Consider the following 54207-nt stretch of genomic DNA (forward strand, 5'->3'; position numbering starts at 1 on the left):
AGCGCGAGCGACCACGGGGCCACCAGGGACAAGAACGCGGCGCCTGCACACGCTGCGACGGTGTATAGCTCCACCGCTGGGCGAAGCAGCACCTCGACGGGCTGTTTCCCCGACATGGCTTCATTGCTCGATGCCGGTGGCCGTGATCAGCGCCGGGTAGTGCCGCAGGCCCAGGCGCTCGGCCAGGTCATCGCCGGCCACGGGTGCCAGTGGCACGCCGGGCACCAGGGCACGCAGCCGCGCCAGGCCCTGCACCGTCTCGACGTTGACCACCAGGCCGACCGCGCCGCGCTCGCGCAGCGAATCTGCCTGGCGGCGCAGCCAGGCCTGCGAAGCCTCGTCGTCACCGACGACCACGAAAGGACGCAGGCCCGGGGCCTCGATCACCCGCCGCGCAACGGTGCCGGGCGTGAGCTTGGCACTGCGCACCGGCAGCATGGCGGCCTCGTCCGCCGGTGTCGCGGGAATCTGGGGCGTCGGGACGGGGGGCCGGGCCGGTGCATTGGCACGCGGCTGGAGGTTGAGGGCTTCGTAGTACGGCAGCGCCGACGTGCCGCCGCGGTCCTCGACCACGATCAGCGGCTCGCCGGCCAGCGAGGCCAGCGGCAGCACTGCCAGCGACACGAGCAGGCCCTTCAAGGTGAGATTGGGCAAATGGGGTTTTGTCATGGGGAGGTCTCCTGGCGCGCGGCGAGTGCCGTGGCGGTTGGGCGCGTGCCCTGCACGCGGGCGAGGTGGCGCGACACGCTGCGCCGATAGCGGGCGGCAGGCTCGCCGCCTGCGGGACGGTGGTAGCGGCCGATCGCCAACAGCCAGTCCTCGCCGGGGGTGTGCTGCTCTTTCAGGATCTCGGCGGCGATGGCGAGGTTGCGGTACGGGTCCAGCAGATCGCACGCACGGGTAACGCGCTGCTGGTGGTAGCCGAGGTTGATCTGCCCCAGGCCGGCGTCGATGCGCGTGTGCGGGGTGGACGCCATCGCTTGCTGCAAGGCAGTGCAGGCGTCGGCGCGGGTGGCATAGCGGCGCGACTGGCCGGCGACGTTGAGCGACCAGGGCCAGGGGATGAGGCGCCCGTTGCGTCGGATGCCGCTTTCCTGCAAGGCCACGGCGTAGAGCACGGTCGAAGGGATGCCTGCACGCTGCGCGGCAAGCTGGTAGGCCGGTGGCGGCACCTCCTGGCCTTGGGCCGCGCAGGCGCAGAAGCCTGCGGCGACCACCAGTGCGCGTAACCGTGCCGTCAGGGTTGGCGTTGCCATTGGCCGTTCACCTCGCGCACGACTGCGGGCAGTTCGCCGGGCAGGCCCAGCGACAGCCAGCGGCCGCCATCGTGGTTGAGCGTGATGCTGCCACCGCGCACGCGCGCCGGGTCGACTTGCGTGCGCTTGGCCCAGTCGCGGATGCGTGCGTCGTCCTGGCGGCTACCGACCATGTACAGGTCGAACTCGGTGCCCGAGGATTGCAGGCGCTGTACGAGCTGTCCGCAGGCTTCGCAGCCGTCCTTCACGAACACCGCAGTCCGGCCGCTACCGCGCAAGGGACTGGTGCTTGTGGCAGCGCCAGGCTTGTCGTCGGGCAGGTTCACGCGCTGCATGCCGGGGTTCAGACGCTGCCAGGCGTCGTCATAGGCGCGCTGATAGGCGAGCAGCTTCTCGACGCGGCGTGCTTCGACCTGCACCTGCAGTTCCGCATAGCGTCGCCGTTCCTCGTCAGCGCGGGCCTCGATGCCCAGGACCGACAGCGGGTCCAGGTTGGGCGAATAAACGCCGATCGGCCCCTCCATCAGCTCGCGGTAACGGGCAAATTCGTCATCGCGCAAACCCCATTCCTTCGCCTGACGCGCTTCCTGGCTGTGCGTGATCTGGCTCTGGCTGGTGCGGGCGGGCTGGACGTTGGCGGCTTGCTGCGGCGTCTGCTGCGCCGACACCGGCAGGTGCAGCGTGGCCAGCAACAGGACGGGAATGAGGGAATGTTTCATCGCATGGGCCTCAAGGAATCGCCACGCGGCGGGTATGGCCACCGGCCTGGAACACGGCGGTGCTGCCTTCGATGGACAGCAAGCGCCACGGGCCGACCGCATCGCCTGGCAGCAGCACCTGGAGCTGGTCGGGCGAGAAGTCCCCGGCGCTCGGCGCGACGGAGACGCTGCGCTGGCCGGCGCGCAGTTCGGCGCCGATGACACGGAACGGCAGCGGCGGCGGTTCCGGCTTGGCGGCGGGTTGCCTCGTGGTGCGAGGCTGGGTGGGTGGCGCGGCCCGCGCGGCGGTCTGGCGTGCCTTGATCTGCTCGACCTCGGCGCGCAGCGCCTGAAGCGCATCGGCAGCGGCATGGCCGCTCAACGCCTGCTCGACCTGGGTAATGCGTGCTTCCAAGGCCTGGCGGGCGTCTTGCAGGCCTGCGGCGGTCGCGGCGGTGGGCCGCTGCTGCAAGGCCTGGGCGGTTTCGTCCAGAGCGGTGACCTGCGCTTCGAGACGTTGCAGGCGGGAATCAAGCCGCTGCTGGCCGGCCTGGTCGTTCGTCGCCTGGTAGGCCAGGGCCACGAAGATGCTGAGGCCGATCAACCAAAGCCAGATCAGGCTTTGCACCACCACAGCAGTAGTCGGGCGGCGCAGAGACTGCGGGGCGTTCATGGCTGGCCTCCCGACATGGACGGCATCAGCGGGAACGTCTGCACGGCTTCGGCGGCGGGTTGTTCGGGAACCGGATCGGTGGCAACGTCGCTGCCGGGCTGCTCGAAGCAAACCTGCCGTGCCAGATCGTCCGCATGCAGTTCCCAGGCCGGCCCGGCCAGGGTGAGCAGCGCGTCGCGCACGGTCATGGGGCCAAGATGCAGATGCGCCGCCGGCAGCGGCAGCGCGTACAGCTCGATCACCGCGTTCGCCGTCTGGCACAGGCCGTAGCCGCTGCGCTTGAGCACATGCCGCAGTCCATCCCCGACCGTGGCGCGGGCGTCCTCGGGCATGGACACGTCGATGGTTTGCAGCAGCAAGTCGCGTTGCGCTGCCGTGGGGGCCAACTCGACCAGCGTGTAGCGGCCATAGCGCACGACCGGGATGAACTCCGGTGCCTCGACTTCGGCGGGAGCCGAGACCTCTTCAATGACATCGGGTGCGCGTGGCGCAGTGGTCGTCGCGCAGCCGCCAGCCAGCGCCGACCAGATCAGGCCGAGCAGTCCCGCCAGCAGGCGGCGCTTGGGATGGTGAAACCAGGATGGAAAGGGGCACATGGCATCGGCTCTTCTGTTGCGGTGCCGACACCTTGGCTGAGCACTGTCGTGCGGTCAGCCAGGAATGCGAACTGGCGCTTGCCCGTTTTTTCGAGTGGCGAACGGGTGCCGTTCGCCACGGGGGTCTTATCAAAGTCTGCTTTCATTGTGGAAATTCAAATTAAACTGTGCTTTAATGTGATGGTTCGCAGTGAAAGCCAGCTTTAAATGAAACGAAACACAGGCACCTATGCCACATCCACCACGCTGGGCGAGCCAGTGCGGGCTTTCGTGCCGCATCCGCTGCCGCCCGCCGAGCCGCCTCTGGCGGCGGCGTCCTTTGCCGACCTGAACCGTCAGGCGGAACTGGCACTGGCCCGGCTTTCGGGGGTGTCGGGGCTGGTGCCATCGGTGGACTGGCTGCTCTACAGCGCCGTGCGCAAGGAAGCCCTGCTTACCTCGCAGATCGAAGGCACTCAGGCCACGTTGACCGACCTGTTCGATGAGGAAGCGGGCTTCAAGGTCAGCAACACCGATGATGTGGCCGAAGTCAGCAACTACCTGCGTGCATTTCGCCTGGTCCAGGACCAGTTGCGCGACCCCAAGGGGTTGCCCATCAGCGTGCGCCTGCTGTGCGACGCACACCAACTGTTGCTTGATGGTGCGCGTGGTGCAGGCAAGCAACCGGGCGAACTGCGGCATTCGCAGAACTGGATTGGCGGCACGCGGCCCGGCAACGCGGTGTTTGTGCCGCCACCGCCGGAGCGCGTGCCGGAACTGCTGTCCAACCTGGAGCAGTTCATCCACGATACGAAGGACGACCTGCCTGCCTTGGTCAAGATCGCACTGGTCCATGCGCAGTTCGAGACCATCCACCCGTTTCTGGACGGCAACGGACGCATCGGCCGCCTGTTGATTGCAGCGTTGCTGGAACACTGGCGCCTGTTGGCCGAGCCACTGATGTACCTCAGCGGCTACCTAAAGCAACACCAAGCCGAGTACTACCGTCGCCTGTCGGTGATCCGTACCGAGGGCGATTGGGAATCGTGGGTCTCGTTTTTTCTGGAAGGCGTGGCGGTCTCGGCAGCTCAAGCCGAACAGAGCATCATCGCCGTCGCCAGCCTGATCGCCGCCGACCGTCGCAAGCTGTTGCAATCCCCGAAGGCCAGTCCGGCCAGCTACCGGCTGTTCGAGTTGTTGCCGATGATGCCGCGCTTTACCGTGGAACGGGTACGGCAACAGCTTCAAACCACGTTCCCGACTGCGAACGCAGCCGTGCAGATGTTGGAGCAACTGGGCATCGTGGTCGAGGTGACGGGACAGAAGAAGAACCGCAGCTACAGCTACCAAGCTTACGTTGACCTGCTGACACAGTGACGGCCCTTGGGCACGCTGCTCGGATCGATGGTGGTGGTGGCGGATCGTGCGCGAGGCGTATTCCGTCACCTGGCATGGGCACCTTCCCAGGTCTGCCAAGAAAAAAGGCCCCGAAGGGCCTGTGAAAGGGAATGCTGCAATCGCCGGATCAGTTCTGAGCCGATTTCAGACCCGGATCGACCTGCGCCAACTGGGTATGCGCCCAGCAGCGCACGAACTGGCCGTTCTCGCCGACCGGGCGGTCTGCCACCGCCGCCGAATACTCCTCGGTGTCGCTGGTGTCGTAGCAGATGACCTTGATCTCGCCGCTGTCGCAGCGGATCGAGTGGATCTGGCCGTCGGTCATATCGACCACGACGACCTGCGGAACAAGGCCCAACTCGCGTGCCGCCGACAGGACGACGCCTTGCTCGGCTGCATCCAGGCAGATGAATGGCCTTTCGTATCCGGCATCCTCGGCCAGTTCCTTGGCCTTGTCGTAGTGGATGCCCAGGACATGTTCCTCGGTCGTGCTCCTGACGGAGAAGACAGGTATGTCGGGGATGCCGGACGTGTTGACGCAGACGACCGCGATCTGCATGTCGAACTCACGCGGATTTGTGGAAGCAGTCGACGCAGTGACAACGGCCTTGCCTTCGACCTCGCCTTTGTCGTCCATGCCCATGCGTTCGCGCATTTCGTCGGCGAACGCCTCGGGGTCCATCAGACCGTAGCGCGCCAGGCGCGTGGGAATTTCCTCTGCATCAAGGTTGCCGTCCTCGATGCGCTGTTGCATGAAGGTGGCGATACTGGTTTCCAGCGCGAGGCTGTCAGGCATCGAAGGCGGAGTGGATACGTCAATCGACCAGGTGTCCACCAGCGCGTCCGTTTCGCCCGTCAGCAGTCCGTCGCCAATGGCACGTTCGCAGCGCTTTTGCAGGCGAATCAGGACGTCATCGAGTTCTTCGCCGTTGAGGTCATAGGCCACGTCCAGCGTCAGGCGAACTTTGACGGTTTCGGGCATGGCTTGGGTATGGGTGTTCATGGAAAGCTCCTTGAAAAAGAAAGCGCAGCCATGCCCACGAAAAACGTGGGCATGGCTGCAAGGTGGGAACAATGAAAAGCCGGCGGCGCAAGGCCGGCGTTGGCGTGGGGATCAGGCGGCGACCAGTTGCCGGGCCAGTGCGACTTCGACGGAATCACCGTCCGGGTTGAGCACATCCAGCCCGGATTCGGGCACGTCGCCCGACGTGCTTTGAGACACGAGGATCTTCTTGGCCATCAACGCGAGGCAGGCCATCTGCGAAGAGGCGGCATACCCCAGGTAGATGACCTTGACAGTGAGCTTCTGACCAATGCGCCATGAGCGACGCGCGGCCTGTTGCAGCGTGTACACGTTCCAGCCCGATTGGAGGAAAACAATCGTCGGAAATTCGAGCAGGTCCAACCCGGTCTTGACGAGTTCGGGGTTCGTGATGAGCACGTCGATACCCCGTTCGATCTGCTCGGCAATCCAGTCTTCTCGCTGGCTGGCATCGACGCTTGCGCGCAGAACCGCCGTCTTGAAGCCCTCTTGCTCCAGCAGCATCTTCAACCGGCTCGTGGTGTCCCGCGTGCCGGTGTAGACCGAATACACCAGGGTTTTGCGACCCGCTTCCTTCTCCTGACGGCAGATGTCGATCAGTTCGCGCTCCTTGGGCATCACCGCCAGTTCGTTGAACTGGGCCGGAGTGAACGCCAGCACGTCGCGCGTGCGTGGATGGCGCACCGTCTCTGCCCTGAAGCAGCAGTCGGGCCAAGCCAAAAGCGTGTTGAGGACCACGCCCAGCAAGGTGGTGTCCCGCTTGCGCAGGGCTTTCTTGAGCTGCTGGGTCAGGCTGGAAGCCAGCTTTTGATACGCCTCGCCTTGCTCGGCGCTCATCGGCACCTCCCGGAACTCCTCGTCATACGGCGGCAGCACGCCACCGATGTCTCGCAGTTTCAGGAAGATGGTGTACGGCAGGATGCAGCGCAGCACGCCCTTGGGGCCAAAGCCTGGGGCCTTGACCGTTCTGACCGTGACCTTGCTGCCTTTGGCCGTCTTGTGCGCCGGACCATCGGACTCGGAATAGATGTCCTTGAGGACACCGTGGTCCCTCATGAAAGCCATCGCGGCGGCGTTCATGCTGCCGTTGCGACTGGGGACGTAGCCGTCTTCGATCATGCGGCCCGGAAGCGCGCGGAACAGCAGGTGGAACAAGTCCTCCGCGTAGCCGCCCATCAGCGTGCCGGTGAGCGAGACCGTCTTGCGCACCTTGGATGCGATGACACCCATCGCCTGGCCTTGCGCAGACCCACCCGTCTTGTACTCGTGCGCCTCGTCGCATAGCAAAAGGTCGAACGTGCTGCGCGGCAGATACCGCTTCACATATTCGCTGGGTTGGTAGCCACCCTCACCGAAGCCGAACTCCATGTTCGCCATGGCCCGCTCCATGCGATGTGCCTGACGATCCGAGAACACCAACTTCCCGCTCGCATCCATCAGGTTGATGAAGTTGTGCAGGTTGTCGCCGAGCATCGAAGCCAGGAAGCTGTCCCCGAAGGTTTTCATCAGGCGTTGCGCGGTGGCTTCGCCGATGGTCGGAATGCGCTTCAAGGCACGCAGCACGGCCGAGGACTGGTCGCTGCCGGACAGTGACCGAGGACGCATCAACGTCCACAGCGCGCCGCCGCAGCCATTGCACTTGCGACGGAATTCCTCCGCCTCCAGCTCCTGAACACTAATCGGCTCGCCGTCGAGGTTGGTGACGACCTCCCCGCAGTGCGGGCAGACCCCTACGTCACCGTGACGGGTACGCTTGCGCGCGAATGCGGGCTTCCAGTGGAACCCCATGCGCATGCGCACACGGCCGAGGACGAAAAACTCCTGCGCTGGCGATGGCACGTCCAGTTGCTCGCGCAGTTTGATGAGTTTGAGCAGCGTGTCTGGGCCGTTGAGCACCCAGACCTTTGCGCCTGCGACGGTTTCGAGGATTTCCCGGCGCCACTTGTAGACCAGATGTGGCGGGCTCAGGACCAGCGTGCGGCGATATCCTTCGGCATGCAGGACTGCGGCCAGCGCAATGCCGATCGTGGTTTTTCCGGTGCCCATTTCGCCGTTGACGAACACGGCCCGCTCGCCTTGGTTGACGAGCAGTTCCGAGGCCGCATGCACAACCTCGGCCTGGGCGGGGAACAACTGGCGTTTCAGGCCGGCCAGCACCAGTTGGCGGTGCGGGCGCGGCGTGCCGCTGTAGACGGGCGGGTTGGCCCGGTTGAGGGATTCCAGCAACTCGTCGCCGAACTCGGAAACGAAGTCCTGAAGGCTCAGGGACAGTTCGGACGATTCCTGTTCGAGCAGGTCGTCGTCCAGGGACGAAGGATCTACGGCTGGGGCCGCTTCGATGACTTGTGCGTTCATGGTGATGCTCCAAGAAAACGGGGCATGCACCAGTCCCCAAGGGGCGGTGACATGCCCCAGGGTGGGAAGGAAGAGCCGGCTGGATTCGGGATCTGGCCGGTGATTAAGAGGATCAGTACTCGCTGGGCAGCAGCACCGTCGTGACGCTGCGATCCCATTCGGTGATGACCCAGACCTTCAGGCTTGGGCCGATCTCATAGGCCGAAAACAAGCGGTCCTCGCCCGACTTCAACGCGGCGTCGTTCTGACGTCGGTCGCTGTCATCGAGGTCCCCCCAGTCGGCGGACAGATGCCGCAGCAGATAGGGACGCGGATTGAGCTGGCCTTGTTGGACCAGGTTGGCGACACCCGAGGTCATGACGACCTGGCCGGGGCTGAACCTGGGAAAAGCGTGTTGCACAGGGGTGGACATGGAGGTGACTCCTTCAGAAAAGAGGCACCTCGCCCCATCGGGGTGAAGTGCCCCGGTGGGTGAAAAGAAAGAACGCCGCTGGTGCAGGCGCTCGGTGAGTACACGAATGCGGTTACTCGTAAGGCAGGAGAAGAACCGTCATGCTGCGGTCGTACATGGTCCAAATCTCCATCCAGATGCCGCGTGACACGGGATAGCGCGAGAAGAGTTTTTCTCGCCCTTTGAGACCGATGTGGTCGTTGATGAAACGCTCATCGGCGTCGATCTGGCCCCAATCTCCGCTCCGATGCCGGTCGAGGCAGGTGCGGACATTGATGTAGCCGCGACGCGCCAGAGCTTTCACCCCAGGCGTCAGGACTATAAGTCCAGTGGCGAATAGCGCCGTTGGCGACACCGAAATGGGCGCGTTTGCAGGAAAGACATTAGGTGCCATGAAGGGCTCCTGATGGTGGAAGGCCCAAAGCCCCAAACGGGGCCTGGACGGTGGAAAGAAAGAACGCCGCGACTGCGGGTGTTTGGCGATCAGTTCACTGCGCCTTCTTCTGGCAGTTGCACGACCGTGGTGCGCTGGTCGCCGCTGGTGACGACCAGCAGGTACAGCCGCGCCGTGATCGGAAAGCGCGAAGTCATCGCCGTGCCTTGCTCCAGCGCGGTGTTGTTCGCCTGACGCTCTGGCTCGCCGACTTCACCCCAGTCGCCGCGCACGTGGCGCTGCACATAGGGCAAGGGGTCGATGAGGCTCTTGCTCGCCAGCCAATGCACTTTCTCGCTCAGCTTGAGCGTGCCCAGTGCGAACAGTGGTGGAACCTGGGGCTTACGCCCCTGGAAGATGGACAGCATGGGAATACTCCTTGCAAAGGTTGAAGATCGGACGGTGAGTCGCCCATAGGGATCAGTGGATGGTGAGAATCTGTCCCAGCGTGGCTGAGTCAGGGGTAAGGTCCCAGGCACGAATGACCGGGACGAACTTGTCGGTGAGGATGCGGGTCTCGGCCAAGGAGCCGTCATCGCGCTCGCGGTACTCCACGGCGGAAGACTTCTGCTTGAACGTGTCGCCCTTGACGGCCAGGGTGCGGCCGCTGGGTGACTGCACGACACCGGAGATAGCGCCGGCCGCGAGGGCCAGAGCCAAGTGCCATTGGGACAAGGCGCGTGCCGGAGCACGCAGGGTCTGCTGGGTCGCACCCAGATGAGTCTCGAACGCGGGCCACAGGCCTTTGAGACGCCGCACTTCGTCGGCAAACTGCTCGGGTTCCATGCTGATCCGGTAAAAATACTCCGGCTCGGCCTGAGCCGTGGGGACCACATACGGCAGCAGCGTCCATTCGGGCGGCAGCTCGTCCGGCTCCAGTTCGGCCAGGCCGATCTGCAGCAGTCGGGCGCGGGAGGCCTTCACGTCATCGCCCGCCTGCTCACGCTGGCGGACACGACGGCCGAAGATCACGATCTGCTTGAACTGCTTGTCCACAGCCTGGAAGACGGACAGATCGGCGAAATGCCGTGTCAGCCAGCCAACCATCTCCTGATCCAGCACGTGGGACGGAATGATGAAGACCAGGATGCCGCCGTACTGCAAAAAGGGCAGCGTGCGCTGATAGAACAGCTTTTCCAGCCGGCCGCGGCCCTTGCCTTCGTAGCCCATGTTGCCGTTGGCATCCCTTGCGAGATCGCCATAGGGCGGGTTGAGCCACAAGAGGCCGAAGGCCTGCCGCGAGATCATGGTGTCCATCAGGTCACCGTGGATGCAGTGGTCGACCAGCAGCCGGGCATGGTTGGCCCGCTCCTGATCGAACTCGACCGCGTAGGCGCTGGCCTGCTCAGGCCCGAGGGCATGAGCGGCTTCGGCGATGGCGACGCCTTCGCCGGCGCAGGGGTCCAGAATGCACATCGGCCCATCGCTGGGCATCAGTGCGCCGAGGGTTCTTTCGAGTGTGGCTTCGTCAGTTGGGTAGTAGCCGTTTTTGGCAAAATTCCGAGCGAGCCGGGGGAACATCAATGCCATGGGAAGTCTCCTGTCTGGCGGGGATGAAGGGAAAGACGGATGCGCGCAAGGCACGCATCCATCGGCGGAACGTCAGGCGACGGTCGTTTCCAGGTCGGCCAAAGCCGGCTCCCGGTGCGGATGGGCGGTGAGCACACCGTCACGGATGAAGTCGCCCAGCGCGTTGGTGAGCACGGGCACGTCGATGGCGAGCCGGAACCCTTGTAGCGGCCCGAGGGCCATAGGCAGGGAACGCAGCATCTCGCGCTCGCGCAGCAGTGCCAGCACTGGCGATTGCCAGTGGTCCAGCAGCGGCAGCGGGCACGTGTCCTTGACCAGGTGCCACAGGCGTGACGTGGGATCGGCCGCAGAACGCGGCAGCAGCGCCAAGGCGCTGGCCGAACTCTTGTCGGGCCGGATGCAGCGCCGGTCGAACAGCCAGAGATTGACCATCGAGCCGAACAGCGTGCGGCGATAACTGCGGGTCAGGCGCTTCTCAAGGCGCTCGACCGAACCGACGAATACGGGCAGCGAGCCGCCCTGATCGGTGATGACGTGGAACTGGTCCAGACCGTCTTCGCTGCGACCCAGGGTGAGCCGCCCGATGAACTGCTGGATGGCGGTGTCGCGCGCCCAGACCGAGAGGAAGATCAAGTCGCCCTGATCGCTGCAGACGCAGGCATCGGCCATGAGGTCCGTGCATTCGTCGATGCGGTACAGGGGCTGGTTGGATGAAGGTGCAGGCATGGTGGTGTCCTCAATGTGAGGGGCGCACCGCCCGCCAGGGCAGTGAATGCCCCGTTAGGGATGAAAAGCGCGCAGTGCCCGGAGGGAATGCTCCGGCTGCGTCGCAGGCGACGTCAGGCTGACAGTTCGGCGAACGAACCATCGGCCTCATGCTTGACGAAACGGTTGCCCGCATTCATCACGGCGTCGATCTGAACCTGGTTGAAGATGCTTTCGGGCACGCTGACCTGAAAGCGCCGCAAGACTTCGCGGTAGTAGTCCAGGTCATGGCCGAACGGGTCTGCCTCGTACAGGTTGCTGTAGAGGAAGTTCTCGTCCAGGGCCTGGATGGTGTCGTCTTCCAGCTCGGCCGGCTTGCGGATGAGCAGGAAGAAGTGCTGCATCGGCCGGTCCCAGCCGAGAATGACGGTGATGGGAAATCCCTTGTGGGACGTCTCGAAGTAGTGCTGACTCATGGTGAAGCTCCGTGATTGAAATCGCCGGTCGCTTCCCCGATGGGAAGCAGACCCGGCGGGTGTGTGAAATGCAGCAGATGCAGGAAAAGAAGATCGGGCTGGGTGGCGTATGCCGTTCTCAGGCCGTCAGTGTCTCGGCGGATGCCGTGGGTGTGCGCCGTCGCACGTGGTAGGCGCGAACGCCTGCACGCCAGTCGGCGGACTGTTCAGGTGCCATGTCGAGGTAGCTCAAGGGGCACGAGTAGTAGTACGGGTGCATGGACTCGTCCAATGGCTTGTAGCCCCATTGGCCGTCGCTGCGTTCGAGCAGATCGCACCGGATATGGCGCAGGGACTGGCCCGGCGCGAGCTCACGATGCACGCCTTCGGCCTTGGCCGTCACTTCGAGCACGGACCAAAGGACATTGCCGCGCAGCGTGTGGGCGATGACCTTCACGCTCGCGCGCTCGGTCTCCTGCGGTGCGATGAGTTCCGCGATCAGCTCGGACCGCGATTGGTGAGAGAAATACCAGCCCATGAGAGCCTCCTGGAAAAGTCAGGCTGGAGGCTTCCCTTCCGGGGAAAGCTCCCAGCGGGTGGTGAAATGCCGTCTATGCGGCGATGGATGCCAGTGCGGCCTTATGAACCGCAACCAGCCGGGCAACAACCCAGTTCGATGCCATGTGAGCAGTAGCCGTGTGCAGCGTTCCAGTCTTGGGTCTCCTGCCGTTCGGCAGGTGTTTCGTAGCCCCATTCCCGTGCGATTTGCAGAGCCTGGGTGCGCTGGTCCTCGGGCAGTTGACGAGCTTGAGCGCCGATTGACGAGCTGAAGCGTTCGACGTAGTAGTCGTAAGACAGCCCGCAGCCCTTGGCTGCTTGTTCAGCCGTGGTGTCGCAGATCGCCCGCCAGGCGGGTTCATCCAGCGGGCGGGCATCTGCGGTGGGCTGTGATGGGGTATCGCAAGCGATGGTGGACATGGTGAAAACCTCCAGAAAGGAACTGGAGTCCTTCCCCGCGAGGGGAAGGTGCCCCAGCGGGTGATGAAGAGCACTGCGGATGCGGTGCCCGTGTTTACGCACAAGTCATGCAGGTTGAAGTTCGGCCTCGCGGCTCCACTCCTGCGTCTTGAAGTCCAACGCATAGCGCAGTTCGCCCAGGCGGGCGATCTGCGCGCGCAGGGCGCGGCGGTCGATGGTCGAATCCAGTTTCACGGACTCGCCCAGCGGCCACAGGATGCCGAACAGTGCGGCGTCGCCGTCTTCGGCACTGCCGGAAACAGTGGCAGCAGCAGGCTTCGGCGCATCCACTCCGAAGGGCGTGGTATCGACCAGCGGGTCCGCCGACGCCTGCGTGGGTGCTGGCTTGGCGGGCTTGGATGCTTTGACGGGCTTGGTCGGCGTTGCCGCAGGCTGCGCCCCTTGCTCTTCATCGAGCGGATCGACTTCCTGGGTGGCGAAGCTGCGAGCTTCGTCACGGCTCAGTTTGTCGATGCCATTGAGCGTCATGCCGTCGAGGTTGGCGCGGATTTCTAACCGTGCACCGCCCGCGACCGGATAGGACTTTGCGAAGATGTAGCGAATGACAAAGTCCCCGTCGTACTTGCCTTCGGGGTACTGTTCCAGCTCCGCGTCTTTGACCGCGAATTCGCCGATGGGGGTGGTCAGTCGACCGACCGTGAACGGGCCATTCTTGCCGCGGATGGTCCGCAACGTGAGCTGGCCCGGGACGACGATGGGCAGGACTGATCTTGTGGGTGCCGTTGTGGCTGTCATGATGGTTCTCCTTGGGGAAATAGGAAAAAGGCAAGGCCCCGTGAGGGGCCATGCCGGATCAGAACGGATCAGCCAGCGCCGGCTCCTGCTCTTCGACTTGCGCCTCGGGCTCGCGCTCAGCGGACTCGGCGGGTTGTTCGGCAGCGGTGTCGGCAACGTCCTCGGCTTCGGGCGCGAGTGCGTCCTCAGCTTGCGGCGGCTCGGCTTTCGCCTGGCTCGTCGGATAGACCTGGACGCCATCGATCTTGATCAGACCGATGTGGACCAGTGTCGATTCGAGGTTCGCACCCGGTTCCCCGGCGCGCTCGCCCTTGGTGCGGATGTACGGATCGATCTTCATGTCGTTCAACTTGAAGCTGATCAGCACCTTGCGGTCCCCTTCGATGGCCTGGATGCACCGGCGAACCAGATGCTCGGCTTCAGGAGTGGCGACGATGGTGTCGAAGTACCGGTACTCCGGTTCATCGACGGGCCCGTTCAGGGCGGCGATGGTGCACGACAGGAAGGGATCGCCATCCTTGGGGGTGACGTCCTTCACTCGGCTGAGGTAGCCGATGCCACGGGTGATCAGTTCATGCTGCTTGATCGAAGCCAGTTCGGCCCGGTCCAACAGTTCGGACTTGAGCAGACGTGCCTTGAGGGACGCGCCGGCCTGGCCCTTCTTGTCACCCTTATCGCGGATGAATGGATCACCGCGCAGATCGCCGGTGCGAAAGCGCACCAGCGGACGCTGCTTCGGGTCGTCAACGCCGATATAGCTCTCGACAAGTTTCTTGGCCTCGGCACCCGAGACTTTGACGTCGAAGTAGCGGTAGATCGGGTCTTTGGGGGAGCCGACCATCGCGGCGATCATGCATGCCAGGAAAGGCTGTGCACGGCGGCCGCCCTTGACGGGTACTTCACGGGCGCGTTGGATGTAGCCAATGCCCGAGGTGTGGATGTCGAAATAGGATTGTTCGTTGGACGTGGTGCTCATGGTGAATCTCCATAGGGATGAAGCGGAGACACACCGGCCCCACGCATGCGGGGAAAGGTGCGTAACCCCGCGGTGGGTTGATAAGGCGAAAGCATCCGCCACCAGAAACTGGTGGCCGCTCGCGGACGGATGCGGAGCGAGCTGGCTCGGTCACGCAGTGGGAACTGCGCCGCAACCTCGAAGACCGATGGTTGCCTGGCATGTCGCTGACAACGTCAGCAGGCATGGGGACAGCATGGCCGAGCCTTGCGCGTATCGCCGCAATCAATCGGCATCCAGGGGCTTCCGTATTTGTCAGTCGCCGCAAAAGCAGGCGATCGGTTCCTCTGCAGCGTCGAACAGGTCACCCTGGGCGGCGGCGAAGCGCGCCAGGTCGGCGTAGCTGGGGCCGTCGGCACGGAACCGGGCGCCGCTGGGCTTGCTCGCCAGGTTCAGAGACTCCATGCGAATCCACCACACGGCGGCTTCGGGCCTGGCCTTGATGAGCGCCAGGCGCTGCCCGCGCGGTTTGAGGAAACACAGGTCGCAGTTTCCTTCGAGCGTGCGCCCGTTCACCGTGAGCAGTTCGAGATTGAACGGCTGCGCCTGCCAGAACGTGCCCACGTCGCGCACCGTGACGCGGGCGTCCGCCAGCGGCATGCACATGGTCTCGTGGATCGATTCAGTCGAGTGGCCGCGCGCACGGATCTTGGCGACACGGCGCTGCTCGTCGGCGCGGATGCCGATCATCTGGTCCCAGTCCGTCCAGCCCAGATGCCGAAGATAGCGGTGCATCGGGCGAATCTTCAGACTGGTCGTGCAGCCTCGCGCCACCGGGTTGGGCAGATACTGGCGCTTGCGGATCAGCGCCTCGAACGGCTCACCCTGGCGGCTGGCCCGGTCAAAATCGACTTGCGTATAGCCTGGTTCCGTGGACAGGTATTCGAGCCAGTGGATGGGGATCTGCCAGTGCTCGGCGCAATCGCGCACAAAGCGCAAAGTCGCTTCCACTTCCTTGCCCGTATTGGCGAAGCAGACCACGGTGTCGGCAGGCAGGCCGCCGTTGGCCTGCAGCACACGCCAGAGCATGTAGGCACTGGTGCGTCCGCCGGAAAAGCTGATGCAGGTTGGTTGGGTGATCTTGAATGGATCGTGCATGCGGTCGTCTCCGTAGGCATGTCGGCGGTCGGGCCGACGAGGCAGGCCATGGCGGCCGGAGACGAAAGCGCACGCGCGGCAAAGGCTGCGCGTGCGGATAAAAGAAAGCCCCCGTATGTGGCGTATGTCGGGGGCTGTGAAGGCTGTGCGGCAATCGCCGCATCAGGCCGGTGAAACCACCTCCAGCGACAGGTGCGTGGCGGTGGCGGACAACATCAGGTCGTCGGTGCCGTGCAGGATGCGGGCGAAGACACCTTCCTTCGGGTCGAAGAACTCGCCGAAGTCGTCGCCGCCCAGTTCGGTACGCGCCAGTTCCCACCAGTCATCGAACGGATCGATGTCCGGGTTGCAGCCGACGGCATAGGCCAGCAGCTTCACCCGACCGTCCGGGCGGCGTTCCCCGTGCTCGGCGAGGAAGTACACGCCTTGGTCCTTGGCGAGGGCGATACGGCCTTGGTTGGCAATGGCTTCGGCCAGTACGGGGCGCAGGTCGGTGCCTTTGAATCGCAGTGACATGATTGAAATCTCCGGTGTGGAAAGAGATCGGCATAGGGGGCAGCCCTTTAGGGCTGCGCCCCTGCCACACCACCCGGCATGCGGGTCCGCACCGGGCGGTTCGAGAGGTTGAGGTCAGGCGAGTCGAGGTAGGCCCAGGCGGTCGAACCAGGCCACGGTCAGTACGCTGCCCAGCAACTTGCCGCTGTTGCGCCACCAACGGCGGCCATTGGCCGCGATCTGGTGGGCCACATCGTGGCTCGCGCCCAAGGCACGCAGTTCCCGGAACATGGTTTTGCCGCGCTTCCAGTGCTTGAGCTGGATTGCCCGCAGCCGATGCCTCAGCCACTCGTCCAGCCCGCGCCACACACCCGGCGTTTGCGACAGCCCGAAGTAGGCCTTCCAACCCAGCAGGTACGCACGCAACTTCTGCACCACTTGCCCCAGGCTGCGTCCGCCGCTGCGCCCGGTCATCTCCCGGATACGCTGCTTGAACGTCGCCAGCGGCTTGGCCGCCACTGCGCGTTTGACCTGTTTGCCCGGGGCCACCCATAAGGCATATCCCAGGAACTTGCGGTTAAACGCACTGGCCACCGCGCTCTTGGCTTCGTTGACCTTCAGCTTGAGCCGACCGTACAACCGGCGCAGCAGCACCATCACCCGCTGGCCCGCCAGACGACCGCGCACGTACACGTTGCAGTCATCGGCGTAGCGCACGAAGCAATGCCCCCGCCGCTCCAGCTCCCGATCCACCTCGTCGAGCAGCACATTGGCCAGCAGCGGCGACAGCGGACCGCCTTGCGGCGTTCCCTGGTCCCGCTCCATCACCACCCCGCCATCCATGATCCCCGCGTTCAGGTACGCCCGCACCAACCGGATCACTCCAGTATCGGCAACGCGCCTCTGTAACCGCTCTATCAGGATGTCGTGGTTGACCCGGTCGAAGAACTTCTCCAGGTCCACGTCCACCACCACGCGCCGCCCCGACTGCACGTACGACTGCGCGGCCAACACCGCGTCGTGCGCACGTCGCCCAGGACGGAACCCGTAGCTGTGCTCGCTGAAGCTCGGATCGAGCAACGGTTGCAGCACTTGCAGCAACGCCTGCTGGATCAGCCGATCCGTCACCGTCGGGATGCCCAACTCGCGCTGGCCCCCGTCGGGCTTCGGGATCGTCACCCGCCGTACCGGACTGGGCCGGTACGTCCCCTGCAACAGCCGCTCACGGATGCGCGGCCACTTGGTCCTCAACCGTTGAACCGTCTGGTCTATGTCCAGACCGTCCACGCCTGCCGAGCCCCGGTTGGCCCGCACCCGCTTGAGCGCCCGCTTCAGGTTCTCTCGCGTCAGCGCCGCTTCCAACAGCGCCGACCCTGTGCCCTCCTGCCCAGGCCGCGGACCCTCGGCTTCGTCACGACACACCCCAGCCGGGGCTTCACCCCGGCCTACGGCACAACGCCCCGCTTGCGCAGGCTTCTGACGCATGGCCCCAGATATCGACATGGTTTCAGACACTCCCTCTCGTTCGGCCCTTCGCGCCCCGCTTCGGCCTCACCGGCCACACGGCGGCACTACTACGACCTCTGCTGACGCCTCGCTCCGGCTCAACACCGTTACCCTTTCAGGATCGAGGCGAGGCCTCCCCAGGTAAGCACGCACTCCTTCATCGCACAACCGCCGCATCTACGCCGCCTCGCCTTGACCACAAGAGCTTCGCGGTTCCTTGCCCGCTCCCCCTGCTCGGCAACGCCTTCTATGCGGTTCTTGTCCATCGGCTCGCGATTTACGCTCCACGCTTCCTCCCCACATTTGGTCGCCCTCATGCAGTTGCGTTTCGCTTCGTTCGTCGTGATCCACTTACGGCGGGACTTGCACCCGCAGGAGCACGCACATGCTGGGCGCACAAAGAAAGGGCCTTCCACCCGAATGGATGGAAGGCCTGTAGAGGCATGCGTATTCAGCCGTAGTGCTGCTGCGCTTCCTGCCATGGGACGAAGCACGCATCGCCGCCAGTTGAGATGGGAGGCTGCAAGCGCCCGATCTCTTCCGCCGAGAAGCACGTGGCCTGGTCAAGCGTGACCCAGCCGAACTCGTTGGACCAGAAGCCGGCGCTGTCGCCGACGGCCGACTCGTTGGGCGAATACACCACCCAAGCGTCGCCAACTTCGCTCGTCATGCCGAGAGCGCCTGACGTCGCCGGGTCGCCTTGGCATCGATGACGTTCACCTGGATCTGACGCCAGCGCCCGTCGTCGATGAGCCGATTCAGCACTTCACCGAGCATGTCGAAATACACCTCGTCGTGCCGATCGACCAGTTCGAGTGATTCACCATCATTGCGGTTCAGTTCCACCACGTAGGTATCGCCCGCGCGGTCGTACAGGATCGTTACCTGGCCCACGAACTTCGCGGTCGAGACCGTGAAGCTAATCGCCGGAGGCGTTTCGATGATCTTGGACGGGGCGGGATCGACCCATGTGAAGTCGGTGGCGCCCGCATCGACCAGCATGTGGGTGATACGCCGGAAGCCATCGGGTGCCGGCATTTCCTCCATCTGCTCGATGAGCTGGCCCAGTTCCATGCACTTCGGCTCGGGGATGGGCAGTTTGGCCGGCGCGGAGCCGAGGATGTGCCTCGTGATGGTGTAAGGCTTGCCGTCCGAGGTTGTCTCGGTGATGACTTCCGGGGTGTCCGCGCGCAGGCCGTCGAAACGGCGCCGAGCGTAGGGCTGGACATGCACCTTGGCGCCTTCACTGGGAACAGTGCTCACCAGGTTGGGATCGAGCACCGCGAACTCGCTGGGCTTGAGCTTGACGACAATGGCGTCGTTGGTCGCCGCAACCACCTTGCCGTCGAAGGGCTGGGGATCGATGGCGAAGCCCAGCGTCGAGGACTTCGGCTGATCGTCGAACACTCGGTACTTGAACGACCGCACGTTGCGGGGGACATGGCCTGCGACAAGCGAAGGCATCAGGGTCTTGATGAGAGAGCGATCCATGGGAAATCTCCTTGAAGATGAAACAAGGGATTCCCGGCCCACAAGGGAGAGATCCCTTGTGGGTGGATAGACGCGGTGCGTCCGTAGGAAGATTCGACCAACACGGTTTCCCGCGCTTGCAGCCTCGAAGGTCTCGACTGCCTGGGCATGTATCGGCAGCGCCGACGAACATGGTGCCGAGGATGGCCCAGGAAAGACCGGCGCGCTCGTGGAAATCCGCACCGCGCCGTGCCCGCTTTCCCGCGCTGTGAGTTCGTAGCTGTCCAGACCAATGAGGCATGCCAGCGGATGGCGGTAGGCGTCGAATTCCCTTTTGACGAGGCGTTCGTACAAGTGCAAGGAACTGCGGGGCGTCGTAGAAAGCAGGTTTTCTGCGCGGTGCGATCGTCGGTAATGGCAAGGACCATCAACTGGCTGTCCCGTGCGGTTGGCGCGAGGAGCGCAGCTGGCCCTGTTGCCGAGATGCCTTTTCGCCTTGAAGGTGGGCTGCGTCTTCATTAATTCAATAAATGATGTATCATTGAATAATGAATGAAGATCAAGCTGTTTCCGCCCTGAGCGCCCTGGCGCACACCCAACGCCTGCGCGTGTTCCGCGCCCTGGTCGTGGCCGGGCCGGAAGGACTCACACCCAGCGTCCTCGCCGACCAACTCGACGTGGCCCGCAATGCCTTGTCTTTCCACCTGAAGGAGCTGGCCCACGCCGGCCTCGTCACTATCGAGCAGCAGGGCCGCAACCTGATCTATCGCGCCGAGTACAGCCACATGAACGGCCTGATTGGCTACCTGACCGAGCATTGCTGCCAAGGCGGTGTCTGCGAGGTTTCCAACACCACCACCCACTGCGACTGCTGATGCCATGACCACCGCCACCACCTACAACGCCTTGTTCATCTGCACGGGCAATTCGGCCCGCTCCATCCTCGCCGAAGGCATCCTCAACGACATAGGCCAGGGGCGGTTTCACGCCTGGTCGGCAGGCAGCCATCCGAAAGGCGAGGTTCACCCGCTGGCGCTCGCTACGCTAGAGCGGCTGCACCTGCCGACAACGGGCTACCGCAGCAAGAGCTGGGACGAATTCTTGAAGCCCGATGCGCCGGTGTTCGATTTCATCTTCACTGTCTGCGACAACGCCGCCGGCGAGGCCTGTCCGCTGTGGCCGGGCAAGCCGGTGTCGGCGCACTGGGGCGTGCCTGACCCGGCAGCCGTAGAAGGCTCCCTGGAACGACAAAGCAAGGCATTCTTCGACACCGCCATGACGCTGCGCCGACGTATCGAGTTGTTCCTGTCGCTGCCGATCAAGAGTCTCGATGCCATGTCGTTGCAGCGCGAACTGCGCGACATCGGCCGCCAGTGAGGCCCGCCCGATGAGCGCAACCGATACCGCCGGCGCCGCGCCCTCAAACTCCGCGATGAGCGGCTTTGAGCGTTACCTGACGCTATGGGTGGCGGTGTGCATCGTCGCTGGCATCGCGCTCGGCCAGTTCGCGCCCGCCGCATTTCAGGCCATCGGCCGCATGGAGATTGCCCAGGTCAACCTGCCGGTCGGCCTGCTGATCTGGGTAATGATCATCCCCATGCTGCTGAAGGTGGACTTCGCCGCGCTCGGCCAGGTGCGCCAGCATTGGCGCGGCATGGGGGTCACGCTGTTCATCAATTGGGCCGTCAAGCCGTTCTCGATGGCACTGCTGGCGTGGATCTTCATCCGCCACGTCTTTGCCGAATGGCTGCCCGCCGACCAGCTCGACAGCTACATCGCCGGCCTGATCCTGCTGGCTGCCGCGCCGTGTACCGCCATGGTTTTCGTCTGGAGCCGGCTGACCGGCGGCGATCCGGTGTTCACGCTGTCGCAAGTGGCCTTGAACGACACCATCATGGTGTTCGCCTTCGCGCCCATCGTCGGCCTGCTGTTGGGCCTGTCCTCGATCACGGTGCCGTGGGACACCTTGCTGGTGTCGGTGGGTTTGTACATCGTCATTCCGGTCATCCTTGCGCAGCTCTGGCGTCGTGCGCTGCTGCGCCGGGGCCAAGCCGCATTTGATCGGACACTGGAACGCATCGGCCCGTTGTCGATCGCCGCGCTGCTGCTGACGCTGGTGCTGCTGTTCGCCTTCCAGGGTGAGGCCATCATCCGCCAGCCCCTGGTGATCGCCATGCTCGCGGTGCCGATCCTGATTCAAGTGTTCTTCAATTCCGGGTTGGCCTACTGGCTCAACCGCCAGGCGGGCGAAAAGCACTGCGTCGCTGGACCATCCGCGTTGATTGGCGCCAGCAACTTCTTCGAGTTGGCCGTGGCCGCGGCCATCAGCCTGTTCGGTTTCCATTCCGGCGCGGCGCTGGCCACCGTGGTCGGCGTGCTCATCGAGGTGCCGGTGATGCTGCTGGTGGTGCGCGTGGTCAACCGCTCGCGCGGCTGGTACGAGCGCCGCCCGACTACTTCGTAATCTCCAAGAGGCATCCATGAGCACCATCACGATCTACCACAACCCGGCCTGTGGCACCTCGCGCAACGTGCTCGGCTTGATCCGCAACAGCGGTGAGGAACCTACCGTCATCGAGTACCTGAAAACGCCGCCCGACCGCGACACGCTCCAGGCGCTGATCGCGGCGATGGGCGTGCCGGTGCGAGACGTGCTGCGCGAGAAAGGCACGCCCTATGCCGAACTCGACCTGGGCAACCCGAGGTGGAGCGACGACGACCTGATCGGCTTCATGCTCCAGCATCCCATCCTCATCAACCGGCCTATCGTGGTCACGCCGCTAGGCACGCGCCTGTGCCGGCCTTCGGAAGCCGTGCTCGACCTGCTGCCGCAGCCGCAGCGCGGCGCGTTCAACAAGGAGGACGGCGAGCCAGTGGTCGATGAGAAAGGCCGCCGTGTCTGAATCCCGTCTCGACCTGCCGAACATCGACGCGGCGCTGTTCCAGCAACCGGACACCGAACACCTGTTCGCGCCGGCACGGGCCACGCATGCGCCGCGCTTCCTGCTGCTCTACGGCTCGCTGCGCGAACGCTCGTTCAGCCGCCTCGCAGCCGAAGAAGCCGCGCGCATCCTGCGGGCGCTGGGCGGCGAAACCCGATTGTTCAATCCGTCCGGCCTGCCACTGGTGGACGATGCGCCGGCCGATCACCCGAAGGTCAAGGAACTGCACGAATTGGTGCAATGGGCCGAAGGCATGGTGTGGAGTTCGCCGGAGCGCCACGGCGCGATGACCGGCCTGATGAAGACGCAAATCGACTGGATTCCGCTGTCGGTCGGCGCGGTGCGCCCGACCCAAGGCAAGACGCTGGCGGTGATGCAGGTGTCGGGCGGCTCGCAGTCGTTCAACGCCGTCAACCAGATGCGCGTGCTGGGCCGCTGGATGCGGATGCTGACCGTCCCGAACCAGTCCTCGGTCGCCAAGGCATACCAGGAGTTCGACGAGGCCGGACGCATGAAGCCCTCGGCCTATTACGACCGCATCGTGGACGTGATGGAAGAACTGATGAAGTTCACGCTGCTCACCCGCGACGCGGTGCCGTATCTGGTTGATCGGTACAGCGAGCGCAAGGAAAGCGCCGAGGCGTTGAGCCGGCGGGTCGGTCAAGCGGCGATCTGAGCGGCAGGCCAGGAATTCGTTGAGGCTGCAAAGCATCGTCAGTTCAAGTTTCAGAAAGCACATGCATGTGATGCACGCGCGGTATTTCTTGATAAATCGACTTTATCGAGCTGCGGTGCAGTTCAGCGAATACCGATCTGGAGCCATGGTCAAGAAGAAAAAGCCCCTCGGAAGGGGCTGGGTAGGTCAAGCTTCGTACACGAAGTAGTGCTCGCGCTGACGCGGGAAGAACACATGCTTCCACGTGTCGCCGCTGGTGCTGCCACCGTCGAAGACGACCATTTCGTAGTCGTCAATGTCGGTGTCCGCCAGGTCGGCGCTGTCGATATGGCGCATGTGCAGCGTGCCGCTCATACGCTCGAAGACCAGGATCTGGCCGATGGCGTCGTCCTGGCCCATGGCGTTGACGCAGGCTCCAAGCTGATGCTCGAAGTCGCATGCGGGCGAGATGAGGTCGGGGAACATGGGGTTGCTCCTATGAAAATGGACTAGCCCGGCTCCTGGTGAGGAGACGGACCGGCATGGGGGACAAAGAGGAATGTTGGCGCGTAACGCGGCTACTACGACTCGCCCAACGGCAGACCCAGCAACACGGGCGCGTCTGCGTCGAGGATGAGGATGCGGACATCGGCCTGGCCAGCCAGGTCAAGGATGTTCGCCAGGTCGTCGGGCATGCCCTTGCTCCGGTGCTCTTGGCGAAGCTGTTCCGCGCTGATGCCTTCGGAATACTCCAGGTTCTTATCCGTCCAGGGCGTGGAGATCAGCTTGATGCCGATCGCCGGGCTGTACGGCACCCGGAAGGCGATGAACAGGAAGGCCTCTGGCGTGGCGAGGTCTGCCAGATTGGCGAGGTACTGGCCGGTTTCGTGGCTGATGTGTGCACTGCTGATTTCCCAGCACCGGCTGTAGTAGCCGGTCTCGAAGCTCAGCCGTCGAATCACCTCCCGAGCTGACTCTTCAGAGTAGGTGTCCCCGATATGGCATGGGCGACCGTCGAAGTCATAGCCCTCGATTGCGTAGACCACCGAGCGCACGATGCCTTCGGTTTGGCACAGTGCCTCCAGATCGGCAGGTACCTCCTGGCCCTCGGTGATCAGTGCGAAGTCGGCACCGACCAGGCATGGGAACTGTGCTGCCTGATCGTCAGGCAGGTGTGCCTGGCTTAAATGCAGCGGCCGCCATACCGGCGGAGAATCGTCCTCGCAGGTGATGAGCAGTGTACGAACAATGCGCAGATTCGAATAACCGCGGATGAAGGGGTTGTCGGCCTCGGACATGGATTACTCCTGGATAGAGAATACCGAGGCCGCTCCCCATCGGGGAATGAGACCCCGGTGGGTTGGAAGTGGAAAATGCGTCAGGCAGCACTGAGTGCTGGCGCTTGGGCCAGCCGCTCTGCAACGCGGCGACGTACATTCATACGAAATTGCCCGTCATTGATGCCGGCGAGTAGGCTGCCGGCCTCCATGGCGATCACGGCCGAGGCCTCTTCTGCGTCGGAGGCCAGAATGGCTTTGCGCAACTGGTCTCCGAGTTGGAGGGCCTGTGAAGACGCTCGGGCGACCTGAACCTCCCGGCTCAGATAGCTGCCGTCGCCACCGAACTCGAACAATCGCGGTTTGCTGCAATACCAGCACCCCTCGAATTGAATGGCGGTCAGGTGATGGCCGTCGTTCAGACAGGTGGCGATCAGAAGCAATGCGTCGAGATCGGCGCTGTCGGGCTGTACGGCGGCCAGTCCTGGACCAGGACGGATTGCACAAGGCCGCCTTCGAGCACGACGGCGAAGCTGGGATGGGGGAACATGTGTCGCTCCTTCAGAAAAGTCGGAGGGACACGGCCCCCGGAGGGCACGTGTCCCTCGTTTGGGGTGGATAGGAATGGCGGCGTGACCCGCAAGGGCCTTACCAGCCGTTGTAGTGCAGCACCAGGCTGGCGATGACCCGGCGGCGAGCAAGGTCGAGGCCGCTCAGATCGGCCAGGCCTTCAAACCCGCAGCGGCGCAGCAAAGACGCGCTCCTGCGGGCGTTGTAGAAGCTCACCATCGCGGCGAGGAACATGCGTTCCCCGCTGCTCAGTAAGCCCAGGGACCTGCTGATCTGCCGCACGTTGGGGCATAGATCCCATTTGTCGCGGGCTTGTTCAAAGCCCTTTTTGGTGCAGTCGCCAAACCACCGGGGGCCTGCGATCTGCACACCACGTTTCCATGCCTTGAAGAACGCATCGGGAGCAGCAACGAAGTGCTGCCGCTCCCGTGCGATCTGCTCGGCAACTTCCAGGGGAAGCTGGCTCATGAGAGATTCCTTATAGAGTGGATCAAGGGATGGCGAGCTGAGACCAGCCGCCTCTTGCGAGGGCGCGTTCCGCGGCAGCGAAGCTGCGGAAGTACTCGCGGGACTCCCGCGAGACAGGCCCTTGGGAATCGCGCGTTCCGATGTAGTGACCGGCGGCGCTATGCAGGACTTCGAGCGGCAATTGCTTGCCGGTGCAGAACAAGGCGAGTTCGCCGAAAGAGGCGCGTGGCATGGTCGGACTCCTTGGAGGATGCGAGGCGACCAGGCCCGTACGGGATGGCAGCTCCCGCTGGGGTTGACGAAGGTGCATCGGCGTCGCGAGGACGCTCGTCCGCAGGACGATGCTGGGCGGACTGGTGGGTGATACGGAGTGAATTCCGCGCAGCCTGGAACCCTGGCTGCTGGCATGTGCTGACGAATCAGCGAACATGCGGGCAGCTTCGTGCGCGAGCCGCGCTGCGTCAGTTGAAAAACCGCATCCGGCCCCGTCCCGATTCATGCGCAGCAGAAAAAGAAACAGCCGCGCGTCGTGCGGGGCCGTCAGGACGGAGCGAAGGCGCCGGGTCAGTCGGGCTTGTCGCCCAGGACATGCTGCTTCCACAAGTCGAATGCCTGCTCGGGCGCAAGCTCGGCGAGGATCACGATGGGCTTGTCTTGCCGGTCGCGCAGCGCAGCAAAGTACGCCTCGCGGTCGGCGATGGCCTTGAGCTTGATGCCCTTGAGGTATTTCAGCTTGCCGTCCTTGATGAACAGCACCTTGTTGCCGATGTCGCGGTTGAACGCGGTACGCACCGTGCGCTCCGAGTGCATGGCATCGGCCAGTTGATCGACAAGGAAATCGAGCGACATGTCGATGGAAAGAGGCTCTGCGCCTTCGTGCTCGGGGTCGAACAAGGCGGGCGGCAGGCCTTTGGCGAACGACTCGGCATCGGCCAGCAGTGCGGCCTTGCCGGTGAGCGCGCGGATGAATGTCGAACCGCCGTGCCCGTCGTTGCGGGCCTCGGCGATGGCAGCGCCGTCGAACACGACGGTGGCGGTGAAGCACAGCGTTTCCTCGCTGGCGAAGTCGGCCACCTTGAGGTTCTTCAGCGTGATACGGTCTTGCTTGGTGATGTTTTCCATGGGAAGTCCTGAAATTGACCGGCAGGCGACACGCCCCTGGCGGGATGTGGCGACCATCCCGTGGGTTGGAGAAAGGAGGCATCGGTGCCCCGGTGGGCAGCGTTCGCCGGTGAGATGCCGAGGCGAACTGGCGGGTGGCGTGGGCGGACCCCACGGCAGCCTGGACACCCTGGCTGCGGGCATGGCGCTGCGACAGCAGCAACACATGCGATGGAGCATCGGCCCAGCGTCGCCGTGCGTCATCCGGCAATCTGAATTCATCGCCACCGGATTGGCGTGCCCCATGAAAAACAGCTCCCCGAAGGGAGCTGCAAAGGAGGATCACTGCACGCTGGCGAGCTTGCCATCGGCGTCGAAGCTCAGGCGCACGGTGGCACCGGCGAGCTTGGGCTGCGGGGTGTATCGCCAGGACCTGGGCAGCAGTTCCTCAATGGCACGGGCAGGCGAAACCGAGCAGCCGACCGCGATGAACGTGGCGATGGTCTGCGCATCCGCGTCCTCGCGAGCCTGGTCGTAGCGGTCATCGAAGATGTAGTCCGACAAGAGACTGGTGACGTCTCCCGCGTGGGGCGTCACGTAGAGTCGGCCGTGCCTGCGGATGGCAGATACCGCATATTCGCGGGTGTCTCCCCCAAAGCTGGCGGACAGTGTTCCGACTAAGGTGACGCCAGTGATGTCGCCGTTGAATGGAAGGTTGTCATCCGCGTGGAGAACCTCGCCGTGGTGGATGCCGACCTGATCCGGGTCCGCATGGTGGAGAAGCTCGAACAGCCAGTGGTCGCCATCGAGACGGTGTTCTTCCAGCAGAAATGCCTGTCTGGCCGCCAGGTAGACCTCGGCGGTTGGCACATCGTCATCGTCTTCGGCGTCGATGGACCAGACACCGGCTTCTTGGAGTGCTTCGCGAGCGACAACGCCCTCGGCATGAGGGCGATCCCAGTACCTGGCCCAGTGACTGCGAAAGCCTGGCGGTTCATGGGGCCAGTCGCGGAACCAACTGCGCGGCACGAAGGGGATGCTGCTGAGCAGGTCGGCGTTCGATGAAGACAGGCACGTGGATGCGTACAGCATTACGAACTCGGCCCCGGACAGCCGCTCCTTGGCTTCGATCAGTGCCTGCCGAAAGGCCAGCTCGACCGCAGCCTGGATGCGCTTGCCATCCTCTTCCTCATGGAGCAGATGCTGGCGATCCGGTGGACGGGCGATCATGTCGTCACGCAACTTCACGATCTGGTGCCGCTGCGAAGATGGCCATCTTCCGATGGGAAGTCCTTGTAGGTAGCAGCGGTACTGAGACGGCGCTCCTTCCAGGTCGATGAGCACCTGACCGACGTCCGTATCCCGCCAGGCCAAACCTGGCCGGGACAGCGGGCGCTCGCACTCCGTGCCGTTGAATGTCACGCGGACGGGGAAGGCTTCGCACAGCCGCACCAGTTGCTGGGCGACCCACTGGGTCAGTGTCGGGCCTTTGTACGGGGGCTCGACACCGCACAAGCGGATCTCGGTGCCGATGCGCGCTGGCGCGGCGATGACGTCGATGTCTTCACCGCTGATGATCGCAGCGGTGGTGGCGCGAAACGCCATGTCCAGCGAATGCACCCGCAGGCTGCGCGCGAAGTACAGCGTGGAGAGGACACCGATGCCGAAAGGGTTTTCGCGGACCTTCAGTTCCTCGTCCCAGCCAGATTCGGCGATGCAGATGAGGCTCTGGAGGTTGGCGATGCCTTCGCCGTCGTCGCTGACGGTGAGCGTGTCGCCTTCGGTGGAGATGTGGATGTGGCGGGCTTTGGCGCGCCGGGCGTTCTGTAGCAGCTCGCCCAGCATCGAGGCCTGGGTGAACGCATAGCGATAGGTTTCGATCAGGCGGTTCTGGTTCGTCTGAAGACGGATGGTGCTCATGGCAGGGTTCCTTGGATGAGGTGGTGCGCCGGTCAGGCGCGGGGATGGAAGCGGCGCACACCGAAGCCCGCCGCGATGGCGTGCTGGGCGGCAATGGCCGGTCTGGGGGAAATGGGCGGACAGGCCCGATGGAGATGCAGCACCAACGCCCGGGGCGGGCGCGTGTCCGTGGCACGGTGCGATGCGGACAAGGAGGTCGACGCGGGAGAGTCCGCGGCGCAGCCTGAAAGACCGTGGCTGCTGGCAGTCGCCGACGCTTCGGCCATGCAGGGATGAGAATGGCGTCAGCCGCCTTTCGCGTCGCGCATCAATCCGAATCGGTTGCGTCCGTCTTGTGCAGGCGCTGCACCAGCCGCTGGCCCAACCATGCCATGCACGGGACGGCCATGGAGTTACCAATGGCCTTGTAGCGCGGGGCGTCGGCGGCGGGCTTGCCGCGATACGGGATCAGCGTGTAGTCGTCGGGCATGCCTTGCAGCCGTTCGCACTCCACCGGCATCAGCCGGCGCACCCGCCAGTGCGACCAGTCACCGGGGCCCGGGTCGTTCCAGTCGTAGCGGAAATACGCCTCGAAGTCGGGAGCCAGCACGTGGAGCTTGTCGGCACCGCCGCCGCTGGTGCGCAAGGCCGCCGCAACGTCGCCGCCCAGCTCGGCGGCAAGGCCCTGCTGCCGTCCCCGCAGGGCAACGCAAGCCACCATTGGCACTCCGTATCCCGGCTTGCCGCTGGACAGGACGGTGCAGGCCACCTGTCCATGGCCCGACTCGAAGCGCACTTCACCGCGGTTGTTCTGCGCGAAGGCGATGGCGGGCACGACGCCGGCGTTCGCATGGCTGTTGCGATGCCCGCCGGCACGCAGCGTCGGCGACCGGTCGAGCGTGGCATCCGCGCCGCTGCCCTGGGCGGTGAAGGCGATGATCGGGACACCCTTGCCCGTGCCGTCCTCACTGCTGCCCTTGCCGTTGTTGGCGGTATCGAGGGTGTGGGCGATGTCTCCGGCGATCGACTGCACCATGAACGTCTCGGTGCGGATGTCGTGTTTGGGGCCTGCGGCCATCAGGCATGCCGCAACATCGACGGGGCCAGTGCCGCCACTGAACCCGAACGTCGTCGTGACCTTGCCATAGGGTTGCTTCAGTCCTGCGTACCCGCTGCCTGCTGCTTGAGCGCCAGATCCAGCAGTGCGGGCAGCTTCTTGCCACGGCGCGCAGCCCGCAGAAGAATCCCCGAGCAGGCCTGCGCGCTCAAAAAGTACTTCGGCGGGATCGAGGTCATCTCCACCACTTGCCACAAGAAACACACGCTTGCGGCGTTGGGCGACGCCGAAATGTTGGGCGTCGAGCACGCGTCAGGCGATGCGGCGGCGGGGTCCACACACACAACCTGCGTGCGCCCACCGATCCCCTGGCGGCTGGAGCGCACGGCTTTCTCCGGCCAATGCGCCCAGGAAGTGCCCGAAGGCATTGCTGCGGTCGTTGAGGACGCCCGGGACGTTTTCCCAGACGAGCGTGGCCGGCGAGCGGCGGTCTTGGTGGCGGGTTTGGTCGATGGCATTGGCTAACTCCACATAGGCAAGGGTCAAGGCGCCGCGTGGGTCATTCAGACCGCGCCGCGCGCCGGCCACGCTGAACGACTGGCACGGGGTGCCGCCGACCAGGATGTCCGGCGCGGGCACAGCGCCGGCCCGCACCTGGCGGGCGATCGCGGTCATGTCGCCCAGGTTGGGAACGCGGGGGTAGTGGTGGGCGAGCACGGCGCTCGGGAAGGCATCGATCTCGGCGAACCACGCGGCTTTGAGGCCGAGGGGTTGCCAGGCGAGGCTCACGGCCTCAATCCCGCTGCACACGCTGCCGTAGAGCAGCGGTGCGGCGCGCGGCGCAGCGGTGACGCAAGGGTGTTGAAGGTGCATGTCGGATCTCCTGTTCGTGTGGCCCAGGGCTTGAACTGGAGTCAAGGCGGGCCGGGACGTTGATGGGCAGGAGAAAGGTGCCGAAGGCCCTGCGGCCTTCGGCTCGGGAGGAATGAATAACCACCCGTGGGCTGTTGCAGGCCCGGTCGTCGCTAGAACCGTCTGCTGTCAGCAATCACACCCGGCCCATGTCGTGGCTGGGGCCGGCATCGTCTAGGCGCACATCCGCGCACAAAGGGAGCCCGTTTTTGCACCGGCGGGCACCGGCACCGAATACCGCTGACCACGAAGGGTCTCCCGATGGTTCGCGCAGCCTGGAAAGGCAAGCCATCGGGGGACCCTTCGCAGGGGCGGAAGAAGCGCAGATCAGGAGAACGCGCGCAGCGCTGTTCGCGGAAGAAGCCACCTTCAGGTCCCACGGCCGGGGACGGCCGGGCGGGACGCGCACACGAATCGGGAAGGCAATGCGCGCTGGGCGTCCCGCAGGGCATGCGGGACACGGGCCACACCGCCGATGGCGGGGACGGCTCACGGGGAACGGGGTCGGTCAGGCGCCCTTGCGGCCTGTGCCGCTGCGGCGCGGGGCGCGCGAGGCACCACGCTTGGACGTGCCGGACTCGACCGGCAGCGTGCCTTTGCAGTCGGGGTAGCGACTGCACGACCAGAATGGGCCGCTCTTGCCGGTGCGCTGGCGCGTGGGAGCACCGCAGAGCGGGCAAGGCGGTCCTTGGGGAACCTTGATGGACAGCGAGGTGCTGCCGTACTGCGCGATCAGTTGCGAGATCCAGGCGGCCTGCTTGCCGATGAACACATCCAGGGTGAGCTGTCCGGCCTCGATCATGTCGAGCGCCTGCTCCCACACGGCAGTCGTGCCGGGGTCGGCAATCGCTGCGGGCACGGCGTCGATCAGTGTGAAAGCTACCTCCGATGCACGGATGGAGCGACCCTTCTTCACGAGATAGCCCCGCGTCAGCAGGCCGGTGATGATGTTGGCGCGCGTGGCTTCGGTGCCGATGCCCGTCGTGTCCTTCAGCTTCTGCTTCAGGCGCGGGTCGGTCACGAAGCGCGCAACGCCCTTCATCGACTTGACCAGTTCACCCTGCGTATAGGGCTTCGGAGGCAGCGTCTTGAGCGCCTTGATGTCGGCCTCGGCCACCTGACATGCCAGGCCGTCACGCAGCGCCGGCAGTACCTGGCTGCGCGCTGCGCCTTCGCTGTCCTCGTCTGCCTGCGGCTCGGCCAACACCAGACGCCAGCCCCTGATGATGACCTGCTTGCCGGTGGCCGCCAGCGTCTGCTGACCGCAGGCGAGATTCGCCACGGTGCGGTCAAACTCGTGATGGGGCAGGAACTGGGCGAGGTAATGCGCCCGGATGAGCCGGTACACCGCCAGTTCCTTCACGCTCATGGCGGAGAGGTTGGCGGGCTCCAACGTGGGAATGATGCCGTGGTGGGCGGTGACCTTGCCGTCGTTCCAGGCGCGTGAGCGCTGGGAGCGATCGAGCTGGTCCATGATTGGGCGCAGAGAGGGATCGGACTTGAGCACGCTGTCCAGGACCGTAGGTACTTCGGCGAACATGCTCTCGGGCAGATAGCCGGAATCCGAACGCGGGTACGTGGTGGCTTTGTGCGTTTCGTACAGGGCCTGGGCGATCTCCAATGTCTCCTGCACATCCAGCCCGAGCTGTTTGGAACAAACCTCCTGAAGCGTCCCCAAGTCGAACAGCAGCGGCGGGCCTTCGCGCACACGCTCGGTTTCCACGGATACCACCTGGGCGCTACCCACGGCGCGAATCTGCTGCGCGGCCTGCTGGGCGACGGGCTGCTGCACGCATCGGCCGGCGTCGTCGGTGCAGCCATCGGGCGGAACCCACTGCGCACTGAAAGCCTGGTCGCCTGCGGACAGGGACACGTCGATGGCCCAGAACGGCACCGACTTGAAAGCCGCGATCTCGCGGTCGCGGTCTACCACGAGCTTCAATGTCGGCGTCTGTACGCGGCCAACCGAAAGCACACCGTCGTAGCCTGCCTGCCGGCCCAGCACGGTGAACAACCGGCTGAGGTTCATGCCCACCAGCCAGTCGGCGCGCGAGCGTGCCAGCGCCGAGTAGTACATCGGCAGCGTGTCGACTGAAGGCCGCAGCTTACCGAGCGCGGTGCGGATCGACGCATCGTTGAGCGCCGAGAGCCAGAGGCGTTCGATGGGGCCGCGGTAGCCGCAAAGCTCGATGATCTCGCGGGCGATCAGTTCGCCTTCGCGGTCGGCATCGGTCGCGATGACGAGATGGGTCGCCTTCGCCAGAAGGGCCTTGACGACCTTGAATTGCGTGGCGGTCTTCGGCTTGACCTCGACCCGCCACTGCTGGGGAATGATGGGCAACTGCTCCAGCGACCAGCGCTTGAGCGCTGCGTCATAAACCTCGGGTGCTGCTGCTTCTACAAGATGGCCGATGCACCAGGTGACGGTGACGCCGGAGCCGTTGAGACAGCCTTCACCGCGCTGCGTGGCGCCGAGAATACGGCCAATATCCTTGCCCTGAGAGGGCTTCTCGCACAAGAACAGCCGCATGTCCGTCCATCCGAATTCCGTAGTTCATGGAGTTGCTGGATTCGAGGATGCCGATCACTGCCAGAGGCAGCAGCAAACAAGCCGCATGCGGTGGCGACCGCTTTCACGGGGTGCAATGACGGGAGGGGAAATGGCGCGTGGCCGAGGGTGTGTACGTCGGGAGCCGCGATTTCCGGGAGCGCGTGGAAGTCAGTGGACTTCCATGGAGTTATCCCCAGGGGATAATTCCACCAATGGCTACGGCACCGAACTTCTGTACACCAGGTCTTGATTGCCTGCCGAGGGTTCGGCCTTCTCCGCACTGATTGCATGGAGGGCGGCGAAGAATGCTGGCCGCCCTCCATGCCGGGTTACTTCCTGCGCTTGGTCTCTTTCGGCGCAGCCGAATCGTCGTTGGCCTGGGGCTTTGGCTCTGCTGCCTCCTGCTGCGGCTTCGGGCTGAGGGTCACAGACTCGATGCGGTACGGCAGGATGCCGACGCTACGGGCGTTGATCTGCCAGGTTTCGCGCGGCTGTTCCTCGTTGTCCGTCCAGGGTTCGCGCTCCATGCGGCCGATGACCAGCACGCGCATGCCCTTTTGATACAGGTCCTTCCAGTGCTCGGCATCGCGATGCCAAATCTCGACGGGAGCCCAGAAGCCGCCGCGGTCCTCGAAGTCACCGCCCTTGGTGGGGACGGGGTTGTCGAAATAGACGTTCAGCCGCAGCAAGCGCCGCGGTTCATCGTTGCCGCTGGGAAATTCGCGGTACTCAGGGGGCGAACCGATGTTGCCTTCGCCGGAAAAATGCGTGCTCATGTTGCAATCTCCATGGTGGTTGAAATACCCGCACCTGGTCGGCAGCGGGCGCAGGTTGCCCGGCGCGATCACTGATCGCGCAGTGCGGGTGGGGTTGACTTGAGCCGGCGCAGGTAGGCGTCATCCGCCTCGGCGGCTTTGCTGGCGCATTCCTGCGCCTGCCTGCCCAGGGTGTGCAACAGGCTGATCTGCATGTTCAGCGTGATGCGTTGAAGCTCGATGGCATGCAGATCGGCCAGCAGGTTGACCGGCGTGGCGGTGCTCGCCATCAGTTCCTGCCACAGGGCCACGCCCATGACCGAGCGGTCGTGCCTGCGCCAGCGCAGAAAGGTTGTTCCTGCGCCAGTGGTCTGCTGGGCCAGTTCCACAGGCAGCAGGTGAAAGGGATGACCGAACGCCTGTTGCAGCACCTGTCGCTGCGCCAGGCCAATCAACGCGTCGCGCATGGCGAAGCACTGGCTGGCCCAGGCCTCCAAGTCCCCTTTACCTTTAAAAGGCTTTAAAAGGCCTTTTAGAGAGGCCGCGTGTTCCAGCCGCATGAAGGCTGTCTGTTGCAGATCCCGGAAGTATCGGGTTTCGTGATTCGGGCCGCTCATGCCGGCTCGTCCTCGCCGGTGTTGCCCTCGGCCGGATTGGCGGCAGGCGCTTCTTCGCCGGGGGACGGTGCTGCGGCAGGCTCATCACCGCGCTGCTGCAGGCCACGGCGCACGATGGGCGGCGCAAACTTCGAGCGGCGTGTGCCTTCCAGTACGTCCTGCGGCAGTTCGCCAAATTTCTCCAACGCCGCCCGCGCTGCGGCATTTTTCGCGGCGAAGTCGTCGCGGGTGCAGCCCGAATAGCGGTACTGCTGGGCCAGCGAGAACAGGCTGCGCAACGCATGCGCGCCTTCATTGAGCCAGCGTTCGAGCGTCGAGCGATCGATGAGCGCCGTGTGATGCGCGAGGATCAGCTTGCGGGCAATGTCGTCGTAGTCGGCCAGCAGATAGACGGCGGCAAAGCCGAGCTGCGCATTGACGAACAGGGGCAGCTTGACGGGCTGGACGTTGAGGTTCTCGCCCAGGCTGAGTGCCGCTGGCACGTTCGCCAGCGCCTGTTCCACCTGCTCGCGCAGCGATTGCAGCGTGGCCTTGGTCTGGTCGAGCTTGTCCTCGATGCGCAACATCCACCCGTCCGAATACGGGTCGTCCTGCTCCGAGCCGCGCCGCATCTTGTTCATCTGGGCGATGTAGCCGTTCAAGCCGACGATGCCCGGTCGTCCTTCGGCAGCGGCGCGGCCGTGCCAGATGCGGGAAGCGTGGTGCGTGTGCAGCGTGAGCGACATCGCGCTGCGCAGCGCTCCGAGATTCAGTTGCAGAGGTTCATTGGTTGCCATGGTGTCCGCTCGTTTTTGGAAAAGGAGCAGCCAGCTTCGGCAGGAAGCGGAAGGCAGTCAGTCAACAAACCGAAACCCGCCTGACCCCGGTTCAAGGTGTGGCGGGCTGATGTGGCGCGAGCTATCCCCTGGGGATAGTTCCATCGAGCGCCAAGGAACGCTGCAGGCGCTGGATCAGCGCGGACAAGGCTGATTCCTCGACAGGCGATCAAGGCCTGGTGCGTAGTGCTTCGATGCCGTAGCCGTCAGTGGATTTATCCCCTGGGGATAGTTCCACTGGCATCCATGGGCGTCTGCTTTCACAGCCTTGCCGGCCGCTTCACTTGTTGGCGAGCAGATCGCGCAGCCGTTCGATGTGCTGCCTGGCGACTTCTGACGACACCGGCTTGCCCTGCGGTTGAGGTGGTGGTGTTCCGGGTCGCTGCTCGTTTGGCGTGACGGGTGCCGATGGCGCGTCCTTCTTGGCCCAGGCGTTGAACTCGCCATGGATCGCCCGCTGGATGATGCCGAACAGATAGCCCGCAGGATTGCGAATGCCGTGGCTTCCGCATCGTGTGGCCCATTCGTCCAGCACGGCCTGTCTCAGCGCGGCATCGACCTGCTGCAATGCCACCCTGGCACCTGTCTGCTGCTCTTCCTTCAATTCCGTAAAGCGCTTGGGCCATTGCAGATCGCCCAGTGCGCGCGCATGCCCGCGCTCGTGCGCGGTAGTACGTACTTCATTAATACAACTACTACGTACTGTACGGGCCTGCTTCGGATTCCGAAGAGAGGCGTCTTGCGCGGGTTTCGTCCCTGCTTCGGATTCCGAAGTGGGGTCATCACGATTCCGAAGAAGGCTCGCAACCCCTTCTTCGGAATCGTGAGAGGCATCCTCTTGTGGATAACTTTCGCTGATCGCGATGTCCTGACTGGTGAGACGTTCGGCCAGGACCTGCAACCGTGAAGGCAGTGTGCGACCGGAGAGCAATGGATCGTCCGCGATCTCCTTGAGCGTATTCAGCCCGACGATCTGCACAGCCTTAGCCGAATGCCCCAGGGATTGGCTGACCAGCGCCAAGTAGTCGGCGTCGAGCTGCATGGCCTCGAACGGCGTCAGGGGTTCATCGTGCAGGACATAGAGGTTGCCGAGGATGCGGCCGGTCTTCGGGTCGCGTCGTCGCCGCACCAGGCTCAACCATCGGGTGAGGCGCAGCAGCGTCAGCGCCCGCGCCACCGTTTCATGCGATGCCTGCCCGGCGCAAGGCATCGAGCCCAGCCACGGTCGAAGTTGCTCATAGGTCGGGAATGCGGTCACGCCATCGTGGTTGAGCATCAGCCGGAAGACTTGCCAGGCGTTGCGTTCCAGCGGCGTCAGGCGGCGATCCAGGAACAGCCGCCGCGGCACGGTCTCATGCCGATTCCCGCTGAACAGGAAGGCATCGCCGGATGTGCTGGGCGTAGGCGATGGTGCTGCCGCAGTTGCAGGTGCGCCGGGGCTGGGTTGGGACTGGGACTTGGGCGCAAGGCCTTGCAGCGCAGTGTCGAACAGGTCTGCCACTGGGATGGGGCCACGGCGTGGTGCGGTGTCGTCCACGGCCATGGCTCAGCCCAATCCCTGATCGACCCAGCCCTTGATTGAGGCCCAGACCACCGACAGGGGCAGTGACATGCCTTCGGCCAAGTCCATCGCGGCATCGAGGATGGAGGTTTCGTCTTCGAGATCGACGTTCCTGCTGCCGGTCACGGCCTTCCATTGCCGCCACAGTTCCGTGTCCTGCTTCTCATCCAGCACGGGGTGGCGGCCCTTGCGCTTGGGCAGGCCGAGGATTTCGCGGCGCAGCGCCACTTCCTGGTGGGTGAGTCCGTAGAAGCGGCAGACCATCTCCGTGCTGCCCCCCAGGCGTAGCATGCGATCAACGGTCGCGATTTCCTTCTCCACATCCTGCGCCTGCTTGAGCAGTCGCCGCAGCACTTCGCGGTTGACCGTCACCGAGCACCAGGACACGTTGGCGTTGGCCAGCACGCTGATCAGCGCAGGATGCTTGAGGGCGTCCAGTTCTTCCTCGCCAAACCCCATCAGCTTGCAGCGGCGCAGTTGCCCATTGCGCAGGTCGTAGAGGGCCTGGGCAATGACGGCCTGGTTGAGTGGGTGGGGTGCGGACATGCTAGCTTCCCTCGCTCACGTTCCAGAAGCCGCGCCGGCTTCCAGATCGAGCAAGCGGCGGGCCAGCCGCAGTAGCCGGAACAGCTTGACCAGTGCGGTGTCGCTCAATCGCCTGGCCGCATCGCCTTGACCGTGCAGCAGCGCCGGTAGGCTGCTGAGGACTTGTTCGTTACCCCGGCCGATGTCGGCGGACTGCTGACCGGCCAGGCACGCCAACAGCGTGAGGACGGCACGGCCCAGCGGCGCCGGGGCCTGGGTGCGGGCCCGGCAGGCAAAACCGATGCCGTCTGGACGGTCATCGATGCACTCGTCCAGTCCAGCCTCGCCCGCGATCTCGCGGGCGAACTGCGCGATGTGGGCGCGCAAACGCTCGGGCGTGTCCAGTCCGGGCTCGATGTACCAGACATCGGAGATCGGATAGAGCCCGCCGGCCTGCACGGGGATGGACTGCAAGACGTTCTCCGAGAAGTCCGGTGGCAGCGCGTCGCCCAACTGGTCGGCGACCATGCGCTGGATGGACTGGAGCCGTTCGGTCGTCGGCGCCGGCGAGACGATGTGCTCGGCAAGCAGATCGCCATCCGCTGCGGGTTTGGCCGTGCCCGCCTGGCTGGCATTTGCCTCGCTCTCGTGCGTCGAAGTGGTGGCCGCTGGCCGATCTGCAGGCGGTGCGGCAAGTGCGGGACCTGCGATGGGCGGCTCGGTCGTGGCAGGTGGGCGCGCGATGGCACGCGGCTCCGGCAGTACGGGTGGCGTCGAGAGCGGTGTCGGATCGCTGGCCAACGCGCGCTGCCGACTCTCGGATTCGGTCATGTCCAGAGCAAGCACGTCGTAATCGACGCCGAGCAGCTCGGCCATCTGACCGATCAACTCGTCCTGTACGCGCTGAGGGGCGAACTCGTCGCCCTGCGTGTCGAACTGCGAGAGTACTTCTTGGAAGAACTCGTCGAAGTCCTGCACTAGCGAGCGGCCTTTGGCGTAGCGCTCCCACGCGAACATGCAAGCTTTGCGCATGACCGACAGGCGTTCGACCTGGTGGCGGCCGAGGCCGCCATAGAGCACGGTCGGGATCGCGGGCAGGAGGTAGCGTACCGCGTCGCTCATGCGGCTGATGTGTGACTGCTGGACCGGGAAGCCATCGGCAGCGAGGCGGCGGGCCAACTCGGTTTGGCTCACGGCGGCGCTGCTTTCTTGCTCGTAGAACTCGCGCGCCTTCTCCACGCCCAAGGCCCGTTCAATGAACGTCAGGCCCCCGCGCAGTTCGTTCTCGGCCAGGTGGCCGGTCAGCATGACCACTTCACCACGGCTGGGCCAGGGCCGGAACAGGCACGATATGCGGAAGAACTGTTCGTCCTTCGTCTCCGACCACAGTTCGCGCAGGATCGCCAGCCGCGTGTTGCCGCCGTTGCGGATGATGTAGTGGTCCTCGCCTGGGCGCCGCGTGATGGCCGGTGCCGCGTCCAGGCCGCGCTCGCGGATGGACGCCTTGATTTCCTGGTAGACCGAGTTGCGCTTCTTCCTGGGGTCGTGGTCGTAGGGGCGCAACTGGTCCAGGGTCACGACCATCGGCGTGTCGGCGATGGGATCGCTTAGGGCCGAGGCGGACGGGCCGCTGCGCTCGAACCCCGCCGCAAGCAGTTTGCCGGCCATCTGCTGGGAGGTGATCTCAGCCATGGTCGTTTTCCTGCACCTGGAACTGCGCTTCGCGCTCGGCACGGCGGATCTGCGCGCGGGCGTTGAGCGCCGCTCGGTGATCGCTGGCGGTCGAGCTGGTGTAAATCGCGGCGCAACCGGTCTTGGTGAACTTGAGGTGGCCACCAGGCGTGCGCTTGACGTGCCAGCCCTCACCGACAGCGAACTCGATCAGGGCGCGCAGTCGCTTGTGGCCCCGGGCCAGATCATGTGCGTTCGCCATGAGGCCTCCTGGTATCAAGAGGGTGTGGCGGACGGCCGGACACCGTGGCAAATCGGTTCTGCCACTGCGGGAGCAATTCGGCAGCCAGACCGCGCATGGTGTCGAGCGCGGCGGGGGCGACTCTCCCTGGTGGCTGGCGGTACTCGACCCGATGCACAGGCAGACCGCGCGTCGCGGCGCGCGGATAGGCTTCGATGGCCGGCACGTCGGTCGCCAACACGCGGATGCCGGCGTGGTCCTGGAACAGATCGCGCAGGGCTTGCTGGATCAGCCGTGCGTTCGCCGATACGGGATGAACGCGGTTGATGAGCAGGTGCAGTGGTGGCGGCTCGATGCCCACGTGCCGGTAAGGTGCGATGTCCTCCAGCAACTGCATGGTGCCGCGCCGCAGCTCACGGGCCGCGAGGATCTCCGGGGTCACGGGCGACAGCGCGAGGTCGGAGGCAAGCACGGCCATCTCCAGTAGCACCGAGCGCGCGCCCTGAGTGTCGATCAGCACCAGGTCGTAGAGGGGGGCCAGCACTGGCAGCAGGTGCCGCAGTCGCAGGCGACCATCGGGCGCGTGCAGCAGCAAGGTGTTCAACTCGCCCCGGTGGTCGTTGGACAGCACCAGATCTAGGCCGGCGATGATCGTGCGGGACACAAGTAGGACGAGGTCGCGCTCGTTGAAGGCCAGCAACTCATAGATGCCGCCGGGAGCGCGGTGTGCCAGCTCATAGTAGGAGGACAAGGTGGGCTGCACGTCGAGGTCGAGCAGCAGCACGCGCAGACCCGCGTCAGCGGCAAGTCCGCCGAGGTTGGCGGCGGTGGTCGTTTTGCCGACACCGCCCTTGGTCGAGATAATGGATACAACCTGCATGGCGCTCTCCGTCAGGGGATAGGGAATTCCGAGGGAGAGCGAGTCACGTGCGGTTGTTGAGGCGTTCGGCGATCCACTGGTCGATCTCGATCGAGTCCCAACCCACCGCGCGCACGCCTAGACGCAGCGCCTGGGGAAATTGGCGTTTCTTCATCAGGTTGTAGATGTGGGCGCGTTTGAAGCCAGACTTGGCTTCGACTTCATCCAGCCGCAGGATGCGGCGCTCGTTCGGTTGCAGTACAGGTGTTTGCGACATGGCGGTCACTCCTGAACGCTCAGTGGCGTTTGTTGGCGTGACCTCTATTCAATAGACATGGCTGCGGAAAGACATTGCAAATGCAATATCCGCGACTGCACATACAAGCTGGCAAACCTCAAACGTTTGCGCTACGCAGGCGACGCCTTGCCGTTGCGAACTTGCCGTTCAACGTCCGCTCCGCGATGCCCATGGCTCCGCTGTGATGAGCCACCAATGCGCTCACCACGGCCTCCTGGGTTTTGAAACTGGAGTACGAGGTGCCCGATGGAGACTGGCCGAGCATCAGATCCAGCATCCCGCCGATTATGTTTAGATAGGTGGCCTCGGCTCGATCACTGATTGGGCATTGGGCGCAGGCGGGAATCATGGTGGACTGTTTGAGCAGAGCGTCGTATTTTTCCTGTAATTCGTTCAGTTGACGCTTGTACTGGTCCAAGGCGGATTTCAGGGCCAGCCGTTCGACAAGCATGGCTTGCCCGGTTTCTAGTGTGATGATGGGATGAGCTATACGCTCGCTGCGAGTAAAGAGGAACCCTGGTCGGTGCTCTGGATAGTGTTCACGCATCCATCGCTTAAGGTCCACGTGCCGCACGGTCAGGTTTGGGGAATCCCAAAGCGATTTGTCATTCGATGTAATGCCATCGCGCCCATATGCGAGTTCCCCGTTCTGAATTGCGTCATAGATTCGCTCCAAGAACAAACGCAGCTCATTCCATCTCGGGCAGTCGATCGTCTTCGGTAAGTGTCGATACGAAGATATCGACGGCAGAATTTCATTCGTATATCTCAATAAACCGGCCCAGCGTATAGCTGCTTCGATGGGAAGATAGTAGACTTTTGAAATAGGCGGACTATCGTGCATGCATCCATCTCCTATCGCGTTCTCTAAATCATTCCCTGTAAGTCAGATTAATTTCCGACTTTCGGATTTTGATTTTTCGAGAGCCTTAAGAACTAGCTGGCGCCGTGCACACGTATTTAAAATGTCATCGTTTCGTCGAAAATATGAGCTAATTTATGTTCGATCGACGAGCGCCAATCCAGGTCATGGCGGAATGTTCAACCAGCTCGACATTTACTCTGCGCACCTACGTGAGAGTTATGGATAGACCAATATTCAACAAGTCTGAATTTTCATAACCGCTTGGCTACATAGGTCTAAGAGAGTGAGCCATGCGCTTTGGGATGTGGATTCCAGAGTAAAAGCGCAGCTATTAGGTGGGATACGGAGAGTGACTGGGTCTAAAAAGAATGCTGTTAGATGAAATAAAAATAATGACAATCTGCCAAGGGCTTGAACCCCCAGCGTCCCGAGGTCAATGGCGTTGAACCATTGCAAGCTTTGGCTGCGCAACTCGAACAAGCTTCGGTATCGTGCTGTGGTGCAGGTAGAAATTTTTCTTGGCCTATCGCCCAGCTTCTGGACAGATGCTATAATGGAGCGCGCTGTACATGCGCCTGACAAATTACGTCAGGCCAGTTGACGAAAAGAACGATAGGATCTTCTTTCAGATGAATTTTTCCGCGACGTCCAACCTCCGTTGGTGGTGGCGCTTCTCATAGAAGCGGCACGTCGCTGCGGCATCGCGCCGCACCTTGCCGCCGAACCGGCAAGGCTCAGTGTCATCGCGCTCCCGGCAAGGCGGCTCCCAATTTCAAGGAGACTGCTTTCATGCCCCAACTTTCTTATCTGTTGAACCTCTTCCTGCGCGTCCTCTCGACATCGCGGGACGCAGCGATCTGCGCGGTCACGCAGATCGCTGCACGGGCCGGTGCTGACCGGCACGCCCATGACGACTATCGTCATCTACACGCATCACTCCACCCGACATCGTGGCACCACTGGATCATGGATACGCTGACTCCAAGGCAATCCAATGCCAATGTGTGTAATAGAGTGTGTAACGGAGCTTGTGTGTAATGAAAATTTCTTTTGAAATCAAGGAGTTATTATGGCTAGGCTTCTGATGCTAGACAACTACGATTCGTTCACCTACAACCTGGTCCAGTATTTTGGCGAGCTGGGTGAAGACGTACGCGTGGCGCGCAACGACCAGATCACGCTGGACGAGATCGCCGCCCTGAAGCCTTCGCGCATCTGCGTGTCGCCCGGCCCTTGCTCGCCGGCCGAAGCAGGCGTTTCCGTTCCCCTGATCCAGCGTTTCGCCGGCCAGGTGCCCATCCTGGGCGTGTGCCTGGGCCACCAGGCCATCGGCGCGGCCTACGGCGGCGACATCGTCCGCGCGCAGCAGATCATGCATGGCAAGACGGTGCGGATCTCGCACCGGGGCACCGACCTCTTCGCGGGCCTGCCCACGCCGTACACGGCCATCCGCTACAACTCGCTGACCATCGATCCGGCCACCCTGCCCGACTGCCTGGAAGTGACCGCCACGGCCGAGGACGGCGACATCATGGGCGTGCGCCACAAGACGCTGCCCCTCTACGGCGTCCAGTTCCACCCCGAATCCGTCCTGAGCGAGCACGGCCACGCCATGCTGCGCAACTTCCTGCAGATCCAATAAAAGGCTCCGTCATGACCATCTCCCCCGCCGAAGCACTGACCCGCTGCATCGAACACCGCGAGATCTTCCACGACGAAATGCTGCACCTGATGCGCATGCTGATGCGCGGCGAGATGTCGCCGCAGATCGCCAGCGCGCTGCTGATGGGCCTGCGCGTGAAGAAGGAAACCGTGGGCGAGATCACCGCCGCCGCGCAGGTGATGCGCGAGTTCGCCACGCCGGTCGTCACGCCCGATCCCGGCCAGTTGCTGGACATGTGCGGCACCGGCGGCGATGGCAGCCACACCTTCAATATTTCGACCACGGCCATGTTCGTCGCCGCCGCGGCGGGCGTGAAGATCGCCAAGCACGGCAACCGCAGCGCCTCGTCGTCCTCGGGCAGCGCCGACGTGCTGGAGGCGCTGGGCGCCAACCTGCAACTGACGCCCGCGCAGGTCGCCGAGTGCATCGAGGAAACCAGCATCGGCTTCATGTTCGCCCCCGCGCATCACGGCGCCATGAAGAACGTCGCCGCAGTGCGCAAAGAGCTGGGCGTGCGAACCATTTTCAATATCCTCGGTCCACTGACCAACCCCGCCGGCGCGGGCAACCAGTTGATGGGCGTGTTCCACCCCGACCTGGTCGGCATCCAGGTGCGCGTGCTCGAACGCCTGGGCTCGAAGCACGTGCTGGTCGTGCATGGCCGCGACGGCATGGACGAGGCCTCGCTGGGCGCGGCCACCATGGTGGGCGAACTGAAGGACGGGGTGGTCAGCGAATATGAAATCCACCCCGAGGACTACGGACTATCCATGATGTCCAACCGCAGCATCAAGGTGTCCAATCGCGAAGAGTCCCGCGAATTGGTCATCGAGGCGCTGGATAATGTCGAGGGCGCCGCCCGCGACATCGTCGCGCTGAATGCCGGACTGGCCATCTACGCGGGCGACAAGGCCGACTCGATCCCGCAAGCGCTCGCGCTGGCCTTCGAACTGATTGCTAACGGCGCAGCCCGGGCCAAGCTCGAGGAATTCTGCGCACATACCCGGAAATACCAATGAACGACATTCTCGCGAAGATCCTGGCCGTCAAGGCGGAGGAAGTCGCAGCGGCGCGCCAGATGCGCAGCGAGGCCGAACTGCTGCGCGAAGCGCAGGCGCGCCAGGATGTGCGCGGCTTCGCCCAGGCCATCGAGGACAAGATCGCCCAGGGCAAGGCCGGCGTCATCGCCGAAATCAAGAGGGCTTCGCCATCCAAGGGCGTGCTGCGCGAGCAGTTCGATCCCTCCGAGATCGCTGCCTCGTACGCCACGCACGGCGCGGCCTGCCTGTCGGTGCTGACCGATGTGCAGTTCTTCCAGGGCTCGCACGACAACCTGCGCCGCGCCCGCGCGGCCTGCGCGCTGCCCGTGCTGCGCAAGGACTTCGTCATCGACAGCTACCAGATCGTGTCGGCCCGCGCGATGGGCGCGGACGCGGTGCTGCTGATCGTCGCGGCGCTGTCGCCCTCGCAACTGCGCGACATGGAAGCCGTGGCCATGGACCTGGGCATGGACGTGCTGGTCGAAGTGCATGACGCGCAGGAACTGGACGTGGCCCTGAGCCTGAAAACCCCCCTGCTGGGTATCAACAACCGCAACCTGCGCACCTTCGAGACCTCGCTGCAGAACACCCTCGATCTGTTGCCGTCCATTCCCGCCGGCCGCCGCGTCGTCACGGAAAGCGGCATCCTGAAGCCAGAGGACGTGCAATTGATGCGCAGCCACAAGGTCGATGCGTTCCTGGTGGGCGAGGCGTTCATGCGCGCCCCCGAGCCGGGCGCGGAACTGGCCCGGTTGATGAACTGACGTTCCGCTGATACCGGTTCAGGCATGCGCCGCCGCCTGCCCATAGCCTGAATCGAATAGGGCCTGGCACGCTTCTGTGAGACACTGCCCGCTTGGCTAACGCGCCCCTCTTCCCGGGCCGTTTCAGCCGGCCGCTGGCTCCAGTGGTTCACAGGAGCGTGCCGCATGACCCTGGCCATCGACGAAATCCTGCGCCGATTGCCGCATCGCTATCCGATGCTGCTCATCGACAAGGTGACCGAGATCGTTCCCCGGGAACGCATCGTCGCGATCAAGAATCTTTCCCGCAACGAACCCTTCTTCGACGCATCCACCGGCAGGTCGGCCATGCCAGGCATGCTGATCGTCGAGGCGATTGCGCAGGCCGCGGCCCTGTTCTCGTTCTCGCAAGAAGAACAGGACATCAGGCCGGAACACGACACCGTGGTGTACTACTTCCTGGGAATCGACGATGCGCAATTCTCCGGCCAGGCCTTCCCCGGCGATCAGTTGCGCCTGGAGGTCAACGCGCTGCGCCTGAGCCGCTCTTTGTGCAAGTACCAGGGGCGTGCGCTGGTGGGCGATGCCCTGGTCGCCCAGGCCCGCATATTGTGCGCCATGCGGTCCGCCCCCCTGCAATAACCCCTCGGGACGCCATGCGGGCGCGCCCACGCGGCATTCTTGTGACACGAATTCGATTGACGTGCCGCCCGATGCCCACCATAGTGTCCGGGAGATCCTCAAGCGTTGCGATATTCGACCGGTTCTGCGCCATGCGGCGCGCATTGTTCGTTTTCCCTTCCTTGATTGTCTTTTCGACAACAACATCTTTTGAGAAGGAATAACGACATGGAAACCGGTATCGTGAAGTGGTTCAACGCGGAAAAGGGCTTCGGTTTCATCATGCCCGAGAACGGCGGAAAAGACCTGTTCGCGCATTTCTCCGAAATCCAGGGCGACGGCTTCAAGTCGCTGGAAGAGAACCAGCGCGTCAGCTATGTCGCCGGCGAAGGCCCCAAGGGGCCGCAGGCCACGAAAATCCGCGTGCTGTAAGCGGATTGGCGCGCGTGCGGGGCAATGCGCGGCACGCGGTCCATCCGCCTGCGTGCAGCGCCCCTGCCGTAGCGCCTCGAAGACATCGGGCGGCCCCCTGTGGCCGCCTTTCAACATCAGTTCCACGCCATCCAGGGCGGGATCGCCGGCGTGCATCGTGCACACCGCCACGCCGGGCTCAGCGTGTACGGCAACGTCAAGGCACGGTGCATTCCAGGCCTGCGAACGTGAATCCCTCGTCCCGCGCGCGCTGCCGCCCAGCCCGTTCACATGCAGCTGGCCCCCCCGCCAGGCGCCACGGCACCTGGTAGGCCGGAAACGCCATGCCCAGCAGCGGACGGCGCGGCATCGCGGCCAGGCCGTTGCGTGCGAGGTATTCCCGGGTTCCCCTGCATCTGCGGCATCCTGACCCGCCTTGACCGCCTGACGAAACCTGGCATCGTGATCTGACCCATATCCAGCCTCATCGCCGGGGGCCTTCCGCCTGCCCTCGCCGATACAACGTACTGCGATGCACGCCCAGCTTGCGTGCCGCCTTGCTGACATTGCCACCGCACGCCGCCAAGGCGTCGCGGATGGCAGCATCGGTCAAGGCATCCAAGGTATCGGCCGCGTGCGCGGATGCGCCCGGAGCATGCGTTTTATCAGACGCAATCTCATGCGGCAGCATGTCCGCACGCACCTCGCCGGCCGGCCCCGCCAGCACGCGCAGGGTTCGCAAGGTGCTGGCCAACTGCCGGAAGTTGCCCGGCCATTCATAGCGCGCCAAAAGGCCCAGCACGTCCGCCGGCAGCGACGGCGTGCCGCCCGCCGATTGCCACAACGCCCGCACCACCGCGGCACGGTCCGCGCGCTCGCGCAGCGCAGGCATCCTGACGGTGTACTCGGCAATCCGGAAGTACAGATCGGCCCGCACGGCCTGCGGGTCGCCCGGATCCAGCGGCCGGTGCGTGGCGCACACCAGCGCGAAATCCACCGGCACGGCGCGGCCGCCGCCCAGGGGCGTCACCTCGCGCTGCTGCAGCACCCGCAACAGGCGGGCCTGCAAGGCCAGCGGCATGTCGCCGATCTCGTCCAGGAACAGCACGCCGCCCTCGGCCTGCCGCAGCAGGCCCTTGCTGCCCTGCCGACGCGCGCCGGTGAACGCGCCCTCGTCATACCCGAACAGCTCGGATTCGATCAGGCTTTCCGGCAAGGCCGCGCAGTTCACGGCCACGAAGGGGCCTGCCGCGCGCACGCTGTGCGCATGCAGGCGGCGCGCGAAGACCTCCTTGCCGCAGCCGGTCTCGCCTTGCAGCAGCACGGACACGCCCGCATCCAGCAGGCGCACGGCGCGGCTGAGTTCAGCCGATGCGGCGGCGTCGAACCAGGGCGCGGGATCATGCGGCACGTGGGCCGCTGAAGCGGGCGCATCAGCGCCCCGGCGGGTCCGCAAGGAGGACACGGACGGTGGCGGCTCGGCGGGCCTCGGTACGCCGCCAGGCATCGCAGGCGTCCCGGCAGCACGGCCACGCAACGGCGCCGAGCGCGCCTGCCCGCCTTCGCCCGGCCAACGCAGCCGAGCATGCAAGGCGGTATCGCCATGCAGGCGATGCACCCAGCCACGCGCGGCCACCTGCGCGGGCGTATCGGCGAACAGCTCGCCGTACCGGAACACGCCCAGCGCGCCGCCATCCAGCCCCAGCAGGTGCAGGGCATGGCGGTTGGCCCCCACCAGCACCTCGCCGTCGAACGCCAGGATGCCTTCGCACACGGTTCCCAGCACCTCGCGCTCGGCATGCACGCGCAGCACCAGGCAATCGCCGTAGCCTTCGTCGTACATGCGGTGCTCGATCTGGTCCACGGCCATGCGCACCAGCCCCAGGGCATGGCCATGCGCGCCGGTGGCGCGGCCCGACAGATCCAGCAGGCCCATCGTCTGGCCGCGCGGATCGGTGATGGGCACGGCGGCGCAGGTCAGGATGCGATTGGGTTCGAAGAAGTGTTCGGCGCCATGCACGGCGATGGGCCGCCGCTCGACCAGCGAGGTGCCGATGGCGTTGGTGCCCGCGGCGGACTCGCTCCACGCGGCGCCCGGCAGCAGCGACACCTGCGATGCACGGTCCACGAAATCCGCGCTGCCCCCGGTGTCCAGCACCAGGCCGTCGGCGTCGGTCAGCACGATCAGGCCACCGCTGTGGCTGGCCTCATGGCGCAACTGGTCCAGCGCGGGGCGGCACAGGCGGCGCAGGGTCTCGTGGCGCTGCAGCGCCTCGCGCAGCTCGGACTGGGTCAGCGGCTGCGGCGGGCGCAAACCCTGCATGCGATGGCCCAGGTCGGCGCAGCGCCGCCAGGAACGCAGGATGGGCTCCGCCACCAGATGGTCGGGCACGGCGCCCTGTTCATTGAACAGACGCCGCGCGTTGGCCAGCGCCTGCTGGCGGGATAGCGTGGGCATGGTGGTCTCCGGTAGGCGTTCTGCGACACCTGTTCCAGCGCAACTGTCGCAAAACGCGACACGAACCGGCGAGCATCGCTGCAACATCCAGGCGCCGCCGGCGGACACGCCTACTGTCGCATGCGGGCCGCCGGCTTGTCCATGCGTAAAACCGGCGCATCCGTCCCCTTGGCACGCTTATTGCATCGCTACGGACGGGTATCCCAAACATCACATAAAGGAGACGACATGGACACTTCCACCCGCATCGCCCCGGGCGCCTACGGCTCGCCGATCGACATCAAGAAGGAATACGGCAACTTCATCGGCGGCAAGTTCCATGCGCCTGCCGAGGGGCAGCTGTTCGACAACATCACGCCGGTCACCGGCCAGATCCTGTCGCGCCATGCCCGCTCCACCGCGCAGGACATCGAACTGGCGCTGGACGCCGCGCACAAGGCCGCGCCGGCCTGGGGCCGCACCTCGGTGGCCGAGCGCTCGCGCCTGCTCAACCGCATCGCCACCGTCATCGAGGACAACCTGGAGCTGCTGGCCACCGCCGAGACCTGGGACAACGGCAAGCCGATCCGCGAGACACGCGCCGCCGACATCCCGCTGGCCGTGGACCATTTCCGCTATTTCGCCTCGGCCATCCGCAGCCAGGAAGGCGGCCTGTCCGAAATCGACGCGGACACCGTGGCCTATCACTTCAAGGAACCGCTGGGCGTGGTCGGCCAGATCATTCCGTGGAACTTCCCCATCCTGATGGCCGCCTGGAAGCTGGCGCCCGCGCTGGCGGCCGGAAACTGCGTGGTGATGAAGCCCGCCGAGCAGACCCCGCTGGGCATCCTGGTGCTGGCCGAACTGATCGCCGACGTGCTGCCGCCGGGCGTGCTGAACATCGTCACCGGCTTCGGCCTGGAAGCCGGCAAGCCGCTGGCCTCGAACAAGCGCATCGCCAAGATCGCCTTCACCGGCGAGACCACCACGGGGCGCCTGATCATGCAGTACGCCTCGCAGAATCTGATCCCGGTCACGCTGGAACTGGGCGGCAAGTCGCCCAACGTGTTCTTCGCCGACGTGGGCGCGCAGGACGACGACTTCCTGGACAAGGCCATCGAGGGCTTCGTGATGTTCGCGCTGAACCAGGGCGAGGTGTGCACGTGCCCCAGCCGCGCGCTGATCCAGGAATCGCTGTACGACCGCTTCATGGAACGCGCTTTGCAGCGCGTGGCCGCCATCAAGCAGGGCAACCCGCTCGATGCCGACACCATGATCGGCGCGCAGGCTTCCAGCGAGCAACTGGAGAAGATCCTGTCGTACCTGGACATCGGCAGGCAGGAAGGCGCCGAGGTGCTGGCGGGCGGCGACCGCGCGCAGCTGCAGGGCGACCTGAAGGACGGCTATTACGTGCAGCCCACGGTGTTCAAGGGCAAGAACAACATGCGCGTGTTCCAGGAGGAGATCTTCGGGCCGGTCGTGTCGGTCACCACCTTCAAGGACGAAGCCGAGGCGTTGCAGATCGCCAATGACACGCTGTACGGGCTGGGCGCCGGTGTGTGGTCGCGGGACGGCAACACGTGCTATCGCATGGGCCGCGCCATCCAGGCCGGCCGCGTGTGGACCAACTGCTATCACGCCTACCCCGCGCATGCGGCATTCGGCGGCTACAAGCAATCGGGCATCGGACGCGAAACGCACAAGATGATGCTCGACCACTACCAGCAGACCAAGAACCTGCTGGTGAGCTACAGCCCGAAGAAGCTGGGGTTCTTCTGAGGCAGGCCCTGGGGCGGGATCGCTTGCGGCCGGGCCTGCGCCTGGCCGCATGGCGGTTACGCCGGTATCGTAGTCAGCACCCACCCGAGCAGCGGCCGCTGCGCCGGCGGGTCCTTCGATCGCGCGGGCGCTTTGGCAGGGCATTTCCGGCGGCCACGCGCGGCGCTTGCAGGAGACACCATGGCCAAGGTTTCAGCCACCCCATCGGCCTTGCGGCTGATCGGCGAATTGACGGCGCAGTACGGCCCCATCATGTTCCACCAGTCCGGCGGATGCTGCGACGGCTCGTCGCCCATGTGCTATCCGCAGGGCGAGTTCCTGCTGGGCGACAACGACGTGCTGCTGGGGGAAATCGGCGGCGCGCCGTTCTACATCGGCGGGGCGCAGTACGAGGCGTGGAAGCACACCGATCTGATCATCGACGTGGTGCCGGGGCGCGGCGGCATGTTCTCGCTGGACAACGGGCGTGAAGAACGCTTCCTGACGCGCTCGACGATCTGCGCGGTGTGACGGCGGGACGGCCCTCGGCGCCTACCGTCCGCCCGCCACATCGATGAACGACCCCGTGGTGAAGCTGGACTGGTCGGAGCACAGCCACAACACGGCGTCGGCAACCTCTTGCGCCGTGCCGCCCCGCTGCATCGGCACGCTGCCTTTCAGGCGGTCGACGCGGCCGGGCTCGCCGCCGCTGGCGTGCATCTCGGTATGGATCAGGCCGGGCCGCACGCCGTTGACGCGGATGCCGTCGGCGGCCACTTCCTTCGCCAGGCCGATGGTCAAGGTATCCACCGCGCCCTTGGACGCCGCATAGTCGACGTATTCGTTGGGAGAACCCAGGCGCGCCGCCATGGACGACACGTTGACGATGGCCCCGCCACGCCCGCCGTGGCGCGGCGCCATGCGACGCACGGCCTCGCGGCAACACACGAAAACCCCGACCACGTTGGTGGCCAGGATGCGCGAAATGCGTTCGGCGCCGAGATGCTCGACGGTGGTCTGCACGTCGAGAATGCCTGCATTGTTCACCAGTGCGTCCACCCTGCCCAGCTCACGGTCCACCGTCTCGAACAGGGCGACCACCTCGTCCTCGACCGCCATGTCGGCGCGTACGGCCAGCGCCGTGCCGCCAGCATCGAGGATGGCCTGGACGACGGCCTCGGCCGCATCGGCGCGGCGCTGGTAATTGACGCAGACCGCATAGCCGCGCCGCGCGGCCGACAGCGCGACGGCAGCGCCGATACCGCGGCTGGCGCCGGTGACGATCATGACCTTGCGCGAAACATCTTCAGGCTGCATGGGATCTCCTGAATCGAAGCGTGGCGGCAGGACAGCGCGCCGGGAAGAACCGAGGGCCTGTCGACCCTAATCCACCTGCACCTGCGCCGGGCCATCGGCCATCTCGCCGATGACGGCCGCGTGGCCAAAGCCATGCTCGCGGAACAGGGCCAGCACCTGATCGGCATCGTGCGGCGCGCAAGCCACCAGCAGGCCGCCCGACGTCTGCGGATCGGTCAGCAGCGCGCGCGCGGCGTCGTCCACGTTGGCGCCCAGGCGGATGGAGTCGCCATACGAGGCCCAGTTGCGGCCCGAGGCGCCGGTGACGACACCCTGCCTGGCGAAGGCCTGCACCTGGTCCAGCCAGGGCAGGTCCGCCAGGCGCAACCGCGCCGTCAATCCGGCGCCACGCGCCATTTCCAAGGTATGGCCCAGCAGGCCGAAGCCCGTGACGTCGGTGATGGCGTGCACGCCCGGCAGCGCGGACAGCGCCGTGCCTGGACGGTTGAGCAGCGTGGTGGCGGCGATCATGGCGGCATAGCCGTCCTGGTCCAGCAGGTTCTTCTTCAGGGCGGCGGACAGCACGCCCACGCCCAGCGGCTTGCCCAGGATGAGCACGTCGCCCGCGCGCGCGTCGGCATTGCGCTTGATGCGCGAGGGATGCACCAGCCCCATGGCGGCCAGGCCGTAGATGGGTTCGACCGAATCGATGGAATGTCCGCCCGCCACCGGAATGCCGGCATCGGCGCAGACGGACTCGCCGCCGCGCAGGATCTCGGCGATGGTCTCGTGCGGCAGCACGTTGATGGGCATGCCGACGATGGCCAGCGCCATGATGGGCGTGCCGCCCATGGCGTACACGTCGGACAGCGCGTTGGTGGCGGCGATGCGGCCGAAGTCGAACGGATCGTCGACGATGGGCATGAAGAAATCGGTGGTGGCGATGAGCGCCTGCTCGTCGTTCAGGCGGTAGACCGCCGCATCGTCGGCCGTTTCGGTGCCCACCAGCAGGTCGGCGCAGGCCTTGAACGGCGCGTGGCGCGCCAGCAGCGTGGACAGCACGCCCGGCGCGATCTTGCAGCCGCAGCCGCCGCCATGCGAGAGGGAAGTCAGTCGGGGAGGTTGCGCGCCAGTCGCGTCTTGGGCCATGGAATCACCTGTTCGGGAATGCGGCGGCAAGACGGACGACGCCGGGCCGCGATGTCGGGCAAGCATAGCACCGGCGATTGCCGGGCTTATGGACTTGGGCGGACCTATTTGATCAATCGGAGGCCGGCTGTTCTTGCGGCCTTGGCGTCGAAGGTGGCGGTGTATTCGCGCTGGGCATCGTGGCCGGCGCGTTCGATCAGGCAATCGGAGAAATCGGCCGACGAAGCGGCATACAGCCGCAGCGCCTTCCAGACGGTTTCGGCGGCCTCGACCACCATGCCCTGCGTGCGCAGCAGGATCTCGATGACCTGGACGATATCGGCACGCGGCGCACCGTAGGAACGGCCCAGCACCCAGACGACCTCGACAAGGGCCACCTGGGAGATGAAGCCAGGCTGCTCGACGCTGAGCGACTCGATCAATGCGCTGGCCTTCCTGGCCTGCACAGGATCGTCCTGCACAAAGTAGCGCACCAGCACATTGGTATCCAAGCCGATCATCGAGCCTTGCCGCCTTGCTCGGCAATGGCCGCGTTCATGTCCTCGATGGACACCGGCTTGGCCGGCTTGCGGATGATACCCTTGAGCGCGGTGACAGCATACGTGGCCGGAATGACTTCGTAGCGGCCCGAGACTTCATTTAGGACGAATTCAACCCTGTCGCCAGTGGATAGCCCCAGCTGATGGCGAACCTCGGCGGGAATGGTGACCTGCCCTTTGGACGTGACGGTGGCGGAAGGCAGCAGGAGTCGAACCTACCTGGGAGCGTCTGACGCCCCCAACTGGGTTTGAAGCCCAGCCGTGCCGCCGGGCACGAATGCCTTCCAGGGCGGCGGTCCCCATGATACGTCAGGAAGCGCCGGTTGCCCGGCTGAACAGTGCCGTATCGGTGCGCAGCACGTGGTTGTCGCGCAGGCGGCGCGTATAGCCCACGCGATCGAAGAATTCCAGGATCTGGATGGCGCGTTTGCGTCCCAGCCCGGTGGCATCGCGAAACGCCGCGGCATGCGCGCTGCCGTCGCGCTCGCACAGCTCGGCCACCAGCACCGCCAGGGCCGCCACGTGATCGCGGTGGTAGTACAGGTCCTTGACCACTTGCGCCACGACGCCGCGCCGCAGCAGCTTGCGCAGCAGTTGGCGCACGCGGTCTTCGGGCTCGTTCTGCGAGCGCGCCAGATCGCGCACCCAGGGCGGATCGTAGAGACCGTCGCGGATCAGCGGCAGCAGCCGGTCGGCCAATGCGGCCTCGGCCTCGCCCAGCGTGGCCGCGTGCTGCGGACGGTGCAGCCAGGCGCCGTTGCGCGCCAGGCGGCCCTGAGCCAGCAGGCGTTCCAGCACGGCCTGCCACAAGGGCTCGGACGCGGTGGGCGCGGCGATGCGGCGCAGGCGCCCGGCATCCAGGCCGGGCTCGTCCGGAGAGTGTTCGTGAAAGCCATCCAGCGCCGTCACCGCACGCTCGCACAGGGCCTCCCAGTGTTCGGCCAGCAGCAAGGTGCGCGCGGCCCGCGGCGCGCGCGCGGCGGCCCACCGCGCATCGTCCGGCACGGCAAGCGACTGCGCGGGCATGCCGGTCAGGCGCTGCAGTTGCGCCTCGTCCAGGCCCAGCGGGGCTTCGCGCAGCACGGCCGCCAGGCCTTGCCCATCCAGCAGGGCTGCCACGGCGTCCAGCCAGGCCAGCCGCTGCGGCGTGCGCCGCTTGCGGTCCGGCGCGTTGGGATCGAGCACGCGGCCGCCGCCCACGGTGCGCGAGGCCTGCGCATTGCGGGCGATGTATCGGTCGCCCGGCATGGCGCACACGGGCGTGTCGAACACCAGTTGCACCCGGCCGCGCTGGCCCGGCACCAGTTGTTCCGGCGCCAACGGCACCGCGTGGGCCATATGATGCGCGGCGCCGATATGGATGTGCAGCGGCGCCCAGGCGCGCAGCGGGCCATCGGCGGATTCCAGCCAGTCCAGTTCGACGTCGACGTGGCGCGACGGGCGGAAGCAGCGCGCATCGGCGATCCAGTCGCCGCGCGCGATGGCGTCCTTGTCCATGCCGGGCAGGTTCAGCGCGCAGCGCTGGCCGGCCACGCCCTCGGCGCCGGCACGGTTCTGCGCGTGGATGCTGCGCACGCGCACCGGCGTGCCCGCGGGCATCAGGCGCAGGTCGGCCGTCTCGTCGCCCACGCGCACGCGGCCCGCATGGGCGGTGCCCGTGACCACGGTGCCATGGCCCGCCAAGGTGAACGCGCGGTCCACCGCCAGGCGGAACAGGCCCTGCGCGCCGCGCGCCGGCAAGGCCTGCGCGGCGTCGTCCAGATGCGATTTCAGGGCCGCGGTGCCCGCGTCGCCCGGCTCGGCGGCGCGGGTGGGAAAAACGGGCGCGCCCGCCAGGAAGGTGCCGGCCGCCAGTTGCGCGATCTCGTCCAGGACACCCCGCAGGCGCTGCGCGTCGGCGCGATCGGCCTTGGTCAGCGCCACGGCGCCGCGCGCCACGCCCAGCAGGACCAGGATGGCCAGGTGCTCGCGCGTCTGCGGCAT

59 protein-coding genes, 1 tRNA gene and 1 pseudogene (1 of these 61 only partly in view) are annotated in these 54207 nt (G+C 64.9%); 13 read left to right on the forward strand and 48 right to left on the reverse strand.

Features of this window, described 5'->3' with window-relative positions; translation table 11 throughout:
• Positions 1-120: 120 nt before the first annotated feature.
• Genes A6745_RS03575 through pilL2 form a run of 5 tightly spaced genes read right to left on the reverse strand, consistent with a single transcriptional unit; the run spans position 121 to position 3223 of the window.
• The gene (locus tag A6745_RS03575; RefSeq protein WP_066123796.1) at positions 121-669 is read right to left on the reverse strand and encodes an integrating conjugative element protein; all 549 of its coding nucleotides are present in this window, start codon (positions 667-669) and stop codon (positions 121-123) included.
• Positions 666-1256: a transglycosylase SLT domain-containing protein gene (locus tag A6745_RS03580; RefSeq protein WP_066123799.1), complete on the reverse strand. Its 591-nt coding sequence runs from the start codon at positions 1254-1256 to the stop codon at positions 666-668. Before A6745_RS03580 ends, A6745_RS03575 begins: the two co-directional genes overlap by 4 nt.
• Positions 1238-1975, reverse strand: coding sequence for a TIGR03759 family integrating conjugative element protein (locus A6745_RS03585; RefSeq protein WP_066123802.1), 738 nt, complete (start codon positions 1973-1975; stop codon positions 1238-1240). Before A6745_RS03585 ends, A6745_RS03580 begins: the two co-directional genes overlap by 19 nt.
• A 10-nt stretch (positions 1976-1985) precedes the next feature.
• Positions 1986-2627, reverse strand: a complete 642-nt coding sequence (locus A6745_RS03590) for a hypothetical protein (protein WP_066123805.1) — start codon at positions 2625-2627, stop codon at positions 1986-1988.
• Positions 2624-3223 carry a PFGI-1 class ICE element type IV pilus protein PilL2 gene (gene pilL2, locus A6745_RS03595; RefSeq protein ID WP_066123808.1) on the reverse strand — a complete coding sequence of 200 codons (600 nt, stop codon included), beginning with the start codon at positions 3221-3223 and terminating at the stop codon, positions 2624-2626. The genes A6745_RS03590 and pilL2 overlap by 4 nt, the downstream gene beginning before the upstream one ends.
• A 207-nt stretch (positions 3224-3430) precedes the next feature.
• Here pilL2 and A6745_RS03600 point away from each other — a divergent pair, with 207 nt between their 5' ends.
• Positions 3431-4579: a Fic family protein gene (locus tag A6745_RS03600; protein ID WP_066123816.1), complete on the forward strand. Its 1149-nt coding sequence runs from the start codon at positions 3431-3433 to the stop codon at positions 4577-4579.
• Between the two features lie 148 nt (positions 4580-4727).
• Here A6745_RS03600 and A6745_RS03605 read toward each other — a convergent pair whose 3' ends face one another.
• From A6745_RS03605 to A6745_RS03680, 17 genes are all read right to left on the reverse strand, one after another.
• A complete protein-coding gene (locus A6745_RS03605) occupies positions 4728-5603 on the reverse strand; it encodes a hypothetical protein (protein ID WP_066123819.1) in 876 nt (291 codons plus the stop codon).
• A 111-nt stretch (positions 5604-5714) separates the two neighbouring features.
• The gene (locus A6745_RS03610) at positions 5715-7997 is read right to left on the reverse strand and encodes a helicase-related protein (protein WP_082852879.1); all 2283 of its coding nucleotides are present in this window, start codon (positions 7995-7997) and stop codon (positions 5715-5717) included.
• 112 nt (positions 7998-8109) lie between these two features.
• The gene (locus tag A6745_RS03615; RefSeq protein WP_066123821.1) at positions 8110-8409 is read right to left on the reverse strand and encodes a hypothetical protein; all 300 of its coding nucleotides are present in this window, start codon (positions 8407-8409) and stop codon (positions 8110-8112) included.
• A 112-nt stretch (positions 8410-8521) separates the two neighbouring features.
• On the reverse strand, positions 8522-8842 hold the full coding sequence (locus A6745_RS03620; RefSeq protein ID WP_066123824.1) for a hypothetical protein: 321 nt from the start codon (positions 8840-8842) through the stop codon (positions 8522-8524).
• A gap of 89 nt (positions 8843-8931) precedes the next feature.
• Complete coding sequence (locus A6745_RS03625; RefSeq protein WP_066123827.1) at positions 8932-9249, reverse strand: methyltransferase; 318 nt, start codon at positions 9247-9249, stop codon at positions 8932-8934.
• Between the two features lie 52 nt (positions 9250-9301).
• The gene (locus tag A6745_RS03630; protein ID WP_066123829.1) at positions 9302-10411 is read right to left on the reverse strand and encodes a DUF6094 domain-containing protein; all 1110 of its coding nucleotides are present in this window, start codon (positions 10409-10411) and stop codon (positions 9302-9304) included.
• A 72-nt stretch (positions 10412-10483) separates the two neighbouring features.
• Entirely contained in the window at positions 10484-11137 is a 654-nt protein-coding gene (locus tag A6745_RS03635; protein WP_066123832.1) for a hypothetical protein, read from the reverse strand.
• A 113-nt stretch (positions 11138-11250) separates the two neighbouring features.
• Positions 11251-11592 (reverse strand): hypothetical protein, encoded by a 342-nt coding sequence (locus A6745_RS03640; protein WP_066123837.1) that lies wholly within the window; start codon positions 11590-11592, stop codon positions 11251-11253.
• Positions 11593-11710: 118 nt separating this feature from the next.
• Positions 11711-12109, reverse strand: coding sequence for a hypothetical protein (locus A6745_RS03645; protein ID WP_066123840.1), 399 nt, complete (start codon positions 12107-12109; stop codon positions 11711-11713).
• 101 nt (positions 12110-12210) lie between these two features.
• Positions 12211-12549, reverse strand: a complete 339-nt coding sequence (locus A6745_RS27605) for a conserved plasmid protein (protein WP_080323941.1) — start codon at positions 12547-12549, stop codon at positions 12211-12213.
• 105 nt (positions 12550-12654) lie between these two features.
• Positions 12655-13344 (reverse strand): DUF3275 family protein, encoded by a 690-nt coding sequence (locus A6745_RS03650; RefSeq protein WP_066123843.1) that lies wholly within the window; start codon positions 13342-13344, stop codon positions 12655-12657.
• Positions 13345-13402: 58 nt separating this feature from the next.
• On the reverse strand, positions 13403-14320 hold the full coding sequence (locus tag A6745_RS03655) for a DUF3577 domain-containing protein (RefSeq protein WP_066123847.1): 918 nt from the start codon (positions 14318-14320) through the stop codon (positions 13403-13405).
• Positions 14321-14614: 294 nt separating this feature from the next.
• Positions 14615-15457, reverse strand: a complete 843-nt coding sequence (locus A6745_RS03660) for a phosphoadenosine phosphosulfate reductase domain-containing protein (RefSeq protein ID WP_066123850.1) — start codon at positions 15455-15457, stop codon at positions 14615-14617.
• Between the two features lie 162 nt (positions 15458-15619).
• Positions 15620-15973 (reverse strand): DUF3085 domain-containing protein, encoded by a 354-nt coding sequence (locus tag A6745_RS03665; RefSeq protein ID WP_066123853.1) that lies wholly within the window; start codon positions 15971-15973, stop codon positions 15620-15622.
• 114 nt (positions 15974-16087) lie between these two features.
• Positions 16088-17455, reverse strand: a complete 1368-nt coding sequence (ltrA, locus tag A6745_RS03670) for a group II intron reverse transcriptase/maturase (protein ID WP_066123854.1) — start codon at positions 17453-17455, stop codon at positions 16088-16090.
• A gap of 454 nt (positions 17456-17909) precedes the next feature.
• The gene (locus A6745_RS03675; protein ID WP_066123857.1) at positions 17910-18128 is read right to left on the reverse strand and encodes a hypothetical protein; all 219 of its coding nucleotides are present in this window, start codon (positions 18126-18128) and stop codon (positions 17910-17912) included.
• On the reverse strand, positions 18125-18949 hold the full coding sequence (locus A6745_RS03680) for a GTPase (protein ID WP_066123859.1): 825 nt from the start codon (positions 18947-18949) through the stop codon (positions 18125-18127). Before A6745_RS03680 ends, A6745_RS03675 begins: the two co-directional genes overlap by 4 nt.
• 527 nt (positions 18950-19476) lie before the next feature.
• Here A6745_RS03680 and A6745_RS03685 point away from each other — a divergent pair.
• Genes A6745_RS03685 through arsH form a run of 5 tightly spaced genes read left to right on the forward strand, consistent with a single transcriptional unit; the run spans position 19477 to position 22546 of the window.
• Positions 19477-19803 carry an ArsR/SmtB family transcription factor gene (locus A6745_RS03685; protein ID WP_066123862.1) on the forward strand — a complete coding sequence of 109 codons (327 nt, stop codon included), beginning with the start codon at positions 19477-19479 and terminating at the stop codon, positions 19801-19803.
• Between the two features lie 4 nt (positions 19804-19807).
• Positions 19808-20305 (forward strand): arsenate reductase ArsC, encoded by a 498-nt coding sequence (locus tag A6745_RS03690; protein ID WP_066123865.1) that lies wholly within the window; start codon positions 19808-19810, stop codon positions 20303-20305.
• A gap of 10 nt (positions 20306-20315) precedes the next feature.
• Complete coding sequence (gene arsB / locus A6745_RS03695) at positions 20316-21392, forward strand: ACR3 family arsenite efflux transporter (RefSeq protein WP_066123868.1); 1077 nt, start codon at positions 20316-20318, stop codon at positions 21390-21392.
• A gap of 16 nt (positions 21393-21408) precedes the next feature.
• Positions 21409-21831 carry an arsenate reductase (glutaredoxin) gene (gene arsC / locus A6745_RS03700; protein WP_066123871.1) on the forward strand — a complete coding sequence of 141 codons (423 nt, stop codon included), beginning with the start codon at positions 21409-21411 and terminating at the stop codon, positions 21829-21831.
• Positions 21824-22546, forward strand: a complete 723-nt coding sequence (arsH, locus tag A6745_RS03705; RefSeq protein ID WP_066123874.1) for an arsenical resistance protein ArsH — start codon at positions 21824-21826, stop codon at positions 22544-22546. Before arsC ends, arsH begins: the two co-directional genes overlap by 8 nt.
• 186 nt (positions 22547-22732) lie before the next feature.
• Here the strand turns inward: arsH and A6745_RS03710 are convergent, their stop codons facing one another.
• The 19 genes and pseudogenes from A6745_RS03710 to A6745_RS03800 form a co-directional block, all read right to left on the reverse strand.
• Positions 22733-23011: a uridylate kinase gene (locus A6745_RS03710; RefSeq protein WP_066123877.1), complete on the reverse strand. Its 279-nt coding sequence runs from the start codon at positions 23009-23011 to the stop codon at positions 22733-22735.
• 95 nt (positions 23012-23106) lie between these two features.
• Complete coding sequence (locus tag A6745_RS03715) at positions 23107-23823, reverse strand: DUF5983 family protein (RefSeq protein ID WP_066123880.1); 717 nt, start codon at positions 23821-23823, stop codon at positions 23107-23109.
• Between the two features lie 80 nt (positions 23824-23903).
• The gene (locus tag A6745_RS03720; protein ID WP_440588417.1) at positions 23904-24245 is read right to left on the reverse strand and encodes a hypothetical protein; all 342 of its coding nucleotides are present in this window, start codon (positions 24243-24245) and stop codon (positions 23904-23906) included.
• A 205-nt stretch (positions 24246-24450) separates the two neighbouring features.
• Positions 24451-24840, reverse strand: coding sequence for a hypothetical protein (locus A6745_RS03725; RefSeq protein ID WP_066123883.1), 390 nt, complete (start codon positions 24838-24840; stop codon positions 24451-24453).
• 22 nt (positions 24841-24862) lie between these two features.
• Positions 24863-25072 (reverse strand): hypothetical protein, encoded by a 210-nt coding sequence (locus tag A6745_RS03730; protein WP_066123887.1) that lies wholly within the window; start codon positions 25070-25072, stop codon positions 24863-24865.
• Positions 25073-25404: 332 nt separating this feature from the next.
• Entirely contained in the window at positions 25405-25962 is a 558-nt protein-coding gene (locus tag A6745_RS03735; protein WP_066123890.1) for a hypothetical protein, read from the reverse strand.
• Between the two features lie 321 nt (positions 25963-26283).
• Positions 26284-27861, reverse strand: coding sequence for an ATP-binding protein (locus A6745_RS03740; RefSeq protein WP_066123891.1), 1578 nt, complete (start codon positions 27859-27861; stop codon positions 26284-26286).
• Positions 27862-28168: 307 nt separating this feature from the next.
• Positions 28169-29770 (reverse strand): annotated as a pseudogene (locus tag A6745_RS03745) (DNA cytosine methyltransferase).
• A 547-nt stretch (positions 29771-30317) separates the two neighbouring features.
• On the reverse strand, positions 30318-32339 hold the full coding sequence (locus A6745_RS03750) for a DNA topoisomerase III (protein ID WP_066123892.1): 2022 nt from the start codon (positions 32337-32339) through the stop codon (positions 30318-30320).
• 350 nt (positions 32340-32689) lie between these two features.
• Complete coding sequence (locus tag A6745_RS03755) at positions 32690-33136, reverse strand: single-stranded DNA-binding protein (RefSeq protein WP_066123895.1); 447 nt, start codon at positions 33134-33136, stop codon at positions 32690-32692.
• Positions 33137-33204: 68 nt separating this feature from the next.
• Positions 33205-33732, reverse strand: coding sequence for a DUF3158 family protein (locus A6745_RS03760; protein WP_066123898.1), 528 nt, complete (start codon positions 33730-33732; stop codon positions 33205-33207).
• Positions 33729-34508, reverse strand: a complete 780-nt coding sequence (locus tag A6745_RS03765) for a PFL_4669 family integrating conjugative element protein (protein WP_066123901.1) — start codon at positions 34506-34508, stop codon at positions 33729-33731. Before A6745_RS03765 ends, A6745_RS03760 begins: the two co-directional genes overlap by 4 nt.
• A gap of 319 nt (positions 34509-34827) precedes the next feature.
• Positions 34828-36090: an STY4528 family pathogenicity island replication protein gene (locus tag A6745_RS03770; protein WP_066123904.1), complete on the reverse strand. Its 1263-nt coding sequence runs from the start codon at positions 36088-36090 to the stop codon at positions 34828-34830.
• A 3-nt stretch (positions 36091-36093) separates the two neighbouring features.
• Positions 36094-36654 carry a DUF2857 domain-containing protein gene (locus tag A6745_RS03775; protein WP_066123908.1) on the reverse strand — a complete coding sequence of 187 codons (561 nt, stop codon included), beginning with the start codon at positions 36652-36654 and terminating at the stop codon, positions 36094-36096.
• A gap of 15 nt (positions 36655-36669) precedes the next feature.
• Positions 36670-38325, reverse strand: a complete 1656-nt coding sequence (locus A6745_RS03780) for a ParB family protein (protein ID WP_066123910.1) — start codon at positions 38323-38325, stop codon at positions 36670-36672.
• Positions 38318-38566, reverse strand: coding sequence for a hypothetical protein (locus A6745_RS03785; RefSeq protein WP_066123913.1), 249 nt, complete (start codon positions 38564-38566; stop codon positions 38318-38320). The genes A6745_RS03780 and A6745_RS03785 overlap by 8 nt, the downstream gene beginning before the upstream one ends.
• Entirely contained in the window at positions 38550-39425 is an 876-nt protein-coding gene (locus A6745_RS03790; RefSeq protein WP_066123916.1) for a ParA family protein, read from the reverse strand. Before A6745_RS03790 ends, A6745_RS03785 begins: the two co-directional genes overlap by 17 nt.
• A gap of 43 nt (positions 39426-39468) precedes the next feature.
• On the reverse strand, positions 39469-39681 hold the full coding sequence (locus tag A6745_RS03795) for an AlpA family transcriptional regulator (RefSeq protein WP_066123919.1): 213 nt from the start codon (positions 39679-39681) through the stop codon (positions 39469-39471).
• Positions 39682-39799: 118 nt separating this feature from the next.
• Entirely contained in the window at positions 39800-40546 is a 747-nt protein-coding gene (locus A6745_RS03800; RefSeq protein ID WP_066123920.1) for a type IV pilus inner membrane component PilO, read from the reverse strand.
• A 1090-nt stretch (positions 40547-41636) separates the two neighbouring features.
• Between A6745_RS03800 and A6745_RS03805 the strand changes: the two genes are divergently transcribed.
• The 5 genes from A6745_RS03805 (at position 41637) to A6745_RS03825 (ending at position 45066) form a co-directional block, all read left to right on the forward strand.
• Positions 41637-42209, forward strand: coding sequence for an anthranilate synthase component II (locus A6745_RS03805; protein ID WP_066123923.1), 573 nt, complete (start codon positions 41637-41639; stop codon positions 42207-42209).
• Positions 42210-42220: 11 nt separating this feature from the next.
• Complete coding sequence (trpD, locus tag A6745_RS03810; protein ID WP_066123926.1) at positions 42221-43249, forward strand: anthranilate phosphoribosyltransferase; 1029 nt, start codon at positions 42221-42223, stop codon at positions 43247-43249.
• Positions 43246-44034, forward strand: a complete 789-nt coding sequence (trpC, locus tag A6745_RS03815; RefSeq protein ID WP_066123930.1) for an indole-3-glycerol phosphate synthase TrpC — start codon at positions 43246-43248, stop codon at positions 44032-44034. Before trpD ends, trpC begins: the two co-directional genes overlap by 4 nt.
• A gap of 165 nt (positions 44035-44199) precedes the next feature.
• Entirely contained in the window at positions 44200-44655 is a 456-nt protein-coding gene (gene fabZ / locus A6745_RS03820) for a 3-hydroxyacyl-ACP dehydratase FabZ (RefSeq protein ID WP_066123931.1), read from the forward strand.
• Positions 44656-44862: 207 nt separating this feature from the next.
• The gene (locus A6745_RS03825) at positions 44863-45066 is read left to right on the forward strand and encodes a cold-shock protein (RefSeq protein WP_066123934.1); all 204 of its coding nucleotides are present in this window, start codon (positions 44863-44865) and stop codon (positions 45064-45066) included.
• Positions 45067-45529: 463 nt separating this feature from the next.
• On the opposite strand, the gene A6745_RS03830 is transcribed toward A6745_RS03825, so the two are convergent.
• Positions 45530-47503, reverse strand: a complete 1974-nt coding sequence (locus A6745_RS03830) for a sigma-54-dependent Fis family transcriptional regulator (protein WP_066123937.1) — start codon at positions 47501-47503, stop codon at positions 45530-45532.
• A gap of 228 nt (positions 47504-47731) precedes the next feature.
• On the opposite strand from A6745_RS03830, the gene adh reads away from it, so the two are divergent.
• Together adh and A6745_RS03840 are read left to right on the forward strand one after the other, a co-directional pair.
• Entirely contained in the window at positions 47732-49261 is a 1530-nt protein-coding gene (gene adh, locus A6745_RS03835; RefSeq protein WP_066123938.1) for an aldehyde dehydrogenase, read from the forward strand.
• Positions 49262-49441: 180 nt separating this feature from the next.
• Positions 49442-49771, forward strand: coding sequence for a DUF779 domain-containing protein (locus tag A6745_RS03840; protein ID WP_066123943.1), 330 nt, complete (start codon positions 49442-49444; stop codon positions 49769-49771).
• A 21-nt stretch (positions 49772-49792) separates the two neighbouring features.
• Here A6745_RS03840 and A6745_RS03845 read toward each other — a convergent pair whose 3' ends face one another.
• The 6 genes from A6745_RS03845 to selB all read right to left on the reverse strand — a co-directional run.
• A complete protein-coding gene (locus A6745_RS03845; RefSeq protein ID WP_066123946.1) occupies positions 49793-50557 on the reverse strand; it encodes an SDR family oxidoreductase in 765 nt (254 codons plus the stop codon).
• 66 nt (positions 50558-50623) lie between these two features.
• Complete coding sequence (gene selD / locus A6745_RS03850) at positions 50624-51685, reverse strand: selenide, water dikinase SelD (RefSeq protein ID WP_066123949.1); 1062 nt, start codon at positions 51683-51685, stop codon at positions 50624-50626.
• A 104-nt stretch (positions 51686-51789) separates the two neighbouring features.
• Complete coding sequence (locus A6745_RS03855) at positions 51790-52185, reverse strand: PIN domain-containing protein (protein WP_066123952.1); 396 nt, start codon at positions 52183-52185, stop codon at positions 51790-51792.
• Complete coding sequence (locus tag A6745_RS27615; protein ID WP_082852959.1) at positions 52182-52427, reverse strand: AbrB/MazE/SpoVT family DNA-binding domain-containing protein; 246 nt, start codon at positions 52425-52427, stop codon at positions 52182-52184. The genes A6745_RS03855 and A6745_RS27615 overlap by 4 nt, the downstream gene beginning before the upstream one ends.
• Positions 52415-52510: transfer RNA gene (locus tag A6745_RS03860), tRNA-Sec, on the reverse strand. Before A6745_RS03860 ends, A6745_RS27615 begins: the two co-directional genes overlap by 13 nt.
• Before the next feature lie 23 nt (positions 52511-52533).
• Positions 52534-54207, reverse strand: partial view of a selenocysteine-specific translation elongation factor gene (gene selB / locus A6745_RS03865; RefSeq protein WP_066123954.1) — the 3' portion only. Its footprint extends 264 nt past the window's final position; the window shows 1674 of its 1938 coding nt (coding positions 265-1938); the start codon falls outside the window, past its right edge; it ends in the stop codon at positions 52534-52536.

This window comes from Bordetella ansorpii, from assembly GCF_900078705.1.
Lineage (GTDB): Bacteria > Pseudomonadota > Gammaproteobacteria > Burkholderiales > Burkholderiaceae_B > Bordetella > Bordetella ansorpii_A.

What these genes read in the sequence shown, in the direction of transcription:
- A6745_RS03575 (WP_066123796.1), bottom strand. Translation starts at nt 669, where the DNA reads ATGACAAAACCCCATTTGCCCAATCTCACCTTGAAGGGCCTGCTCGTG.
- A6745_RS03580 (WP_066123799.1), bottom strand. Translation starts at nt 1,256, where the DNA reads ATGGCAACGCCAACCCTGACGGCACGGTTACGCGCACTGGTGGTCGCC.
- A6745_RS03585 (WP_066123802.1), bottom strand. Translation starts at nt 1,975, where the DNA reads ATGAAACATTCCCTCATTCCCGTCCTGTTGCTGGCCACGCTGCACCTG.
- A6745_RS03590 (WP_066123805.1), bottom strand. Translation starts at nt 2,627, where the DNA reads ATGAACGCCCCGCAGTCTCTGCGCCGCCCGACTACTGCTGTGGTGGTG.
- pilL2 (WP_066123808.1), bottom strand. Translation starts at nt 3,223, where the DNA reads ATGTGCCCCTTTCCATCCTGGTTTCACCATCCCAAGCGCCGCCTGCTG.
- A6745_RS03600 (WP_066123816.1), top strand. Translation starts at nt 3,431, where the DNA reads ATGAAACGAAACACAGGCACCTATGCCACATCCACCACGCTGGGCGAG.
- A6745_RS03605 (WP_066123819.1), bottom strand. Translation starts at nt 5,603, where the DNA reads ATGAACACCCATACCCAAGCCATGCCCGAAACCGTCAAAGTTCGCCTG.
- A6745_RS03610 (WP_082852879.1), bottom strand. Translation starts at nt 7,997, where the DNA reads ATGAACGCACAAGTCATCGAAGCGGCCCCAGCCGTAGATCCTTCGTCC.
- A6745_RS03615 (WP_066123821.1), bottom strand. Translation starts at nt 8,409, where the DNA reads ATGTCCACCCCTGTGCAACACGCTTTTCCCAGGTTCAGCCCCGGCCAG.
- A6745_RS03620 (WP_066123824.1), bottom strand. Translation starts at nt 8,842, where the DNA reads ATGGCACCTAATGTCTTTCCTGCAAACGCGCCCATTTCGGTGTCGCCA.
- A6745_RS03625 (WP_066123827.1), bottom strand. Translation starts at nt 9,249, where the DNA reads ATGCTGTCCATCTTCCAGGGGCGTAAGCCCCAGGTTCCACCACTGTTC.
- A6745_RS03630 (WP_066123829.1), bottom strand. Translation starts at nt 10,411, where the DNA reads ATGGCATTGATGTTCCCCCGGCTCGCTCGGAATTTTGCCAAAAACGGC.
- A6745_RS03635 (WP_066123832.1), bottom strand. Translation starts at nt 11,137, where the DNA reads ATGCCTGCACCTTCATCCAACCAGCCCCTGTACCGCATCGACGAATGC.
- A6745_RS03640 (WP_066123837.1), bottom strand. Translation starts at nt 11,592, where the DNA reads ATGAGTCAGCACTACTTCGAGACGTCCCACAAGGGATTTCCCATCACC.
- A6745_RS03645 (WP_066123840.1), bottom strand. Translation starts at nt 12,109, where the DNA reads ATGGGCTGGTATTTCTCTCACCAATCGCGGTCCGAGCTGATCGCGGAA.
- A6745_RS27605 (WP_080323941.1), bottom strand. Translation starts at nt 12,549, where the DNA reads ATGTCCACCATCGCTTGCGATACCCCATCACAGCCCACCGCAGATGCC.
- A6745_RS03650 (WP_066123843.1), bottom strand. Translation starts at nt 13,344, where the DNA reads ATGACAGCCACAACGGCACCCACAAGATCAGTCCTGCCCATCGTCGTC.
- A6745_RS03655 (WP_066123847.1), bottom strand. Translation starts at nt 14,320, where the DNA reads ATGAGCACCACGTCCAACGAACAATCCTATTTCGACATCCACACCTCG.
- A6745_RS03660 (WP_066123850.1), bottom strand. Translation starts at nt 15,457, where the DNA reads ATGCACGATCCATTCAAGATCACCCAACCAACCTGCATCAGCTTTTCC.
- A6745_RS03665 (WP_066123853.1), bottom strand. Translation starts at nt 15,973, where the DNA reads ATGTCACTGCGATTCAAAGGCACCGACCTGCGCCCCGTACTGGCCGAA.
- ltrA (WP_066123854.1), bottom strand. Translation starts at nt 17,455, where the DNA reads ATGTCGATATCTGGGGCCATGCGTCAGAAGCCTGCGCAAGCGGGGCGT.
- A6745_RS03675 (WP_066123857.1), bottom strand. Translation starts at nt 18,128, where the DNA reads ATGACGAGCGAAGTTGGCGACGCTTGGGTGGTGTATTCGCCCAACGAG.
- A6745_RS03680 (WP_066123859.1), bottom strand. Translation starts at nt 18,949, where the DNA reads ATGGATCGCTCTCTCATCAAGACCCTGATGCCTTCGCTTGTCGCAGGC.
- A6745_RS03685 (WP_066123862.1), top strand. Translation starts at nt 19,477, where the DNA reads ATGAATGAAGATCAAGCTGTTTCCGCCCTGAGCGCCCTGGCGCACACC.
- A6745_RS03690 (WP_066123865.1), top strand. Translation starts at nt 19,808, where the DNA reads ATGACCACCGCCACCACCTACAACGCCTTGTTCATCTGCACGGGCAAT.
- arsB (WP_066123868.1), top strand. Translation starts at nt 20,316, where the DNA reads ATGAGCGCAACCGATACCGCCGGCGCCGCGCCCTCAAACTCCGCGATG.
- arsC (WP_066123871.1), top strand. Translation starts at nt 21,409, where the DNA reads ATGAGCACCATCACGATCTACCACAACCCGGCCTGTGGCACCTCGCGC.
- A6745_RS03710 (WP_066123877.1), bottom strand. Translation starts at nt 23,011, where the DNA reads ATGTTCCCCGACCTCATCTCGCCCGCATGCGACTTCGAGCATCAGCTT.
- A6745_RS03715 (WP_066123880.1), bottom strand. Translation starts at nt 23,823, where the DNA reads ATGTCCGAGGCCGACAACCCCTTCATCCGCGGTTATTCGAATCTGCGC.
- A6745_RS03725 (WP_066123883.1), bottom strand. Translation starts at nt 24,840, where the DNA reads ATGAGCCAGCTTCCCCTGGAAGTTGCCGAGCAGATCGCACGGGAGCGG.
- A6745_RS03730 (WP_066123887.1), bottom strand. Translation starts at nt 25,072, where the DNA reads ATGCCACGCGCCTCTTTCGGCGAACTCGCCTTGTTCTGCACCGGCAAG.
- A6745_RS03735 (WP_066123890.1), bottom strand. Translation starts at nt 25,962, where the DNA reads ATGGAAAACATCACCAAGCAAGACCGTATCACGCTGAAGAACCTCAAG.
- A6745_RS03740 (WP_066123891.1), bottom strand. Translation starts at nt 27,861, where the DNA reads ATGAGCACCATCCGTCTTCAGACGAACCAGAACCGCCTGATCGAAACC.
- A6745_RS03750 (WP_066123892.1), bottom strand. Translation starts at nt 32,339, where the DNA reads ATGCGGCTGTTCTTGTGCGAGAAGCCCTCTCAGGGCAAGGATATTGGC.
- A6745_RS03755 (WP_066123895.1), bottom strand. Translation starts at nt 33,136, where the DNA reads ATGAGCACGCATTTTTCCGGCGAAGGCAACATCGGTTCGCCCCCTGAG.
- A6745_RS03760 (WP_066123898.1), bottom strand. Translation starts at nt 33,732, where the DNA reads ATGAGCGGCCCGAATCACGAAACCCGATACTTCCGGGATCTGCAACAG.
- A6745_RS03765 (WP_066123901.1), bottom strand. Translation starts at nt 34,508, where the DNA reads ATGGCAACCAATGAACCTCTGCAACTGAATCTCGGAGCGCTGCGCAGC.
- A6745_RS03770 (WP_066123904.1), bottom strand. Translation starts at nt 36,090, where the DNA reads ATGGCCGTGGACGACACCGCACCACGCCGTGGCCCCATCCCAGTGGCA.
- A6745_RS03775 (WP_066123908.1), bottom strand. Translation starts at nt 36,654, where the DNA reads ATGTCCGCACCCCACCCACTCAACCAGGCCGTCATTGCCCAGGCCCTC.
- A6745_RS03780 (WP_066123910.1), bottom strand. Translation starts at nt 38,325, where the DNA reads ATGGCTGAGATCACCTCCCAGCAGATGGCCGGCAAACTGCTTGCGGCG.
- A6745_RS03785 (WP_066123913.1), bottom strand. Translation starts at nt 38,566, where the DNA reads ATGGCGAACGCACATGATCTGGCCCGGGGCCACAAGCGACTGCGCGCC.
- A6745_RS03790 (WP_066123916.1), bottom strand. Translation starts at nt 39,425, where the DNA reads ATGCAGGTTGTATCCATTATCTCGACCAAGGGCGGTGTCGGCAAAACG.
- A6745_RS03795 (WP_066123919.1), bottom strand. Translation starts at nt 39,681, where the DNA reads ATGTCGCAAACACCTGTACTGCAACCGAACGAGCGCCGCATCCTGCGG.
- A6745_RS03800 (WP_066123920.1), bottom strand. Translation starts at nt 40,546, where the DNA reads ATGCACGATAGTCCGCCTATTTCAAAAGTCTACTATCTTCCCATCGAA.
- A6745_RS03805 (WP_066123923.1), top strand. Translation starts at nt 41,637, where the DNA reads ATGGCTAGGCTTCTGATGCTAGACAACTACGATTCGTTCACCTACAAC.
- trpD (WP_066123926.1), top strand. Translation starts at nt 42,221, where the DNA reads ATGACCATCTCCCCCGCCGAAGCACTGACCCGCTGCATCGAACACCGC.
- trpC (WP_066123930.1), top strand. Translation starts at nt 43,246, where the DNA reads ATGAACGACATTCTCGCGAAGATCCTGGCCGTCAAGGCGGAGGAAGTC.
- fabZ (WP_066123931.1), top strand. Translation starts at nt 44,200, where the DNA reads ATGACCCTGGCCATCGACGAAATCCTGCGCCGATTGCCGCATCGCTAT.
- A6745_RS03825 (WP_066123934.1), top strand. Translation starts at nt 44,863, where the DNA reads ATGGAAACCGGTATCGTGAAGTGGTTCAACGCGGAAAAGGGCTTCGGT.
- A6745_RS03830 (WP_066123937.1), bottom strand. Translation starts at nt 47,503, where the DNA reads ATGCCCACGCTATCCCGCCAGCAGGCGCTGGCCAACGCGCGGCGTCTG.
- adh (WP_066123938.1), top strand. Translation starts at nt 47,732, where the DNA reads ATGGACACTTCCACCCGCATCGCCCCGGGCGCCTACGGCTCGCCGATC.
- A6745_RS03840 (WP_066123943.1), top strand. Translation starts at nt 49,442, where the DNA reads ATGGCCAAGGTTTCAGCCACCCCATCGGCCTTGCGGCTGATCGGCGAA.
- A6745_RS03845 (WP_066123946.1), bottom strand. Translation starts at nt 50,557, where the DNA reads ATGCAGCCTGAAGATGTTTCGCGCAAGGTCATGATCGTCACCGGCGCC.
- selD (WP_066123949.1), bottom strand. Translation starts at nt 51,685, where the DNA reads ATGGCCCAAGACGCGACTGGCGCGCAACCTCCCCGACTGACTTCCCTC.
- A6745_RS03855 (WP_066123952.1), bottom strand. Translation starts at nt 52,185, where the DNA reads ATGATCGGCTTGGATACCAATGTGCTGGTGCGCTACTTTGTGCAGGAC.